Below are 56,329 nucleotides of genomic sequence, written 5' to 3'. Positions count from 1 at the left end.
GTTCGGATTCACATACGCCTGTGACGGCGTCGACGATCCCGCACAACCGTAGGTGTTGCTGCTCCCCTTGAAGGTCCACCAGCACGAAGTCGGCGGCTGTTTGCTCGACTGGATCGGCGTCATCGCCTGGCCGTTCAGCACGCAGGTGTTGTCGTCGGCGGTCAAGGCGATGTTGGTCTGGCCGAACGCATAGACCGGCGAGCCGAAATTCAGGCAATCGTTTGCCTGCCAGCGCGTGTGATACAGATTGCCGTTCGCCGTCGGGTACGGGCCGTTCTTCGCGTAGTCCGCCGGGTTCGGGCTGAAATAGATCGTGCAACCCGAGGACAAATGGAAGTTCACATGGCTCAGCAGCACGATCGGGCCGCCGCAATACCAGTTGCCAGCCGGCACCACCACGCGGCCGCCGCCGCAGCGACTCGCGTCGGCAATCGCGGCATTGAACGCGGCGCACGAATCGTACTGGGTGCCCGTGTAGTCGGACGGCACCATCACGTTCGAGCCTGGGCTTTGCCGGTCGTTGGCCGGAAAGTTGCTCGCTTCCGTACCATTCACCCATGGAATCGTGCCGCCCGGCCATGCGGTCGACGCAATCAAGGCGGAGGCGGGGAGTGCGCGCGCTCCGTAGCTCGTCACGTGAAATTCGCCGGCGTGGGCGAACATCGAGGGATTGACATGAGCAAGCTTTCTCAGGACGGCCGTGGCCTGTCCGTCCGGGCCCCAGATCGGATCGCCGCCGGGATGTGCCGGAGGTCGACCTCGAGGATCGAAAGGAACTGGAAGCATCGAGTCTGTTGCTAGCGCCGCGCGGCTGGCCCCCAAAAGGGTTGCGCCTGCGGACACGCCGGCAAAAGCCATGAACGCGCGCCGGCCGAGGGAGGCGGGCGCGTCGGTGCGGGCTTCGGTGGGCGGGCGATCGTCTACGTCATGCGGTTCCATTTGATTCGCTCTCCTATTTTCCTCGCTGGGAGGTGATTGAACTCCGACTGAACTCCGACGGCCTGGGGGCCGCGTGGTGAAGCTGGTGCGAACGGAAGATGCGCAGTTACAGCGAAGAGATCGATCAGGAGCGGCTGGCTCGATCACCAGAGATATTGTTGTCGGACGACTCGGGGCCGTCAATCTCATTTAACTAGGTGATGTCCCTTGTCACGCTTGGCTACAGGCAGCTTACGGCATGGGTGATTTGTAAGACGAGCGGGGTAAGCCTGACTGCGATGCCTCACGGTTAACGGGGAAAACCCCACCCTCGGCCTGTCCGGAACCCGTTTTGCACCTTTTTTTTGTTCATGCTACTGTGAATCACAGTGCGCTAGGCTATGCAAATTTACATTCAATGCAGGCGCGGGCGACGCGCACCGGGAACGCCCAACGCAGCCGTCCCAGCGTAGAAACCCCAACGTGTTATCCCGACCAAGGAGAAAGCGCGGTGACGCAGGTTCCGATCGAACGCAGCAGCATCGTTTCCGCGCACGCTTTGTCCCGCCCACGTCTGTCCCCCGCGAAATGGCTCGTGCGGGCAGGCGTCGCGCTCATCTATCTGTTCATGCTGAGCCCGCTGATCTTCGTGATCTGGCTGAGCTTCTTCAAAGACGCAATCATTACGTTCCCGCCGTCTGGCTACACGCTGTCGTGGTACGTCAACGCATGGCGTAACGACGCGTTCGCGAACGGCTTCGTGCTGTCGCTGAAGCTCGCCGCCGGTGCGGCGATCGGCGGCGTGGTGCTCGGTGTCGCGGCCTCGCTTGCGCTCGCCCGTTACCGATTTCCGGGCCGGCGCCTCGTCGGCAACACGCTGCTGCTTCCGCTGGTCGTGCCGGGCATCGTCGCCGGCATTGCGACTTACCTGTTCTATCTGCGCGCCGAAAACGCACTCGACACCGACATCGTCGGCACGTTCGGCGGCCTGCTGCTCGCGCACATCTGCCTGACGATTCCGTGGACGATCCGCCTCGTCACCGCGAGCCTCGGCCAGATCGATACCACCGTCGAGGAAGCGGCGCGCAATCTCGGCGCCAATGCGTGGCGCACGCTGTGGCGCGTCACGTTGCCGATGCTGCGCCCGGCGATCGTCGCGTCCACGCTGTTCGGCTTCATCGTCTCGTTCGAAAACCTCGAGATGACCCTGCCGCTCGTCGGCCCCGGCAAGACGACGTTGCCGATCGCGATCATGCAGTACCTCGAATTCAATCTCGACCCAACCATCGCGGCGGTATCGGCCGCGCAGATCGTGCTGCTTGGCATCGTGATGCTGATCACCGATCGTTTCGTGAAGCTCGGCAAGGTGATCTGATCATGGCTCAGGTATCTCTGCGCAATCTGCGCAAGCAGTACGGTGCGACGACCGCGGTCGCCGACGTCTCGTTCGATATCGCCGAGGGCGAGCTGGTTGCGTTCCTCGGCCCAAGCGGCTGCGGCAAGACCACGACGCTGCGCATGGTCGCGGGCTTCGTCGAGCCGAGCGACGGCGAAATCTGGATCGGCAATACCGAGGTCACGCGGCTCGCGCCCGACAAGCGCAACACGGGCATGGTGTTCCAACGCTATGCGTTGTTTCCGCACATGACCGTCGCGCAGAACGTCGCGTTCGGCCTGGAAATGCGGCGCGTGCCGAAAGCGGAGCGCGCCACGCGCATTCGCGAGGCGCTCGACATGGTGCGGCTGACGTCGCTCGCCGAACGCTATCCGCGGCAGTTATCGGGCGGCCAGCAGCAGCGTGTCGCGATTGCGCGCGCGCTCGCGATTCGGCCCGACGTGTTTCTGCTCGACGAGCCGCTGTCGAATCTCGACGCGAAGCTGCGCGTCGAGGTTCGCGAAGAGATTCGCGCGCTCCAGCAACGTCTCGGTCTCACGACGATCTTCGTCACCCACGATCAGGAAGAAGCACTCGCCATGGCGGACCGCGTTGCCGTCATGCACGATGGACGCGTGCAGCAGATCGGCAGCGCCGACGAGTTGTACGAGCGGCCCGCGAACCCGTTCGTCGCGAGCTTCCTGGGTCGCATGAACTTCCTCGCGGGCCACGTCGACAACGGCCAGTTCGTCACGGCGAACGGCGAAAAGATCACGATCAACGGCGCCGCCTCCCATGCCAACACGCTCGGCATCCGTCCGGAGCGCCTGCGTCTCGCCGCGGCGCCCGAGCACAGCGAAGTGTCGATTCCGGTCAGGCTCGCCGACCGGGTCTATCTCGGCGCGACGGTTGAATTGCGCCTCACGAGCGAGCGCGGCCAGAGCCTCGTCGCGCTCGTGCCGAACACGGCGCATGCGGGTGCCGGCGGCTGGTCGCAGGGCGACACGCTGCACGCGTGCTTCAGAACCGAAGATTGCCTGCTTTTTTCCGCCTGAAGGATCATAAAATGAGCCATCCCATCACGCGCCGCACGTTTCTGAAAGCTGCTTCCGGTCTGCTCGTCGCTCCGTCGCTCGGTTTCGATCCGCGCATGGCGCTGGCGGCCGACGCTTGTCCCAACGTCGTCGTCGGCACGTGGGGCGGGGATTATCTGAACCTGCTCGAACAGAACATCGGCAAGCCGATCATCGCGGCCGAGGGCGGTCGCGTCACCTACGACTCGGCGGATCAGATCGGCCGCATGACGAAGCTGCGCGCCGAAAAAATGTCGCGTCACGGCTCGCTCGACGTCGCCTGTCTCGCCGACATCGACATGTTCGACGTCAACCGTTCCGGCGTGCTCGAACCGCTCGACACGAAGCTGGTCCCGAACTCGGCGCGCACGATCGAAGCGCTGCGTCGTCCGTATTCGATTCCGCACATCTTCAGCGCGATGGTAATCGTCTACAACCCGGACAAGTTCCAGGCGAAGCCCGACTCGCTCGCGGTCGCGCTCGATCCGAAACTGAAGGGACGGGTGGGCTTTTCCGACATTCTGTACAACTTCAACGTGCTGCAGGCTTCGCTTGCGGCGGGTCAACACAATGGCGATACGGCGGCGGGCATCCAGTTTCTGCGCGAGGCGCGCAAGCAGCAGCCGAAGGTGTATCCGTCGAACGAAGCCGTCGCGGCGGCACTGAAGAGCGGCGAGATCTGGCTCACCTGCATGTGGAAAGCGCGCGCGCTGCAGTGGAAGAAGGGCGGTGTGCCGGTCGACTACGCGTTCCCGAAGGAGGGCGGCGTGCCGGTCACGTTCGAGGCCGCCGTGGCGAAGAACGCACCCTCGCGTGCGTGCGGCTTCAACTATCTGAACGCGATGCTCGATCCGCGCTCGCAGGTGGGCTTTGCCGAAACCATGGGCTATGCGCCGACCGTGACCGATGCATCCTTGCCGCCGACGCTGCAACAGAGCGTCGGCTTCACGAATGCCGAGCTCGATCGCCTCGTCAAAGTCGACTACGCGCGCTTCACCGCGGAAAAACCGGCGCTGCTCGACTTCTGGAACAAGGAATTCAAGCCGGGGCTTTGAACCATGACGACGAGCGCACTGAACGCCGCGCCGCGGCGCCGCGACTTCACTGGGGGCTTGCTCGCTGCGCCCGCCATACTGGTCGTGTTATTCGTGATCGTGTTGCCGGGCGTGCAACTGGTGCGCTACAGCTTCAATCATTTCGACTCGGTCCAGATGATGCAGGCGGCGTTCACGCTCGAGAACTACGTCCAGTTTCTGACCGATCCGTACTATCACGCGGTGCTGTGGACCACGATCAAGGTGGCGGCGCTGTGCACGGTGCTGTCGCTGGTACTCGGCTTTCCGGTCGCCTATGTGCTGGCTAAAACACAGAGCCGCTTCAAGAGCCAACTGGTGATGCTGCTGGTGTTTCCGTTACTGGTCGGCAACGTCGTGCGCGCGGCCGGATGGATGGTCATGCTCGGCAATGCTGGCTTCATCAATGCGATGCTGATGGCGCTCGGCGTGGTCGATCAGCCGGTGCGCTTGCTGTATACGCCGTTCGCGGTGGTGGCGGGCACCACGGCGGTGGTGCTGCCGTACATGATCCTGACGTTGCAGAGCGTGCTCGAAGGCCTCGATTTCTCGATCGAGGAAGCCGCGCGCAATCTCGGCGCGAGCTTCGGCCAGACGCTCGCGCGCGTCGTGCTGCCGATCGCGGCGCCCGGCGTCGCGGCCGGCACGATGCTGGTGTTCATCCTGTGCATGAATGCGTACGCCACACCCGTTCTGCTCGGCGGCACCGGCATCACGATGATGACGCCGGCGATCTACGACCAGATCGCCAAGGCGAATAACTGGCCTTTCGGGGCCGTGCTGTCGCTCGTATCGATGGTCGTCACCTTTGCGCTTGCGCTGTTCTCGCACTGGATCATCCAGCGCCGCTACGCGAAGACGATGATGACCTGAACTCGCCGGGCGCGCCGCGGGCTGGCCTGTGAGATGCGCCTTTCTTCCCTGCGTGATCCTCAAGGAATAACCGATGCCGATCCTCACTGAAAAGACTCGCGCTTACCGCCTCCGCCTGATGCAGACGCTGATGGAACGTCAGCGGGTCGACGCGCTGATCTTCACGTCCGCCGACTTCTTCCAGTGGGCGACCAATTTCCATGTCGACGTGCAGACCTGGGAGCGGCCGATCGCGGTGTGCGTGCCGCTCTCGGGCGAGCCGTTTGCGGTCATGAACGAGCTGTCGACGCATCACGTGATGATGGCGCGCGAGCGCGGGCATCTGTGGCTCGACAACATCTCGTTCTACTCCGAGCATCCCCGTGTGGTTGAGCGGCAGCCGCTGCTGGCGGAAGTCCCGGAGCTGATCGCCGCGCGGTTGCGTGCCGCAGGACTTGGCGCATTGCGAATCGGCGTCGAGGCGACGGGCGGTCCGCTCGGCCGCGCGGCATCGCTGTTGCCCGACGCGAAATTCCTGCCGATGCTCGCCGAGCTGCGCTCGTTGCGCTGGGTCAAGCACGCGGAAGAGATCGCGATCATGCGGGCTGCCGCGAGCCTCGCCGATTGGGTGCAGGACCGCTATCGCGAGAACATTCGCCCGGGGCGTCTGGTGCAGGAACTCGACTATCAGATGGCCGCGCTGATGGTGACCGAAGGCGCACGCCGCTTTCCTGGCGAGAACCTCGAAGTGATGCGCTGCTGGACCTTGTCGGGGCCCGCATCGGCTTCGCCGCATGGCGACGGTGCCTCGTGCGGCGCGCAGATCAAGGCGGGCGATGGTCTAGTGAACATCGTGATTCCGCGTTTGAACGGTCTCGTGATCGAGAACGAGCGCACATGGTTCTGCGGCAAGCCGAGCGCAGAGCAGGCGCGTTTTCATGGAGTCGCGCGCGCGGCTAACGAGGCGGCCGTCGCGGCGGCGATCACCGGCCAGCCGGTCTCAGGTATCGATGCAGCCGCGCAAGCGGTGATCGAGCAGGCCGGCTGCGCGCAGTACATCCGGCATCGCACGGGACACGGCATGGGCATCATCGGTCACGAGTATCCGGACGACATGGCCTTCAATCACCGCGCACTGCTCGACAACGAGGTCTACTCCGCGGAACCCGGCATCTATGTGTATGGCCTCGGCGGCTTCCGGCTCGACGACTCGGTCGTGACCGGCGCGACGCCCGAGTTGCTGACGAAGACGCCGCGCACGCTCGCGCATGCGACCATCGATTGAGCCGCGCAGTTCGCGGCACCCTTGAACGTTGGAGATGACCCGGGCCCTGAGCCGGGAGGAGACATGATGGAGTCGATTCTGTTCTCGCACTGCGCGCTGCTCGATCCGGTCGCCGGCGAGTTGCGTGAAGACCACGCGGTGCTGGTGGAAAACGGACGCATCAAGGAGGTCTCGGATCGGCCGATCCGCAGCACCTCCGCGCGCGAAATCGACGTGCGCGGCAAAACGCTGATGCCTGGCATGATTGATCTGCACGTGCATGTGCATGCCACGCAGCTCAATCTCGCGGCGCAGGTCAATCTGCCGAACGTGCTGGTCACGCTGAAGTCGTTGCCGCTGTTGCAGGGCATGCTCAGACGTGGCTTCACGACGGTGCGCGACGCGGGCGGCGCGGGCTTCGCGCTCAAACAGGCCCTCGAACAGGGGTTGGCCGATGGTCCGCGGCTCTTCGTATCGGGCCGCGCGATCAGCCAGACCGGCGGCCACGGCGACATGCGTGGCCGCAGCGACTATATCGGAACCGATAGCCCATGCGCGTGCTGCGCGCGGGTCGGCGCCATCTCGCGTGTCGCCGACGGCGTCGATGCGGTGCGCCGCGCGGTGCGCGAAGAGCTGCAGATGGGCGCGGACCAGATCAAGATCATGGCCTCGGGCGGTGTCGCTTCGCCCACCGATCCGGTCGGCGCATGGGGCTATTCGGAAGACGAGATCAAGGCGATCGTCCATGAGGCGCGGGCGCGTGGCACCTACGTGCTCGCGCATGCGTACACGGCCGAGGCGATTACGCGCGCGGTGCGCTGCGGCGTCCGGACCATCGAGCACGGCAATCTCGTCGACGAAGCGGCCGCGCGCGTGATGGCCGAGCACGGCGCGTTCGCGGTGCCGACACTCGTCACCTACGACGCGCTCGCGAGCGAAGGCGAAGCACTCGGCCTGCCCGCCGACAGCGTCGCAAAGATCGAGAGCGTTCGCCAGGCGGGCCTGCGTTCGCTCGAAATCTTCCGCGCGGCCGGCGTGCCGATGGGCTTCGGCAGCGATCTGCTGGGCGAATCGCAGCGCCTGCAAAGCGACGAATTCCGCTTGCGCAGCGAAGTGCTGTCGCCGCTCGAGATTCTGCGCAGCGCGACCCTGGTCGGCGCGCAGGTGCTCGGCCAGGTCGGGCAGCTTGGGCAGATCACGGCAGGCGCGCATGCCGACATGCTGGTCGTCGACGGCAATCCGCTGGCGTCGCTCGACTGTCTGCTGGGGCAGGGCGAGCGCATTCCGGTCGTGATGAAGGGCGGTAGAATCCATGCCTTTGATCTGCCGGCGTAACGCGGGTAACGCGCGTAACACGCGTTACCCGCGGAGCGCTCCGATGCGAGCGGGGTTAGCAGCAGGGGGCACCGGCGCCCCCTGCAATCCGGAGAGAACGGATGGACTTTCGGCACATCGACGCATTCAGGGCGCTGATGCTCACACGCACGACGACCCGCGCCGCGCAGGTCATCGGCACCTCGCAGTCGGGCATCAGCCGTCTGATTACCGATCTGGAGCGCTCGATCAATCTGACGCTGTTCGACCGCAGCCGCGGACGGCTCGAACCGACCGTCGAAGCGTTGGCGCTGTTCGAGGAAGTCGAGCGGCGCTATGCCGGCCTGAACAACATCCGCGAGTTCGCGCTGAGCTTGCGAAATCCATCGACTGCCGTGATTCGCGTGGGCTCGGTCGTCTCGTTCGGGCTCGGCTACTTCGCGCGCGTCGTGGCGAATTTTCATCGCCGGCATCCGGCCGTGCAGATTGCCTTGACGACCGGAGCGTCGGATCTGATTCGCGATCAGGTGGTGTCGCGTCAACTTGCGCTCGGTCTCGTCACGAATACCGTCGACGTGACCGGCACCGATTCGACCGCGTTCTCGCAGCTCGATGCGATCTGCGCGTTGCCGCCTGGTCATCCGCTCGGCAAACGCAAGGTCATCAAAATGGCCGATCTGCAGGATCAGCCGATCGTCTCGTACGATCTGCCCGACCTCGTGCGCTGGGGTATGGACCAGGTGTTCGCGACCGGGCAACTGCAATCGCAGGTGGTGGCGACCGCGCCGTATTCGGTCAACATCGCGACGATGGTCAAGGAAGGCCTCGGCATCGGCTTGCTGCATCCGGTGTCGGCATACGATTTCCTCGACTCGAATCTGATCCTGCGCCGCTTCGAGCACTCCATGCCTTTTTATACGCTGAAGATCACGCCGCATGGCGCCGCGCCGGCCCCGCATCTCGACGAACTGTCGAAGGTGATGGAGGAGACGCTCGAAGAAGTGCTGGCGGCCGTGAATGCGCGTTTGACGCAAACGCGCTGACGCATGGCCGCATCGCGGTGGCAGCGGCGTTCCCAATCCATCCAATGAAATACAGATCGGGCCACCGAGGCCTGACGTCGTCTTTTGCGGCTTCTTTTCGAAAACGCAATTCTCCTGGAGCGAGTGCATGAATCAGATCAACCACCCACGCCGCCGTTTTCTTCGATCCACGGGAACACTCGTCGCGGCATCCGCGCTTGGGTCCTTCGCGCTGAAGGCCAATGCGGCCGGTGCGTGTGCCGGTCAAGTGGTGGTCGGCACGTGGGGCGGCGACTACCAGCGTCTGCTGCAACAGAACATCGACTCGCTCGTGACGCCCACCGGCGATATCGTCACCTATGCCGTCGGCAGCGCACTCGCGCGGCAGACGACGATGCGCGCCGAAGCACACGGCCGGCGCAGCACGCTGGATATCGCGCTGCTGCGCGATAACGACATGTTCCAGATGTACTCCGAAGGCACGACCGCGAAGCTCGACGACGCAATGCTGCCGAACCTTGCCAACGTGATTCCGCAATTCCGCCGCAGCTACGCGGTGCCGCATATCTTCAGCGCGCTCGTGCTCGTCTACGATACAGACAAGGTGCGCACGCGTCCCGATGGTCTTGCCGCGCTACTGGACCCTCAATTCAAGGGAAAAATCGGTCTGGTCGATGATCAGTATGACTATCTGACGCTCGCGGGGGCACTCGCATCGGGCGGACAGGCAAGCGATCTCGCGCTCGGGCAGAAGTATTTGCGTGCGCTGCGCGAAGCATCGCCGCGCGTGTATCCGTCGGTCGATGCGCTGGCGTCGGCGCTCAAGAGCGGCGAGATCGTCGTGACCGTTACGTGGAAGGCGCGCACGCTGCAGTGGAAAAAAGCGGGTCTCGCAGTCGATTACGTGTTCCCGAAGGAAGGCGCATTGCCGGCCACGTTCGAGGCCGCGGTCACCGCGGGCAGCAAATCGTCCGCCTGCGCGTTTCCCTATCTGAACGCGATGCTCGATGCGCGCTCCCAGCGTGCGTTCGCCGAATCGATGGGTTACGCGCCGACGATCACGAATGCGAACCTGCCGCCGTCGCTCCAACAGGCCGTGGGATTCTCGGGCAAGGAGCTGGAGCGCATCGTGCCCGTCAACTTCGCGATGTTGATGAAGCACAAGACGGAAATGCTCGACTTCTGGAACAAGGATTTCCGCGCTGGGCTGTAACGCCAACGGTCCGCATTTTTCTGCCTGTATAAGTTGAGCACATGATTATTCTGACCAACAACGAAGGTAAATCCGGCATCGGCATGACTGCCGAGCTGCTGCGAGATGGCCGCGCCGGGCTCGACGCGGTCGAGGCGGGCATCCGGCTCGTCGAAGATGACGAAGAGGTCCGCACGGTAGGACGTGGTGGCTGGCCGAATCTGCTCGGCGAAGTTGAACTCGATGCGTCCGTGATGGATGGCTCGACGTTGCGTACCGGCGCGGTAGGCGGCCTGAAGGGGTTCAGGCATCCGGTGAGCGTCGCGCGTGCGGTGATGGAGCGGCTGCCGCATGAGTTGCTGATCGGCGAGGGTGCGGCGCGCTTCGCGACCGAAACGGGCGCCGAGCGTTGTGAGCTGCTGGCCGAACATTCGCGCAAAGCCTACGCGCGCTGGTTCGAGAGCGAAGTCAGCGCGGCCGATAAGGCGGCGTGGCCCAACGTGCCGCTCGAGCGCTATTGCCACGATGCGGTCGATCCGGAGATCGGCAAGGACACGACCGTTTTTCTTGCACTCGACCGCGCGCGCAATGTCGTGGCCGGCACGAGCACGTCGGGATGGGGCTGGAAATATCCGGGGCGTCTTGGCGACAGTCCCGTGATCGGCGCGGGCTCCTATGCCGACAGTCGTTACGGCGCCTGCGCATGCACGGGCGCGGGCGAGATGACGATTCGCGCGGGCACCGCGCGCGCGGTCGTCCTGTACATGAAGATGGGAATGAGCGTCGAGCGCGCGGTCAGCGAAGCCGTCGACGATATGCGCGCGCTCAAAGGCGGCTTGATCAGCCGCGTGACGATTCATGCGATCGATGCCGTAGGCAATCATCACGTGGTGGCGGTCAATGGGTTGCCCGGCAATCACTACTGGGTGTGGACGCCCGGCATGGCGCGGCCGGAGCGCCGTGCCTGCGAGTTGGTGCAGATTTCGGAGGGCGCGCCGCAGAGCAAGCGGATTGCGATGCAGGTCTATACCGACGTTTGAGAGCGATGCACGTCGGCCAATCCGGTGAACCTCGCGGCGAATCAGCCGTATCCCGCGGCGAGGTCGGGGCAACCGGTTGTCAGGCGCCCGCGCGCCCCTGGCGCCGCAGGACGACGTGCGTGGCTTTCTCCGCTGCTACGAATTCGACGCATTCGTATCCAAGATCCCGCATGTCGACCCCTTCGAACAGCCGTTCTCCGCCGCCGAGCAGGACGGGCGAGATCGCGATGTGCAGTTCATCGATAAGGCCCTCGCGAAGATACTGCTGGATCGTATTCGCCCCACCGCCGATGCGCACGTCCATGCCGCCGGCCGCCTCGCGTGCCCGGTCAAGCGCTTCGCGAATGCCGCCCGTGACGAAATGGAACGTCGTGCCGCCTTCCATCTCGATGGATGGGCGTGCATGATGCGTCAGGATGAAGACCGGAACGTGATACGGCGGATTGTCTCCCCACCAGCCTTGCCAGTTCATGTCCTGCCACGGCCCACGAAGGGGGCTGAACATGTTCCTGCCGAGAATCCAGGCCCCGGCATTCTCAAAGCCACGAGCGGCGAAGTCGTCGTCGATCCCGCTCGTGCCGCTGTCCTTGCCGAACAGGGTCCGCTGGAACGTGCGCGTTGGAAGCAGCCACTGATGCAGCTCCGTCCCGCCAATGCCGAGCGGATTGTTCATGTCTTGATTGGGGCCTGCTCCGTATCCGTCGAGCGAGATGGTGAAGCTCGAAACGCGAACTCGTGTCATCTTATGTCTCCGCTTGGATGCCTGAACATTGATTCTGGGCAGATCAAATGCTGCATGTCTTGGACTCTGCCAGCAAATGGTAGGTGCCGCAACGCAAACATCTAGCTGAAAGATCGCATAGGCGGCTCTCGCCCGGTCGCCACGATCACGATGTCGCAAGCACGGCCTTGGGCTCGAGAAACGCCTCCAGGCCAAACGAGCCATACTCGCGGCCGATGCCCGATTGCTTGAAGCCGCCGAATGGCGCGGCCGGTTCGTGCGCGAGCGTGTTGACGAGCACGCGTCCCGCTTCGATTCGCGATGCGACCGCGCGCGCACGCTCCTCGTCTGCTGAGAACACGTACGCCTGCAAGCCGTAGTTCGTATCGTTGGCGATGGCGATGGCATCGTCGGTGTCGCGGTACGTGATGATCGACAGCACCGGGCCGAAGATCTCTTCGCGCGCAATCGTCATGTCGTTCGTCACGTCGCTAAAGACGGTGGGGCGCACAAACCATCCCGCGTCGATGCCATCCGGTCGGCCTTCGCCGCCCGCGATCAAACGCGCGCCTTCGTCGATGCCAATGCGGATATAGCGCTGCACGCGCTCCCACTGTTTCCTGCTGACCATCGGGCCGACGCTCGTTTGAGGATCGCGCGGGTCCCCTGCCTGGGTGCGCGCGACTTCTTCCCGCACACGCGCCTCGAACTCGGCGAGCCTTCGACTGGGCACGAGAATGCGCGTGCCCGCGATGCATGCCTGGCCGCTGTTCATGAAGCCGGCCTGAATCGCAAGCGGCACGATCTGATCGAAGTTCGCATCGTCGAGCACGATCACCGGCGATTTGCCGCCGAGTTCGAGTGTGACGCGTTTCAGCGTATCGGCGCCGGCCCGCAGAATCGACTTGCCGACTGGTGTCGACCCCGTGAACGACAGTTTCGCGACATCCGGGTGCGAGCTGATCTGCGCGCCGACCGTTTCACCTCGTCCCGTCACGATGTTGAATACGCCCGCCGGCAAGCACGCTGCGTGCAACGCTTCGGTCACGATGCGAGTCTGGATCGCACTCATTTCGCTCGGTTTGACGACGGCCGTGCAGCCCGCGGCCAACGCAGCGGCCAGCTTGCCGCAGATAAAGCCCGCGTTGCTGTTCCACGGCGTGATCAGGCCCGCGACGCCGAGCGGTTGCATCACGACTTCAGCGGTGCCCGCCCGGCGCGTAAACGCATAGTCCTGCAGCACCTTCGCCGCTTCGAGCAGCACACTGCTTGCATGCCGAGCCATCCACCGCCCACGCGAGACCGGCGCGCCATATTCTTCGATGATCGCCTCGAAAAGCTCGTCTTCTTTCGCAGCGACGGCTTCATGCATCCGTTTCAGCATGTCGATGCGCTCGCGCTTGTCCGTGCGCGAAAACGCGGGAAACGCGCGCTTCGCTGCCGAAATCGCGTTGCTCGCGTCCTGCGCATCGGCGAGGCGCACGCGGCCGATCACCTGTTCGGTTGCGGGATTGAAGAGCTCGAACAGTTCGTCGCCGTGCGGCGTGACGAACGTGCCGTCGATATAAACCTTGTCGATGATCTGCATTAATGCTCCCGAATCGCTTTGTGAGTGACACACGATAGACCGGTGTGATTGCGCTGACTAGCCGTACAATCCGGCATATCATGTTGAACGATTTAGGACAATGAAAGCCACGGGTCTGAGTGAACTGGAAGCGGTGCTGGCCGTTGCGCGTCATCGCAGCTTTCGCGCGGCGGCGACCCACATCGGCGTTTCGACCTCCGCTCTCAGTCACGCGGTGGCGGCCCTCGAGGCACGCATCGGTGTGCGGCTATTCAATCGCACGACGCGCAGCGTATCGTTGACCGAAGCCGGCGCGCAATTCGTCGACACGATAGCGCCGGCGTTGTCGACGATCCGCGTCGCGATCGAGCAGGTCGGAAGCTTTCGCGACACGGTGTCGGGCACGTTGCGCATCAATGCGTCGGCGGGCGCGGCGAAGCAGGCGATGCCGCTCTTCGTCGCGTTCCTGCAGCGGTATCCCGACATGAAGCTCGACCTCGTCACCGAAGGGCGGCTGATCGATATCGTCGTCGAAGGATTCGATGCGGGCATCCGTCTCGCCGACACCGTGCCGCAGGACATGATCGCCGTGCCGTTCGGTGACAGGCAGCGCTTCGCCGTGGTCGGCAGTCCGGCGTACTTCGCGCGGCACAAGCCGCCCGTTACGCCCGCGGATCTGAATGCGCACCGCTGCATCCGCACGCGAATGCCGAGCGGCGCGATCTATCAGTGGGAGTTCGAACGACGTGGCAAAGCGGTGCGTATCGACGCCAAGGGTGCGCTGACGCTCGACGAGTCGGACCTGATGCTGGCGGCGGCGCGCGCCGGTCTCGGTCTCACGTATCTGACCGAGTGGAACGTCGCTGCGGATCTGGAGGCGGGCACGCTGGTTCGCGTGCTGGAAGACTGGACGCCGCCGCTCGACGGCCTCTGTCTGTACTATCCGGGCCGCCGCCATGTGCCGGCGGGACTACGCGCACTGATCGAGATGATCCGCGAATGCGCCGATGAGCGAGGGGCGCGCACTGAGCGAGCGCCCCCGAAAAGGAAAGGTGCACGGCGCTAGTGTGGCGACATCGTGAAAACGCTTGTTGAATGTAGTTTTCGTATCTGGGTAATCCTATTCCGCCATCGCTGCTAAGTCGTCCGCTGCCCACCGCCCACAATCACCCGCTCCAACGACAGCTTCAAATGACGCTGCATCGCCGCCTGCGCCTGAATCGGATCATGCGCCTCCAGCGCTTCGAGAATCACGAGATGTTCGTCGGGCACGGCGCCCCACGTCGTTTCGTTTTCGAAGTGGCCGCGCAGCTTCTCCGATAGCGGACTATGCCGTGCATCGAATAACGAGCTGACGGTGCGCACGAGCACCTCGTTGCCGGACATTTGTGCGATCGCGAGATGGAACGCGCGGTCGGACGCGACCGGAATTCTGCCGGCTTGCACTTCGCGTTGCATCTCGTTGTAGATGGCGCGCAGCATCTTCAGGTCTTTCGCTTTGCAGAACGGCGCGACGCTCGCGATGATCGAGCCTTCGATCAGGCAGCGCGCGCCGAGGATGTCGAGCAGGCTGTCGCCGAGTTCGGCCTGCGACATCGACGCATCCGTCTGCGCGGATGGCGTCGCGCACAGATAGACGCCCGAGCCCATCCGAATCTCGACGAGCCCTTCCAGTTCGAGCGCAACCAGCGCTTCGCGCACCGATGGCCGCGACACGCCGAGCGTTTCCGCGAGCGCGCGCTCGGGCGGCAGGCGGCCGTTCGGCGCGAACTCCGGCTGAGCGATCAGATCGCGCAGCTTTTCCGCGATCTGAAGATAGAGACGGCGAGTGTCGGCAGGTTTGGCGGTCACGAAACGTTTCCTGGCGATGGAGCAAGAGCAAGCCCGATATGGCGAGCGCCGATTGTAGATCGAAGCGCCCGGCGCGCAAACCGTGGCGCTCAGGTGGTGTTCGGGGTTTCCCCAAGTCCGTGTAAATTGGCTTGACCAGTATCGCATGTGCCGTTACTTTTGCAAATTGGTAAGGCCAGATGGACGCCAGACGAGCGGTCCTCCGGCGCGCAGCGCACCCCGATACTCCATCCATTCCTCCACGACGATGAAGACAGTCATTTGCGAACAACCCGGCCAGCTAGCGCTCGCCGAACGCGCGATGCCGAACCCCGGCCCGGACGACGTGCTGATCCGCATCCGGCGCGTCGGCATCTGCGGCACCGACTTCCATATCTTCACCGGCAATCAGCCGTATCTGTCGTATCCGCGTGTCATGGGGCACGAGCTTGCCGGCATCGTCGAAGCCGCGCCGGCCGGCGCGCGCGTCAAGGCGGGCGATCAGGTCTACGTGATGCCGTATCTGTCGTGCGGGCGTTGCGTGGCTTGCCGCGCGGGCAAGGGCAACTGCTGCGTGAACATTCGCGTGCTCGGCGTCCACACCGACGGCGGCATGACCGAGTACCTCGCAGTGCCGCAGGCGTTCGTCTTCAAGGCTGACGGCGTGACGCTCGACGAAGCCGCCATGCTCGAGTTTCTTGCGATCGGCGCGCACGCGGTCGCGCGTGCCGACGTGCGGGCCGCGCAGCGTGTGCTAGTGGTTGGAGCCGGTCCGATCGGTATGGCCGCGACGATTTTCGCGAAGCTGCGCGGCGCTGAGGTCAGCGTGCTCGATGGGCGCGCGGATCGTCTGTCGGTGTGCGCCGGCGCCTTGCAGGCGGATCACACGGTGCTCCTCGACACCACCGACGCAGCGACCGATGCCGCCGAACTCGCCGCCCTGACCGACAACGAATTCTTCGACGTGGTGTTCGACGCGACCGGCAACGTGAAGGCGATGGAGCGCGGGCTGCAGTTCGTCGCGCATGGCGGCAAGTACGTGCTGGTGTCGATCGTCAGCGAGCGCATTTCGTTTGCCGATCCCGAGTTTCACAAGCGCGAAACGACCTTGCTCGCGAGCCGCAATGCGACCGTCGCCGACTTCGAAACGGTGCTCGCCGCGATGCGCGCGGGCCAGATTCCAACGGCTGCGCTCAATACCCACGTGGTCGAACTCGGCAATCTGCCGGACGAATTCCCCAAGCTGCTGAAACCGGATGCCGGCGTCATCAAGGCGCTGGTCGCGTGTTGAGCGAGCGGGGAGAACAGACGATGCAGACGATGCGGACGATGGGTAACCCGATTCTTCAATTCGGCACGAGTCGCTTTCTGCAGGCGCACGCGGATCTGTTCGTGTCGGAGGCGCTCGACGCGGGCCGCGCGCTGGGCCACGTCACCGTCGTGCAGACGACGGCCAATCCGGAGAGCCTCGCGCGCATCGAAGCATTGCGCGCGCACCGGCAGTACGACGTGCGGATTCGCGGCGTGCGCCGCGAAGCGGTCATCGATACGACCACGCGATGTCACGCGATCACCGAGGCTTTGAACGCGAATACCGACTGGCCGATGGTGGTCGAGCGCTTCGCGCGCGACGCGCGTGTCGTGATCTCGAACACCGGCGACCGAGGCTACGAGTGTTTCCCCGACGACACCGCCGAGTTATTGCACGACGACTCACGCGTGCCGCGTGGCTTCGCGGCGAAGCTCGTGGTGCTGCTGCAGGCGCGCTTCCAGGCCGGCGCCGCGCCGCTGACGCTGCTGCCCTGTGAACTCGTGTCGGGCAATGGCGACACCTTGCGTCGCCTCGTCGTCGAGATCGCGCGCGGCTGGGGCGCCGGGTCCGAGTTCGTGCGCTATATCGAGCACACGTGCATCTGGGTCAATTCGCTGGTGGACCGCATCGTGTCCGAGCCGATCCGGCCGGTCGGCGCGATTGCCGAACCGTATGCGTTGTGGGCGATCGAGCGGCACGCCGGCATGGTGCTGCCGTGCGAGCACGAAGCGATGATCGTCACCGACAACCTGTTGCACTACGAGCGCCTGAAGTTGCTGTTGCTCAATCTCGGGCATACGTGGCTGGCCGAGCGCTGGCAGGCCGACGCCCGCGAGCCCGATGAGAACGTGCTGCACGCGATGCGCGACCCGCTGCTGCGCGCCGATCTCGAATCGCTGTGGCGCGACGAGGTGCTGCCCGTGTTCGATGCGCTCGGTCAGGGCAGCGAAGCGCGCGCCTATCTCGACGATGTGCGCGAACGCTTCGACAACCCGTTTCTCGATCATCGGCTCGCCGACATCGCGCGCAATCACGAACAAAAGAAAGAGCGGCGTTTCAAGCCGGTGATCGAACTCGCGCGCGAACTTGGCGTGCGTGTCGAGCAAGCGCTTCTGAAAGGGGCGCTTGCCGCGTGCGCGCACAGTGGCTAGCGGCGCGGATCTCAAGTCCGCAGTGAATCCGCAGTGAATCCGCAGTGAATCCGCAGTGAATCCGCAGTGAATCCGCAGTAAATCCGCAGTAGACAGGCAATAGACCGACAGTAGATCGGCAGCCCACCGGTGGCCGTGAGGCCACCTGGTTCGTTCAGATAGATGCCAGCCCAGGAGACGGCTTTATGAAGAAGATGCGTTGGGTAGTGATTTTTCTGTGCTTTCTCGCGATCGCCGTGAACTATATCGATCGTGCGAATCTTGCGGTCGCCGCGCCGCAAATCGAAAAGGCGCTCGGCATCGGCCCCGCCGAGATGGGCTTCATCCTGAGCGGCTTTTTCTGGACCTACGCGTTGATGCAGATGCCGTTCGGCTGGTTCGTCGATCGGGTCGGCGCGCGCATCGCGTTGCCGCTCGCGGTCGGCTGGTGGTCGGTGTTTACCGCGGCCACCGCGGTCACGACCAGCGTCGCCGGGATGTTCGGCTGCCGGCTGTTGCTGGGCGTCGGCGAGGCGGGCGCTTACCCGTCCTGCACGAAGCTCGTCAGCCAATGGTTCCAGCCCAAGGAGCGCGCGATCGCGACGAGTATCTTCGATAGCGGCTCGCGGGTCGGCTCCGCGCTGTCGATTCCCGTTGTTGCGCTGATCATCGGCACGCTCGGCTGGAAGGCGGCGTTTGTCCTCACCGGTTTGCTCGGCGCGGTGTGGATCGTCGGCTGGTTCGTGATTTATCGCAACCCCACGCAAGACGCGATGGAGACCGCACACGAGGCCGCGTCGGCGGCTCAAGCACGAGGCGGTGAGAACGTGACGTGGGCGTCGCTGTTTCGTCACCGCACGCTGTGGGGCATGATGCTCGGCTTCTTCTGCCTGAACTTCGTGATCTATTTCTTCATCACGTGGTTTCCGAGCTATCTCGTGCAAACGCGCGGCTTCTCGCTGAAATCGCTCGGCACGCTCGGCATGATTCCGGCGCTGATCGCGATTCCGGGCGGCTGGCTCGGCGGCTATGTGTCCGACGCGCTGTTCCGCCGCGGCTGGAGTCTGACGGCCGCGCGCAAGACCTGCATGGTCGGTGGCATGTTGCTGTCGTCGGTGATCACGTTGTCGGCGTTCACGGAGAACACCTATCTGATGCTCGCGTTCTTCGGTATCGCCTACGGCAGCCTCGCGTTCGCCGCGGCGAGCATCTGGTCGCTGCCCTGCGACGTCGCGCCGACGCCGCGCCACGTCGCGTCGATCGGCGGCATCCAGAACTTCGCGTCGAATCTGGCGGGCATCGTGATCACGACGTTCACCGGCCTGATGGTCGCCATGACCAAGGGCTCGTTCACGATTCCGCTCGTCGTGGCGGGCGGCTTCTGCTTTCTTGGTGCGTTCGGCTATCTCGTCATCGTGGGGCGCATCGAGCCGCTGTCGCTGGAGTCGGACAGCCGCGATTTGCCGAAGGGCGCGCGCTCCACGATCTGACGTATTCTGTTGCAACGCATTTGCATAACTCTGCTTTCGAGGCTTTTCATGTCGACTCAAGCTAGCGTCGCGTCCGCGATCATCCGCCTGCATCCCGCCGACGACGTCATCATCGCGACCCGGCAGTTGTTGCCCGGCACGCGCATCGAGGCGGAACAACTGGTCGTCGCCGGGTTGATTCCACCGGGGCACAAGATCGCGACGCGCGACATCGCGCAAGGCGAGCCGGTCAAGCGCTACAACCAGATCATCGGCGTCGCGCGCGAGGCGATCGCGCGCGGGCAGCATGTTCACACCCACAATCTCGGCATGTCCGAGTTCGCGCGCGAGCACGCGTTCGGCGTCGATGCGCAGCCGACCGTCTACGTCGACGAACCCGCGCATTTCATGGGCATTCGTCGCGGCGATGGACGCATCGCGACGCGCAACTACATCGGCATCCTGACGAGCGTGAACTGCTCGGCGACCGTCGCGCGTGCGATCGCCGATCATTTCCGCCGTGACGTGCATCCCGATGCGCTCGCCGACTATCCGAACGTCGACGGCGTGATCGCGTTGACGCACGGGCTCGGCTGCGGCATCGACATGCAGGGCGAGGGGATCGCGATCCTGCGTCGCACGCTCGCCGGTTACGCGGTGCATCCGAACTTCGCGTCGGTGCTGTTCGTCGGGCTCGGCTGCGAGACGAACCAGATCGACGGTGTGCTCGCGGCGGGCGGCCTCGACGCCAGTTCGATGAAGCTGCGCAGCTTCACGATCCAGGACAGCGGCGGCACGCGCAAGACGATCGAGCACGGTATCGCGACGGTGCGCGAGATGCTCGCCGACGCGAACCGCGTGCAGCGTGTGCCGGTGCCGGCCTCGCATCTATGCGTCGGCTTGCAGTGCGGCGGCTCGGACGGCTATTCGGGCATCTCCGCGAATCCCGCGCTCGGCGCGGCGGTCGATCGGCTGGTGCGGCATGGCGGCACCGCGATCCTCTCCGAGACGCCGGAGATCTACGGCGCGGAGCATCTGCTGACGCGCCGCGCGGTGAGCGCGGCGGTCGGCGACAAGCTGCTCGCGCGTATCGCGTGGTGGCAGGACTATTGCGCGCGCAACGGCGGCGCGATGGACAACAACCCATCGGCGGGCAACAAGGTGGGCGGGCTGACGACGATCCTCGAAAAATCGCTCGGCGCGGTGGCGAAGGGCGGCACGACGAATCTGGTCGACGTCTACGAATACGCGCAGCCGGTCACCGCGAAGGGCTTCGTCTTCATGGATTCGCCAGGCTACGACCCGGTGTCGGCGACGGGGCAGGTCGCCTCGGGTGCGAATCTGATCTGCTTCACGACCGGGCGCGGTTCCGCTTATGGCTGCGCGCCGTCGCCGTCGCTGAAGCTGGCGACCAACACCACGCTGTGGCAGCGCCAGGAGGACGACATCGATATCAATTGCGGTGGCGTGATCGACGGCAGCGCGAGCATCGATGCACTCGGCGAAGCGATCTTCCGCATGATGCTCGACTGTGCGTCCGGCACGCGCACGAAGAGCGAGCTGCACGGCTATGGACAGAGTGAATTCGTGCCGTGGCAGGTCGGCGTGGTGACCTGAGCCGGTGCATGGCGGCGACACGACTAAACAATCAAATAAATCACGCACTGGAGGTTGCAATTGGAACGCCGGCTTTATTCGGGCCGCGACGTGAAGCGCGCGCACAGCATCGACGATCTGCGCGCGATGGCTCGCCAGCGTCTGCCGAATTTCTGTTTCGAGTATGTCGAGGGCGGCGCCGAAGACGAAGCGACGCTGCGCCGCAATCGCGACGTGTTCGGCGAAATCGCTTTTCTGCCGCGCACGCTGGTGAACGTCGAGCACCGCGATCAGAGCGTGACGCTGTTCGGCGAGCGCAGCGCATCGCCGTTCATGATCGGTCCGACCGGCTATAGCGGACTGATGTTTCGCGAAGGCGACGTCAAGCTGGCCAGTGCGGCGGCGGCGGCCGGCATTCCGTTCGTGCTGAGCAACGTCTCGACGGTCGCGCTGGAGGAGGTCGTGCGGCGCGCGGGCGGCCGCGTGTGGATGCAGGTCTACATGTACCGCACGCGCGAATTTCTCGCGAAACTGGCGCAGCGCGCGAAGGCGGCGGGCATCGAGGCGCTGGTCGTCACGACCGATAGCGCGGTGTTCGGCAAGCGCGAATGGGACCTGCGCAACTACATCGAGCCGTTGAAACTCGACTGGCGCAACAAGTTCGACGTGCTGCGCCATCCGCGCTGGATGGCCAACGTGCTGTGGCCGAACGGCATGCCGCGCTTCGCGAATCTCGGCGACCTGCTGCCGCCGGGGCAGGACAGCGTGAAGGGCGCGACGATCACGTTGGGCCAGCAACTCGACCCGTCGCTATCGTGGGACGATATCCGCTGGCTGCGCGATCTGTGGCCGCGTCGGCTGATCGTCAAAGGGGTGCTCGGCGCGCCGGATGCGCTGAAGGCGCTGGAGACGGGCGTCGACGGCATCGTGCTGTCGAACCACGGCGGGCGCCAGCTCGACAGCGCGGTATCGGCGATGGACGTGCTGCCCGAAGTCGTCGAGCAGGTCGGCGGCAAGCTCTGCGTGATGCTCGACGGCGGATTTCGGCGCGGCTCCGAGATCCTGAAGGCGATTGCGCTGGGCGCCGACGCGGTGCTGCTCGGACGCGCGACCACCTACGGTTTGAGCGCGGGCGGTCAGCCGGGCGTCGAACGCGCCATCGACATCCTCAAAAGCGAAATCGACCGGGCGCTCGGCTTGTTGGGTTGTAGCGATATCGCCGGGCTCGACCGCAGCTATCTGCGCTCGCTGCGGCATGAGGCGCCGCTCTCGCCAGTGCGCTCGGAATCACAAGCACAATCGCAAACCCAATCGCTGCAGGCGCGCGCCGCGGCGCTGCTCGCCTGACCCACTGGAGATACTCGATGCAGCACGAAGAGACTGCGGCGAGCTGCGCCAACGAAGCCGTCGCCGCGCTGCGCGCCGCACTCGGCGCGGACATCGTGAGCCTGCCGGACGAATTCGGCGGGCGGCAGTTCGCGGACTGGAGCGGCACGCCGTCGACCGAACCGGTGGCGCTGATCCGTCCGCGCACGACCGAAGAAGTCGCCACCGCGCTCAGGATCTGCCATCAATTCCGCCAGCCGGTCGTCACGCAGGGCGGCATGACCGGCCACGCGGGCGGCGCCTGCGTGCTCGGCGGCGAAGTCGCGCTGAGCGTCGAGCGGATGAACGGCGTCGTCGAGATCGATCCGGTCAGCGCGACGCTGACCGTGCTCGCGGGCACCCCGCTGCAGGTCGTTCAGGAAGCGGCCGATCACGCCGGCTTCATGTTCGCGCTCGACCTCGGCGCGCGCGGCAGCTGCACGATCGGCGGCAACATCGCCACCAACGCGGGCGGCAATCGCGTGATTCGCTACGGCATGATGCGCGACCAGGTCCTCGACGTCGAAGCGGTGCTCGCCGACGGCAGCGTGATCGGCGGCCAGCGCAAGATGATCAAGAACAATACCGGCTACGATCTGCGCAACCTGCTCGCGGGCAGCGAAGGCACGCTCGCGGTCATCACACGCGCGGTGCTGCGTCTGCGCGCCAAACCGCGCGCGATCTCGACCGCATGGTGCGGGATGCCAAACTACGCGGCCGTGACCACGCTGCTGGGCCGCGCGCAGGAGCGGCTGCCGGCCGGGGTGTCCGCGTTCGAGGTGATGTGGCCGAGCTATTGCGATTTCGTGCGGCAACGCCTGCCCGAGCTGCGCGTGCCGCTCGCGAGCGATCACGCTTTCTACGTGCTGCTCGAGAGTTGCGGCGCGGACCCTGAGCGGCAGTCGGCGGCTTTCGAGGAGTTTCTCGCCGACATGCTCGACGCGGGCGTGATCGCCGATGCGGCGATCGCGCAATCGGACGCGGACGCCGCGGCGTTCTGGGCGATTCGCGATGCGCCAGCCGAATATCCGCGCCTGATCCCGGGACGCATTTCGTTCGACATCAGCTTCGCGGTGGCGCAGGCGGGCGATGCCGCGCAGCGTTGCGACGAGCGACTGCGCGCGCGCTGGCCGCAAGCGACGATTCTCGTGTACGGCCATCTCGGCGACGGCAATCTGCACGTGGTCGTGCAGGAGCCGGGCTGGACCGACGACGCCATTGCCGAGGTCAAACGCGTCGTCTATGAACTGACGGGGGAAATGGGCGGCTCGGTATCGGCCGAGCATGGGATCGGCGAAGAGAAGCTGAGCGTGCTCGGTCTGTCACGCTCGCCGGCCGAACTCGCTGCGATGAAAGCGATCAAGCTCGCGCTCGATCCGCACAATATCCTGAACCCCGGCAAGGTGATCGCGGGGTAGTGTGCATGGGGCGTTGGCGTCACGCCCCGCTTCAAACGTCTTCACCGGTCGCGAATACGCTGTTTTCAGGCTCCGTCTGTTCGACGTCGATGCACTGCACGCGCCAGTGGCCGGTCATCAGGTCGCGGCAGCGTTCGCCGCACCACTGCACGCGTCCGATCTCGCTTTCGAACGGCCCGTCGACCTGATTCAGATCAAGTCCCTCGAGCACGCAGACCGGCACGGCGCTGTGCGGACCGCAAACCAGCGTATTGCCGCAATCCACATGCAGCGTGCCCCATTCGGGCAGTTCGACCCCAAAGTGACCTTCGCGCGACCATTGCCGCGTGTCCTTGTCGAGCCAGAGAATGGCGAAGGCATCGGGTTGACACGATCGAACGTGTCGAGATGAACGGTCAAACGCATGATGACTCTCCGCTACGTGAAAAACTGATCCTGCTCTATTGACTAAGTACCCATAGCACCAGCGTGTGCGCATCCTCGGCCGACAGCGGCCCGCCGCGCTCGGCTGCCGGCGGCATCGGCGTATCGCCCCAATGCGCCTTGCCGCCGAGCCGCAGCTTGTGCTCGAGCATCGCCTGCGCGTCGGGCGAATTGCGATAGCGCTCCGCGATCTGCTGGAACGACGGCGCGAGAAACGGCGCATCGCGCGTATGGCAAAACATGCAGTGCTGCTGATCGACCAGCGCGCTCGGCTCGGGTTCGCCATAAGCGAGGCCGGTCGTCAGCGCCGACGCCGCGCACATCAGCAGACAATTTCGGATTTGCGCAATCACGGCACGTGCTCCCGCATCAGGAATAAGATCAGTGTAGGGACGCCGAAATGGGCTTTATTGACCTCGATCAAACGGCCCACGGCGCCGACCGATCGCGCGACACAATGGCGCACCCAGGCCGTTGAAGGCGGCCGCGCGCCGGTGGCCGCCAACGCGTCCGAAGGAGGACCCGATGCGAGCGATGGTGTTCGATGGCAGCTCGGCGATGCTGGCCGAGCGCGAAGTGCCGGATCCGCGGCCCGGTGCCGGCGAGATTCTGATCGACGTTCATGCCTGCGGCGTGTGCCGCACGGACCTGCATCTGGTCGACCGCGAACTGGAGCATCCGAAACGGCCGGTGATTCCGGGCCACGAAATCGTCGGTGTGGTGGCGGAGTTGGGCGCGGGCGTGACCGGCTTCGCGGTGGGTGAACGGGTCGGCGTGCCGTGGGTCGGGCGTACCTGCGGCCACTGCCGCTACTGTCTGTCCGCTCGCGAGAACCTTTGCGACGACGCGGGCTTCACCGGCTACACGATCGACGGCGGCTACGCCGAGCGCACGGTCGCCGATAGCCGCTACTGCTTCCATCTGCCGTCGCACTACAGCGATATCGAGGCCGCGCCGCTGCTGTGCGCGGGTCTGATCGGCTATCGCACGCTGAGCATGGCGGGCGACGCCGAACGGATCGGCATCTACGGCTTCGGCGCGGCCGCGCATCTCGTCGCGCAGGTCGCGCGTCATCAGCAGCGTAGCGTCTATGCGTTCACGCGTCCCGGCGATCATGCGGCCCAGCAACTCGCGCTGCGACTCGGCGCGGCGTGGGCCGGCGGCAGCGACGAGGCGCCGCCCGTCGAACTCGACGCGGCGCTGCTGTTCGCGCCGGTCGGCGCACTCGTGCCGCGGGCGTTGCAGTCGGTCGCGAAAGGCGGTGTGGTGGTGTGCGGCGGCATCCACATGAGCGACATTCCCTCGTTCCCGTACGCGTTTCTGTGGGGCGAGCGACGCGTCGTGTCGGTCGCGAATCTGACCCGCGACGATGGGCTTGCGTTCATGCGCAGCGCTGCCGAAATCCGGTTCACGATCGAGACGACCACTTACCCGTTGCGCGACGCGAACCGCGCGCTCGACGATCTGCGCAATGGCAGGCTCACCGGCGCGGCCGTGCTCGCGGTTCGTTGAGGCTTGATGCAGATCAAGACGTCGTCCGCCTCGGCGGTCATGATTTAAGCGCGAACCGATGGGTTCCTGCCGCCGCTGGCCGTCGCGCGGGGCGACGATCCGAGGAAAGCCGATGACCACTCCGACTGAGCGCAACACCTTCCACCGCGTGATGATCGCGTCCGCGGGCGGCACCGGACTGCCGTCCGGCACGCGCGCCGCCCAGCGGTTCGCCGCCGCGGATGCGCGCTTTCGTCTCGTCGATATCGTCTGCAATCCCGCCGCGCTTTATCCGACGCTGATGCTCAGCTATCCCGACTGGTGCGAGGCGCATCGCGCGATGCTGCACGGCGCGCAGGCCACGCTGCGCGATGCGGTGCTCGCGTTGCGCGGCGTCGTCGCGGCGACCGATGCGGAGATCGTTGACCTCACCGCCTTGCATCAGGGTGCGGCCGAAGCGCTCGCTCACGCGGCGGCGCAATGGGACGCGGATCTGATTGCGGTGGCCGCGCATCCGCGCGAACATCGCCGGGACAGCCGCATCGATCCCGAGGAACTGGTCGCGTCGACAGGGCGCCCGGTTCTGTATCTGCCGGCGAGCCCGGTCGGCGCGAGCGATGCGTCGGCGGCGAGCCGCGTGCTGGTCGCGATCGATGGCAGCGACACCGCGCTCGACGCGCTGCGCACCGCGCTCGCGGTCGCGCCGCCCGACGCGCACATCAAGGTCGTGTATGCGGCCGACGATCGCTTCGCGTGGTGCGAATGGCTGCCGTTCGAAGCCGTGTCGCAGCATCGCATCGATGTGTTGCGGCGCGGCGCGACGATGCTCGAACAAAGCCGGCGCGTGGCCGAAACGGCGTTGCTCGAGTTCGACGACGATTCCGGCGACGCGTCGACCGCGATCCTCGGCGAAGCGGAACGCTGGCACGCGGATCTGATCGTAATGGGCTCGCACGGTATGCGCGGCGCGCCGCATCCGTTGCCGGGACACGTGACTTCGCGCACGCTGCGCGACGCGGCTTGTCCCGTGCTCGTGTGTCCGCGCGGCGGATCATCGTGGCGGGGGGCCGCGGCACCGCGCGGCGAGTTCTCGGAGCCGTACCTGGGCAGCGCGGGTGGGCTGTTTTATCTGTAGCGGCGGCGCGCGGCGCGCGTCGAAAAATCCAACCTCAGTGGAGAGTCGGCATGTACCAGCATATTCTCGTCGCGCTCGATGGCAGCAGCTTCTCGAAGCGCGCGCTCAAAGAAGCGGTGAAACTCGCCGCGTTGACGAAGGGCGTCGTGCATCCGGTTTATGTGGTCGACAAGACCCCGCTGTTTTCCTATGCCGGCTACTACGACCCGATGGCGCTGACCGAAGCGCTGCGCCAGGACGGCCGCTCGGTGCTCGACGATGCCGAGCAGACCTGCGTCGACGCCGAGGTGCCATGCCGCACCGAGCTGATCGAATCGGACAGCCTGTCGGACGACGTCGCCAGTATCGTGCTGCGCCACGCCGAGCAGATCCACGCCGACGTGATCGTGATGGGCACGCATGGACGGCGCGGCGTGCGGCGCCTCGTGATCGGCAGCGTGGCGGAGCGCGTGCTGCGTTTCTCGCGCTGTCCGGTGTTGCTCATGCGCGTGCAGAGCGAGGAGGAGGCGCCAGCGCCGTAACTCCGCGCCACAACGTGGCGAGCGTTACGCGAGGGCGTCGGCCGGGATCTGGATCGAGATCCTGAAGCCAGTGCCGGGCGAGCTGATGAACGAGACAGTGCCGCGCAACTGCCGCACGCGTTCGCGTATGCCGACCAGACCGAACGAATTCTTTGCCGGCGGCTGATCCAGTGCGACGCCCACGCCATCATCGTCGATATCGAGCGAGATGATGGGTCCGTCGCAGACCAGGTCGATGCGCACGCGCCGTGCGTTCGCGTGCCGTGCGACGTTCGTCAACGCCTCCTGGACGATGCGAAACAGCGCCGTCGCCGCGAATTCGCCGAATTCCGGTTCGGCCGGCTCCAGATGAACGCTTGCCCGCACGCGGTAGCGCTTCGTGAAGTCTTCGACCAGCCAGTCGAGCGCGGCGGCAAGCCCGAGGTCGTCGAGCAGCGGGGGCCGCAGGTCGGCGGCGATGCGCCGCAGCGACGCGGCCATCCAGTCGATCTGCGTTTGCAGTTCATGCGTTTGCGCGGCGAGCGGCGCGGTGGCGGTCTGCTTGTTCAGGTTCGCTTCGAGCAGCGCGACGCTCATTTTTAGCGCGGTCAGCCGTTGGCCGAGGTCGTCGTGCAGTTCGCGTGCGATCCGTTTTTGCTCGTTTTCACGGGCGATCTGCACGTGGGTGGATACTTCGCTCGCACGTTCGAGTTCCGCGAGGCGCATGCGCTCGGTCAGGTCGCGCGTGACCTTGGCGAAGCCGAGCAAGGCGCCCGACGCATCGTGCACGGCGGAGACGACCACGTTGGCCCAGAAACGCGAGCCGTCGCGCCGCACGCGCCAGCCTTCGTCCTCGGTGCGGCCGACGGCGGCAGCGGTTTCCAGTTCGCGGGCGGGCTTGCCGGCCGCGATGTCTTCGGGGGTATAGAACTTCGAGAAATGCTGGCCGATGATTTCTTCGGGCGTATAGCCCTTGATGCGCTGTGCGCCGGGATTCCAGCTCGTCACCCGGCCGGCGGGATCCAGCATGAAGATGGCGTAGTCCTGAACCGCTTCGACCAACATGAAATAGCGATCCTCGACGGGCACGTCCGACACGGACGCCGCACCAGCGCGGCGCGAAGACTCGCCACTCGACACACCCATCGCTCCTCCATGCGGTCCGGCAAGGTCGCGCACCGCGAGTCACTGAGTTATATCAGTTCGGGAGCGCTTGTTCCACCCGGCATGTCGTGAGAACGAATGGGACGCGAGCGTCGAGCCCGGCGCTCAGACTCGCCCCAGGCCTTCCGCGTCTTCGATGCGGATGGTTTTGCCGTTCGCCTGCACGAGGCGCTCGCGCTGGAACTTCGAGAACATCCGGCTCACGGTTTCGAGCTTCATGCCCAGAAAGCAGCCGATCTCCTCGCGCGTCATGCGCAGATGAAACTCCGCGCCGGAAAAACCGCGCGCCTTGAAGCGCTTCGACAGGTTCAGCAGAAACGTCGCGACCCGCTGTTCGGCGCTCATCGTGCCGAGCAGCATCATCTGGCTCGATTCGCGGACGATTTCGCTGCTCATCATCTGATAGATGTGATGCTGCATCGGCTTCATCTCGCGGCAGATCGCCTCGAGCTGCGTGAACGGAATGATGCACACGACGCTGTCTTCGAGCGCGATCGCATCGCAATTCTGCTTGCCACCGCAGATTCCGTCGAGGCCGAGCGTGTCGCCGGCAATCTGGAAACCGGTCACGTGCTCGCGGCCGTCGCGATGCATGACCACGGTCTTGAACGACCCGGCGCGGATCGCGTAGATGCTTTGAAACGGGTCGGCCGCGCGATACAGCGCCTCGCCACGTTTGATCGAGCGCGTCGAGCAGATTACCTCGTCGAGTTGGGCGAGTTGGTCGGGTGTCAGCTCAGGTGGCATGCAGATCTGGCGCATCGCGCAGGCGGAACAGCGCGGCGTGGCGTGGCGTGGCGCGGCGCCGCGCGGCATCACGTGGATCGGCACGGCGCGCGAGGCGCGAGGCGCGTCGTGACGGGGTTCACAGGCTGCTGCAACTTGCATGATCGGCTCCAGGCGGACAGGCCGATTGCGCGCGACGCACGTACGCAATCGCTTCGATGGCATGGCAGGCGAGGATGAACTCCGAGGTTTTGTCGAAGAAGAAGTCGGCGCCTGCCGCTTCGCACGCGCGGCGAAACGGCGTCGCGCAGTGATTGGTCAGCACGATACTGACGATGGACGGCCTCACCCGCGCGAGCGCCGCGAGCAGCGCAAGGTTGGTCTTGCCGGAGAAACACGGGTCCAGCACCGCGACATTGGCGCGGCTCGCGACGATGATGTCGAACGCGTGCTCGACGCCAGTGGATTGCCCGGCGATTTCGATGCCGGGAATCAGCGCGATCAGGCGCGCAAACCGGCGCCGGACGTCGGTCGCGTCGTCGACGAGGAACACTCTCGATCCGGTGGCTGACATGGTGGTGTCCATGCCGACCAGTATTGGCGACTTGATCTCAAAAAAGTATCGGCGGGGCTTTAAGTGTTACCAGGAGTTCAGGTAGTCGTTGTAGGAATATTCCTAGTGAGGGGCGCAAGCGGCGGCGGGTTACAGGTCGGCTTCGTCGTCGAACAGCTTGTGGCGGATCGCATAGCGAACGAGGCCGTTCTCGTTCGGCATCTGCATTTTGTCGAGGATGCGCGTCTTGTGCGTGCTGATCGTCTTCACGCTGACGCAGAGTTCGTTGGCGATCTCGGTGATGCTCTGGCCCGCGACGATGCGCCGGAACACCTCGAATTCGCGATCGGACAGCCGCTGATGCGGCAACGCGTCGGCAGGCTCGTTCAGTGCCTGCGCAAAGCGCTCGGCCATCGCGAGGCTGACATAGACGCCACCGGCCGCGATTTTCGTCACCGCGCCGACCAGTTCCGCGCTGGCGCTTTCCTTGGTCAGATAGCCGGAGGCACCGGCCTTGAACGCGCGCACCGCGTATTGCTGCTCGGCATGCATGGTCAGCACGAGAATTCGCAGCTCGGGTTTTTCGTCCTTGATCTGCTTGATCAGCTCGATGCCGTTGCGCCCCGGCATCGACAGATCGAGCACCAGCACATGCGCGTGCGTCGCGCGGATCAGGGCGAGCGTCGTCGCGCTGTCGCACGCTTCGCCGGCCACCTCGAAGCCGCTCGCCTGCTGCAGAATATGGCGTAGCCCGTCGCGCACGAGCGTGTGGTCGTCGGCCAGCAACACCTTGATCATGGGGCGATCTCTTTCTGTCGCATCGATTGCAAGGGGAACGTAACCGTCAGCGCGCAGCCGCGCGTTGCTTGCCCACGGGCGGCGGTGCCGCGGCCATTATCCGCTTTCCGCGGCCGGCGGTGCGGGCCGTTCGTATGCCGTGTCGGTTCGAGGGGCGGTGTTGTCCGGTGTTTTCCGTGTTGGGCGCGCGCGGCAGGCCGTTGACCTGCGTCAAGCCGCAGAGCGGCGCGCGCCCCACACTGTCGTTGCAGACGCACGCTGGCACCACTTCGGGTCATGCCAGCGCTTTCAGAGGGAGTCCAACATGTACCAACGAATTCTGGTGGCGCTCGACGACAGTCCCAGCGCGCAGCGCGCATTTGACGAGGCGCTGAAGCTCGCGAAGCTGACGGGCGCGACACTCGAAGCCTGCTGCGTGGTCGGGCACGGCAAGTGGTCGGACACTGCCGACGCGGCTTTCGAGCCGGAACCGGCGACCGCGGCGCAGGAATTCGCCAGCCGCGCGCTCGATGCGCCGCGCGAGATGATGCGCGAAGCGCAGGTGCCTGGCGGCGTGCGCGTGATCGACGCCTACGCGGAAAGCGTGTCGGCGGTGCTCGCACGCGTCGCCGATGAAATCGAGGCGGATCTGATCGTGATGGGCACGCACGGCCGGCAGGGCGTGCAGCGCTTTTTTGTCGGCAGCGTCGCGGAGTCGCTCGTGCGCTCGACCGACATACCCGTGCTGATCGTGCGCCATCAGCCCGCTGGGCAGGAGCAGTCCTAAGAGCGGTCCTGACGCGTGGCGCCGCGGCGCAATGGTGCAAGCGCGCCGCGGCCTCGGCGCACGAGTGAGGTTTTGGCCGCTCAGGTGAGCTCGTTTTCGGCGCCGGCAGGCATGGCTTCCCCGCGAGCCGCGCCGCCCGCGTGCGCCGGAATCAGCAGCACCGGGCAAGTGGCGCTGCGCAGCACGCGCTCGGCGACGCTGCCGAGCATCAGCCGTCGCACACCACGTCGACCGTGCGTGCCCATCACGATCGCGTCGGCGCGCCATTCGAGCGCTGCCGCGACGATGCGCTGCGCGACGTCTTCGCCGGTGAGCGCCGCCTCCACCGTGCGGGCCGTGCCCTTGACGCCGCGCGCGGCCATCTGGCTCTGGGCGTCGGCCGCGATCCGCTTGCCTTCCTCGAAATAGGCGTCCTGGATCACGCAAGGGTCGAAGCCGGGCGCGTCGTAGGCGATGACGGGCACGTCGATCACGTAGAGCGGCATCAGCTCGGCGCCGGATTCGGCGGCAAGGGTCAGGGCGGCATCGAAGGCGCGGGAGGCGGTGTCGCTGCCGTCGAGCGCGACCAGTAGGCGGTGAAACATGGCGGTCTCCTCGAACGCGAACCTCAGTGGGACAACAGCACCGGCACGGTCATCGACTCGAGCATCGTGCGCGTCGCCCCGCCCAGTACGACTTCGTGCAGACGCGAATGCGCGTACGCACCCATCACGATCAAGTCGCACCCGAGCTCGTCCGCCTGCGAGAGCAGCACGTCGCCGACCGGTGTGTCGGCTTCGATGCTCAGATCGCGCACGTCGATCTTCACGCCGTGACGCGCGACGGTGAGCGCGATATCGGCGCCCTGAACCGTGTCGCGCGGTGGCCGATCGCCCGGCGAATGAACCGTCAGTAGCGTGACTTTGGCCGCGTGCGCGAGAAACGGCAGTGCGTCGTGGATCGCACGGGTGGCCTCACGGCTGCCGTCCCACGCGATCAGCACGTGCCGCCCGGGCGGCGCGAAGGTGCCTGCCGACGGCACCAGCAACACCGGCCGTCCGGCCGACAGCACGATGTGCTCGACGAACTGTTCGGCGACGAACGCCTCGGGATCGACCGGATCGGTCTGCCCGAGCACGATCAGATCGGCCAGACGCGCGTACGGCGGCACGACGTCGTTCGCATAGCCGTTCGCGGCGATCCACTGACCGTCGACGTTCGCGCGCGCAAGCTCCGCGCGAAACAGCCGCTCGAGCGCGCCGGCGCGCTCGAGCCGCAGGCGTTCATGCTCCGCGTAGTAGTCGGCGGTGCCGGCCATCACGAAGAACGCGTGACGCGGTGGCACGTATGTCGAAAACAGGCCGGTCAGCGTCGCATGGAAGCGGTGCGCCAGATGCAACGCGATCTCGAGCCGAGGATGCGCACGAACGCTCGTATCGAGGTGAACGAGAATGCTTTTGTAGCTCATCGCCGGGACTCCGTGACAGAACATGGGAACGGGCGCGAGCCCGTCGTCACATGGAGTCTATGGGCCCGGTGGGCGCGGCTGTTGACCCAGATCAAGCAGCGGCCGTCGCGCGCTCAATACCGTGGCGGGCGCGCTCGATGTTTGCAACCGCTGCTGGCAATCCTATGCTGTGCTCTGGAGGGCCGCGATCATGGTTTGCGAATCCGATGCGCCGCGCGGGTGCGCCGGCTTACCCTGGAGCGTGACGATGTCCGGACAACCCGAAGGCTGGTTCGATTGCACGGAGGCGTATCAAGCCGCGCAGAGCGCCGCTCGACAGTACGCGGAGTGGTTCGAGCAGGCCAATCGGGCCTGCGCCGCCTGGTATGCGTGGTGGCAGGCGGCCTACGGCATCGCGCCGGGCGTCGCGCCGCTCGCGGGCGGCCTGAGCGCGTGGTGGTGGACCTCGCAGAACGCGCTGCCGTTCGCGGGCGTCGTTTAGCGGTGCGAGTCGGCGAAGCTGGCGGGCTTACCGTCAATGGCAGTCAAGGCAAGGAGGAGTTCAGATGGGAACGGATCGCGTGGCATTGGTCACAGGCGGGATGGGCGGCTTGGGCACGGCGGTCAGCCGGGCGCTTCATGACGCGGGGATGACGGTCGCGGTGTCGCACTCGAAGCACAACGATCGCGTGTCGAGCTGGCTGCAGGGCGAGCGCGACGCGGGTCGCGAGTTTCACGCGTACGAAGCCGACATCGCCGACTTCGATTCATGCGCGCGCTGCGCGCAAAGCGTTCTCGGCGAGCTGGGCGCGGTCGACGTGCTGATCAATAACGCGGGCATCACGCACGACACGAGCTTCGCGAAGATGAGCAAGGAGCACTGGGACGCCGTGTTGCGCACCGATCTCGACGGTCTGTTCAACATGACCAAGCCGCTGCTGGGCGGCATGCTCGAGCGGCGCCACGGCCGTATCGTCAACGTGGGGTCGGTCAATGGTTCACGCGGCGCCTACGGGCAAACCAATTATTCGGCGGCCAAGGCGGGCGTGCATGGCTTCACGAAAGCGCTGGCGCTCGAAACCGCGAAGCACGGCGTCACGGTGAACACGGTGTCGCCCGGATATCTGGCGACCGCGATGGTCGAAGCGGTGCCGCGCGAGATTCTCGACGCGAAGATCCTTCCCCAGATTCCGGTCGGACGGTTGGGGCGTCCGGATGAAGTGGCGGCCTTGATCGCGTTTCTGTGCTCAGAGCAGGCGGCTTTTATCACCGGTGCCGATATCGCGATCAATGGGGGCATGCATATGCATTGAGGGGAGGGCGGCGCATGCACCTTCGCCGCGCTTGACGCACGTCAATGACCACTTTTCACGGAAGAACAAGATAAGGCCATAGCGAGCGCCTGCATCTGGATTGACACGCAACAGGCCCGCTCGATGTTCGCAACGGGAGGCGAGGATGGGCATCGGCATGCAGATCGTCTATCTCGGCTTCGCGGGCTCGGCACCGCTCGAAGCGGAAGCGGGTGTGCAACTGGTGCGTCTCGCGCGGTTTGGCGCGCGCGTGGCGAACTGCCACCTCGCCATCGAGGCGTTGCGTCCGGGATCGGCTCGTCCGCTGTATGACGTGCGGCTCGATCTGGTCACGCCAGCGCATGAACTCAGGCCCGTCGCGCATTGCGCGGGCGACGACGCTGCGGCGGCCATCCGCTGCGCGTTCGATGAGGCGGAGAAGGCGCTCGAAACGGCGGCCGCGATAGAGCGTGGCCACTGAGCAAACCGAAATTAAATCTGGCGAATCTCAGGGTTCAATCGCCAACGACATCCGTCCTACATCGGATTTTGACGTCGGCATGCATGCAATATCTCGTTGACTGCGAATGCTCCTCTCACGGTCTGCACATTCTGCAGGACGCACACGTGATACGCTCTTTCGCGCGGCAAAAGCATTGCGCCATTTCTGTAAAGCGCGTCGCACGAGTCGCTAATCGCGCGAGCCGCGAAGCTGCTTTGACTGTTTCCCAACGAATGCAGAATGCATTGATCGTAGTCTGGACTATTACCGCCGTACGCGAGGGCCGCGAGCGGGGTGGCGAGCGTTATCGAGAGAAACAGATTGGCCAGTTTGAGCATGATTGTGCGAGAGAATCCCGAAAATTGACGGGCAGGGAATCGTAACACGCCGCATCCCGAAACGACGGGCGCATTACATAAAGCGCGAATATTGCCTTTATCGTTGATATGCCATGTCACCACTATTGCCTTATCCGAATTGTCGGTAGTTCGCGCGGCGATACTCACTGAATGAGTCAGGTTATCTAAATCTCGCTATCATGCGTTGCCAACGAATCCCTCCTTAACCAACGCGCCATGAAACTCTATTTCAGCCGCAACTATAATCCGCGTCTTGCCGTTGCCGTGGCGCGCTATTTGAATTCGCCGGTCGAGTTTGAATTCGCATCCCCCTTTTCGCCGGGTGAGCGCGAAAAGTTCATCAAGCTCAATCCAAACTTGAGCCTGCCCATTCTTGTCGAGGGAAAGGCGACGCTGTGGGAGGCGGATGCGATCGCCTGCCGGCTTTCGCACCTCGCCGGGTCGGACTTCTGGCCGACAGGCAACGCCATGCCAGACCTCGTGCGCTGGATCAGTTGGGGCTACTGGAATTTCGTGCGCGCCTGCGATCAGGTTCATTTCGAACGGGTGACCAAGCAGCGCTACGGTCTCGGGCCGGTCAGGCACGAGTTAGTCGAGGCGGGGCTGCGTGAATTCGCCTCCTCGGCCGCGATTCTGGAACAGCATCTCGCGGGCCGCGACTGGCTCGTCGGCGGCGAGGTCACCTATGCAGATTTTCGCGTCGCGTGTGTGCTCCCGTTCGCGGAACTCGCCGGCCTGCCGCTCGCCGATTTTTCGCGTGTCGAAGCCTGGCACGCGCGGCTCATGCAGATCCCCGCCTGGAAGGATCCATTTGCAGGGCTCGATGCGCCTGAACTACCTCCGGTCGGTGGATGATGTCCAATGCGGCGGCATCCTCGCGGGCAGTCTCGATCCAAGCTTCGAGAACTCGTAGAAACACGGGATACATAAGCGGACCGCATGTGTCGCGATCTAACCCACAGTGCCCGACGGAGAGTTGGATCCCACCCACCGGCCGCAGCGCACATGTCTGTCAACGAAGTCGCACTGGCCGCTATTTTCAACGGGTTGGGTGATCGCATACAGCGGCGCCACCGTTTGGCACGCACTTTGCCTTAATCCTCATCGAGGAGTGGCGACACCCTCAAAACACGCCCTGACATCGCTAACTGACTGATTTCCCCTTGGAGAATCGAAATGAACACGCTGGTAATCAAAGACCTCCCCGTGACCGTTGAAATGGATCGCACTGCAATGACCGCCGTCAGCGGCGGCAGGTTGCCGCAGCAGATCGCGAACATCATCCAGGCCGTTTCCGACTATGCAAACGACTCTCCTACCCAGCACAGTTTTACTGGCAGTGGGGCTTCAGTGACGTACTAACCGAAACACGGTGACTTCGTAGCTCAAGGCCCCCTCCAACGAGGGGCCGACTGCGCTTCACAACCAACCGTAAGCGAACGTCCACTGCTTTTGGCGGATTCAACCGGTCGATGCAATAGTTCGACACAACCCGTCCGCCCATCCTCTCGCGCCACGGGAAACACCACTGGCGACACGATTCGCACGGTTCGTCGCTTTCACCTCGAAACCGATCCAGCCACGACACAGACTGCAGCCATCGAGTGCGCTTTTCCTTGCAACGAGGGCCAGCATGTCATCGATCGTTGCGGTTCATATCGCCGCGGCAACCCTTTCTGTCATACTCGGGACAGCGGTGCTCGGGTCGAGAAATGGGTCCGCGCGCCACAAATGGCTCGGCCGTCTGTGGGCCGTAACGATGTTGGCGACGGCGCTCAGTTCGCTCGACATCCGGGAACTGGATCCAGGGCATTTTTCCTGGGTGCACGCGCTCTCATTGCTGACGTTTGTCAGCGTCGGGCGAGGGATCTGGGCCATCCGGCAAGGCAACGTGCGCGGTCACCAGTTCGCCATGCGCGGATCGTTTATCGGGCTGATCGTGGCTGGCATCGCCGCACTGGCTACGCCGCATCGCATCTTGAACCTGATCGTGACGGGTTGGATCGCATGATTCCCGGTACCCACATCAAGTTTCCCGTGGCGTCTGCAGGGTTGGGCATTACAGCGAAACAACTGCTGGCCGGGTTCGCACGCGAGGCGGTGCTCGTCGTCATCGGGAACGCATTGATTGCCGTCGCCCTGACTGGGGTCGGGATTGGCAGGAGCCTCGCCGAAAACCTCGTGTTCAGCGAGGCGATCGGGCTGTCAATCATGCTGCTGCACCATGCGGCCCGGTTTTATCTTCATCAGAGGAACGCACTGACTGGGCCGAGGCTGGCCGTGGCGACGGTGCTTGCCATCATCGCTGGAGCCGCGATCGGGCGCGGCCTCGCGAGCCTGCTACTCGGCATTGACATGAGCAAGGCGTTTTCTCCCAGACAGCTTGCCATCACCGGCTGGATCGCCCTGGTCGCGACGTTGCTGGTCACCTGGTATGGTTGGTCGCGCGCGAGAATCGCCGGTCTGAGCGAGGAAGTCGCGCGCACGGCGTGGCAGAAGGAAGCTGCCGAAAAAGCGGCGCTGTTCGCCCGTTTGCAGGCACTACAAGCGCAGATCGAGCCACATTTTCTCTTCAACACGCTCGCGACGCTGGATAGCCTGATTGCGTCCGATCCGCCCCGCGCGCGTGAACTGCTCGGCAGTCTCAACCGGTTTTTGCGAGCAACGCTGGAAGCGTCGAGAGCGGAAAGCGAGACCTTGTCCGTGCAGTTCGCGGTGCTGGAGTCGATGCTGGCCGTGCACGCGATGCGCCTCGGCCCGAGGCTCGAGTATTCCGTCGATCTTCCTCGCGATTGCGCGAGGCTTGCGGCGCCGCCCATGCTGTTGCAACCGCTGGTCGAAAACGCGCTGAAGCATGGCATTCAGGGGACGCTCGCGGGTGGGCGAATCGAGGTGAGCGCAAGGCGTGCCTCTGAACATGTGGAACTGACGGTGACCGACACGGGCGCCGGATTCGGTGCGACGCCGGCAACGCAAGGCACCGGCATCGGCCTCGCGAACGTGCGCAATCGGCTTGCCGCGCTTTATGGCGAGCGCGCTTCGCTGACCCTCATCGAAAACGTTCCGCACGGCATCGTTGCGAGCGTGCTGCTTCCCGTGTCTGACGGCGATCACCCGAATGGGCTGGCGGGCAGCCCATGAAACCTCACTCGCCCCGAAACGCGTCGCAGCATCAGGATGGCGCACCTCATGCGCCGGAGCAGTCTCGCATCCCCGTCGCGTTGATTGCGGAGGATGAACCGCTGATCGCGGCCGCACTGCAGCGGGAACTGGTGGCGGCATGGCCGGAGCTGCGCATCGCCGCGATGGTCGACAACGGGCACGACGCCATCGAGCAAATTGCCGCCTTGCAACCCGACGTCGCATTTCTCGATATCTCGATGCCGGGTGCCACGGGACTCGACGTTGCTCGCGCATGTGCAAATCTCCCCGCACCGCCGCAGATCGTGTTCGTGACCGCTTACGGCGAGTACGCGCTGGAGGCGTTTGACGCGGCGGCCATCGACTATCTGCTGAAGCCCGTCGATCCCGCGCGACTCGCGCGCGCGGTCGATCGCATACGCGGCCGACTTTCGCGGTCGTCAGCGGAGGCGGTGCCCGGCACGCACGTGCAGGCGGATCTGCAGCGCCTGATCGGCCAACTGGAGCAGATCACGCACGCCGTGCAACTCGAGAACCGCACGCGCGACACCGAACGTCGTGTGCCGCTACGCTATCTGCGCGCTTCCAGTGGGAACGACATCCGGATGGTGCCCGTGGAGGATGTGTTGTTCCTGGAAGCTGCCGACAAATATGTCGTCGTCACGACACGCACGGGGGAGCTGTTGATTCGCACGAGCCTCAAGGAGTTGTGCGGACAACTGGACCCGGCGCGCTTCTGGCAGGTGCATCGGAGTACGGTGGTGAACGTCGATCAGGTGGAGAGCGCGTCGGTGAGCGCACTCGGGAAAATGACACTCCGACTGCGCGGCCACAGCGGCGCACTTGCGGTCAGCAAACAGTATGCGCATCTGTTCCGGCAGATGTAACGGGAGGGGGATCGAGGCCGTAGGGCGTGGGTCCCGTGCCTCCTCATCCCTTGCCGAGTGGCGGCCGACTGGGAAAGCCCGCCATATTGCTCAGCTGGGCCAGTTCATTCGCAGCCTCGCGCAACTGGACGGAGTACTCGTGAATCTTCTCGGCGGTCAACCTCACCCGTGGACCGGCCAGACTGATTACGCCGACGCAGCGCGAGCCACTTACCACGGGCACCGCCACCGCTGACATGCGTGGCGCAAACACCTCGTCGATCATCGCGTAGCCACGCACACGCGCTGCGTGAAGGAAACCTAGCAGCGCCTTGAGCGTCGTCGGCGCATTGGGTCCGAACTCGTTCGGTTGTCCGAAGCCCTGCTTCAAAACGAGTGCCAGCGCCTGTTCGTCGGTCATCGTCATGAGCCACGCGTGTCCGGTCGACGTGCACGAAAGTCGCGCTGCCTGGCCCATGTCGGGATCGTAGCGAAACCCGACGCGCTGCCCATCCGCCTTACCCACCCAGATAATTGCCTCGCCGTCCACCAGCGACAGCCGCGCCAACTCACCAGTCTGCGCGGCGACGCGTTCGATGATCGGCTGGGCGATATCCGCGATGCCCGTCAGGCTCAGGAATTCGAGCCCATTCGACGTCATGCGCATCGTCAGAATGTAGCGGCTCTGATCGACCAGTTGCCTGACATAGCCGCCCTCGACGAGTTCGTTGAGCAGGCGGTGGCATGTGCTGCGCGGCAGAGACAAGGCGTCGGCAATGGTCACGAGGCCTGCGCCTTCGCCTTGCGATGCGAGCAAATCGAGAATTCTCAGGCCGTTTTTCAGCGACATCTGTTGTTATTCCCACAATACGAAACGGAGTTCCGCTGCGGAACGCCCCTCTTTGACAGCGCAAACAATAGCACTTGTTCGTCGCTAGAAACGGACGCTTCAACATACCGAGAATTGAGGAGACAACATGTCGTTTTTTGCTGACCCGGACCTCGCCGCGGCAGAACAGTCCGCGCAGGCCCAAGCGATGGCGCGTCGCGCGGTGGCCGGCGCGACCGTCGGTACGGCGCTCGAATGGTTCGACTTCGCGTTGTATGGCGTGGTCGCGGCCACGATCTTTCCGAAGCTGTTTTTTCCGTCTCTCGACCCGACCGCCTCGCTGCTGGCGTCGCTGGCGAGTTTCTGGGCCGGGCTCGCCGCGCGTCCGCTGGGCGCGGTGATCTGTGGGATGCTCGGCGACCGGTGGGGGCGCCGCAAACTGATGCTGGTCACTGTCTCGGTGATGGGCGCGTCGTCGTTCCTGATGGGACTGCTGCCGACTTACCACCAGGTCGGCATTCTCGCGCCTACGTTGCTGGTCTCATTGCGGATCATCCAGGGCTTCGCCCTTGGCGGGGAATCGACGGGCGCGCAATTGATGGCGGTCGAGCATGCCTCGGCTAACCGACGTGGTTGGTATTCGGGCCTGCTTGGCATCTGCTCGCCACTCAGCCAGATTCTCGCCAACTTCTCGCTCTTCACGCTGGCCGCGCTGCTTTCATCGGACGACTTCGATTCGTGGGGATGGCGAGTGCCGTTCCTCGCAAGCTTCGTCCTCGTGCTGCTGGGCATCTATATCCGCCGGAAGGTGAGCGAGACACCCGCCTTCGAGGCGCTCAGGAAGACAGGTGCTCCCACACGCGGCGCCAATCCGCTCGGCATCGTGTTCAAGTACCACTGGCGTACCGCGCTTCGCCTGACGCTGTTCTTTTGCGGGCCGGCTGCGCTGTTTTATCTGATCGTGGTTTTCTCTCTCAGCTATCTGACGAAGCACCTCGGTGTGCCCAAGCAGACAGGGTTCATGCTGTTGATGATCGCGAATGTCTGCGCCATCGTGGGCGCGCTGGCGGGCGGCTATCTCAGCGATCGGATCGGACGCAAACGCGCGCTGATGATCGGCTCGTTCTGCACGCTTATCTGCTGCCTGATCTATTTTCCGATTCTCAACCAGAACTCGATCGCCATGACAATGGCCGTGATGGGCGCGTTCCTCGGCTTCACACAGTTCCAGAGCGGCATCCAGCCGGTATGGTTCGCCGAGTCCTTTCCGACCGAAGCGCGATACACGGGGTCCGCACTGTCGTACTCGGGAGCCAACCTGCTCACCGGCGGTCCGATGCCGATTGTCGCTGTGGCGCTGCTGAATGCCTTTGACGGTTCCCCGTGGGCCATCGTCGCTGTGTGCGGCTCGCTGAACCTGCTGTCCTTTCTGATGATCGCGGTATCCCGGGAAACCAGAGGCACCGCCCTCGAACGCTCCTCTACACATTGAAACCATGACCCGCAAACTCTACATCCTCAATGGCTCCAACCTGAACATGCTGGGCGTAAGGGAGCCTCACATTTACGGCAGCACCACGTTGAAGGACATCGAACAGAACTGCCTGACGCTCGCCGACACGCTCAAGTTCGACTGCGTATTCCGTCAGACCAACAGCGAAAGCGAGTTGATCGACTGGATCCAGGAAGCGTTCCTGCAGGACGCCGCGCTGATCATCAATCCGGCCGGCTTTTCGTTCGGTCGGATTCCGGTGCTCGACGCGGTCAAGCTCGTTCGTCGGCCGGTGGTGGAATTGCATATCACCAACATACACGCGCGCTCGGAAGAATATCGTCACTCGACGATCTCGGTAGCGGCCACGGCCGTGATCTGCGGGGCAGGCGCAAATGGGTATCTGCTGGCGATCCGGGCGATTGATGATCTGTGGGGCAAGCAGAGCTGATCGGGCCCGTCAATTTGTGGAACAGGCGGGCGTCCCTTCACGAGGTAAATCGGCCGCAGGCCTGAGCGAACAGCCGGCGGCAAACGGAAGCGTCTCTATCGATCAGAATCTGTCGGCTGTTTGCAGGCGTTCAGGTCGGCTGTCTTTTGCCTGATATCTGCGTCACTCGGATTCTTCGTCGACAGCCGCAGATACGCAGCCGCGAGCCGTCGCAGTTCTTCCTCCGATGCGTCCTCGATGCCGATGAGATGATTGTCAGCCCGACGATGCGAGGCCAGGAGTTCATTGAGCTTCAGGTGCAGCGCGACGCTGTCCTTGTTCTGGCTCTGCTGTATCAGGAACACCATCAGGAACGTCACGATGGTGGTTCCCGTGTTGATGACCAGTTGCCAACCGTCCGAGTAGTGAAAGATCGGGCCGGTCACGATCCATGCGACAACAGTCAGTACCGCGAGGCTGAAAGCGGCTGGAGAACCTGCCCACCGCGTAACAAGACTCGCAAAAGCATCGAATGCCTGGGTCAGCGGGTGTCGACTGGCGTAAGCCGGACTCGAAGTATCGGGAATCGTTGCCAGCTCGTCCGTGGAGGCCGGAGCCGCTGAATGGGGTTGCATGGCCCTGCTCCAGAATGATGTGTGAGGGTGAGGCGCAACATCCGTGCCTTGCGGCGCAAAAGGGCGGGCCGCCCGAACTGACACCTCCAGGAATAAAGCCGTGAACCAATGGGCGATGCCATAGAATGCAATGGTGTTCCAGCTCCGTTCTGGCGAAGTTCCGGTCAGGCCCTCGCTTCCGGCAATCCGCAGTCATCCTGGGGAAGTTCAATGGACAATCGCATCGCTATTGCGGGCACCTTGATGGACGCTTACCACGTGTGCGCGTTCTTCGACAGCCGCGACGAGGAGTACGAAGCCTTGACTCCCTACTACCGGCAGGCAGTGGAAACCGGCGAAAAGAATTTCCATATCGTCGACCCCGCGCTCGTCGATGACCACCGGGCGAGGCTGGAGGCATCGGGTATTGATACTCACCAATGCGAGGCGTGCGGACAACTGGAAGTCGTTACCTGGCCCGAGGCATATCTTGACGACGAAGGTAAATTCGACAAGAAGCGGATGCTGGACATGGTAGATCGTCTCACCGGTTCCGGACGTGATGCGGGTTTCTCCCGACTTCGCATCATGGGCAATATGGACTGGGCGTTCGAGGACCTTTCCACTGCGCCGGAACTTATCGAATACGAGGCGGAGGTCAATGAGATCATCGAGCGCAACCGCCAGCCCGCCGTGTGCGTCTACGATATGGCCAAGCTCTCCGGCGCCATGCTGATGGACGTCTTGCGTACGCATCCCCTTACGCTGATCAACGGGATCGTGCAGGAAAATCCCTTCTTCATCCCTCCGTCGGAGATGCTGAAGGAGCTGAAGTCTCGCAAAATGCGATCAGCGGCCTGATGCAGCGACCGCGTGACGCAAGCACGATGAAAAAACGGGTTAGATGAGCATCGATCGATACGGAGACCAGAGCCCTGAGACTGCGTTGAGAGACCTTATGGGTCTGCTTGCGCTTCCCGCGCTCTGGCCGGGTCGCGATGGCGCCGCGATCGTGGCACTAATGACCGAGGCAATCGAGCGGATCGTTCCCTTGGACATCTGCTATGTCGACGTTCCATTGCTTCCGGGCGCCGTCCCATTCGTGCAGATGCGGGTGCGTGGCGCACAGGTCAGCGAGGACGAAATGGGGCGCTGGCGGGACGCCATCGCTGCATGGCATGGGCTCCCCATCGGCTCCAGCATCAATCTGTGCGACACCCCGCTTGGCCAGGCGAGAATGATCCGGTTGAGTATGGGCTTCAGCTCCGGACAGGGCAGCATCTGGTTTGGGGCCATCGCGCCGACCTTCCCGACCGTCAATCAGATCGCCTTTCTGCGGGCCGCCACCTCTCAGGCGGCCACCGGCATTCTGGCGGCTCGCGCGGCGCACGAGCGCGAAGAGGCAAACAGATCGAAAGACGAGTTTCTTGCCATGCTGGGTCACGAGCTGCGCAATCCTCTCGCGCCGATCTCCACCGCACTGGGCCTTATCCGGCGTGAGAATGGCAACGCGGCCGACAAATACCATCAGATTCTGGAGCGGCAGGTCGCGCATCTGTCGCGCCTCGTCGAAGACCTGCTTGATGTCAGCCGCATTACCCGCGGAAAGATAGAACTGAAGCGCGAAGGCTTGCGGGTCGGTTCGGTCATAACACGGGCGGTGGAAGCCGCGAGCCCGCTGGTGGAGCAGCGTCATCAGCGGCTATCGGTCGCCATAGCTGATGACGGCGCGCAGATTTATGGCGATCTGACACGCCTGACCCAGGCATTCAGCAACCTGCTGAACAACGCGGCCAAATATACCCATATCGGCGGAGAAATCCGGGTCGATGCCCGGGCTGCGCCTGACCACGTCACAGTCTCCATCAGCGACGATGGCGCCGGTATCAGTGCGGAACTGATGCCAAAGCTTTTTAAAATCTTCGAGCAGGGACGCACGACGATCGACCGTTCGAAGGGCGGATTGGGCATCGGCCTCGCACTCGTCAGGAATCTGATCGAGTTGCACGGAGGTACTGTTTCCGCAAGCAGTGATGGGCCGGGAAAAGGCGCGACCTTCACGGTGATATTGCCGCTCGCTTCCGGTGACGAGATCGCCAGTGCGTTTCCTCAAAAGACCCGGGTTCCTGAAATCCTCCCCGCTCGATCGGGAGCGCGCGTGCTGCTGGTTGACGACAATCTGGATGGCTTGGTGTCCATGGAAGCCTTTCTGACGGACGTAGGCTTCGACGTCGCGACAGCATTCGAACCGCTGCAGGCGCTGGATTTAGCCGCGCAGTTTCGGCCTGAAGTGGCCATTCTCGACATCGGCTTGCCGGGGATGGACGGATATGAGTTGGCGGTCGCTCTTCGCGAGCAGCCGCAGCACTCGGGACTTCGGCTCTTCGCTTTGAGCGGATACGGCCAGGTGGACGATCTGAAGCGCTCGCTCGCGGCTGGCTTTGAACGACATTTCGTGAAGCCGGTGACGCTGATGGATCTGGTTGACGCGCTAAGAGAGGATCCGAAGCCCTCGTGTAGCGGATGACCTCATCTTTCGGCACGGTCTCCCGGCATCCGACGCCCTGCATGGCAGCAGGCTCCTCGCTTTGCGCGAGCAGCTTCCCATGTCGAGGCTCGGGCACATGCCATGCGCGTCCATTGGAATCCGATATCTACAATGAGAGAACGGCATGGCCCACTGCAGCGTATGGACGAACCGATCGGTCAAATCTGCTGGGAGCATGCCTGCAGTATTGGTCGTCGACGACAACGAGGCTTCAGGAACAGCGCTGACAGCCGCGCTCGGCCTGGAGGCGATGGATGCGCGTTTCGCAGCGGGCGGAATTCAGGCACTGGAGTTCACCCGGCACTGGATGCCGGACGTCATCGTGCTGGACATCAATATGCCGTTGCATGACGGTTTTGCGACGGCACGCGTGCTGAGGCGGCTTGCGTCCACGCGCGCGGCGGTCATCGTGGCCTTCACTGCACTTGACGAAGGGCAGGTACGGGAAAGGGGGATAGATGCGGGCTTCGATGGCTATTGCCAGAAGGGCCGATCGCCGGGCGAACTGATAAGCGCGATCCATGCACTGAGCGGCGGATATCGGACCTGGCCGGCAGCGTTCGACTCGTCGGGTGCACCGGGCTGCCCAAAAGCGTAGGTAGGCACGAGAACCGTTGATAAAATCAGGGTCTGCTTCCGGGCACGCCTGCTTGCTGCGCTAGCAACGGCCAATTCAACTATTCGCATCCCTGGAGACGACGTGACTCAATCCTCGCCCGCGGCGAACGAATCAACGTCGCCGACCTTTCCTCTGGTCGGAATCGGCGCATCCGCGGGCGGCCTCGAAGCGATCTCCGAACTGATGGCCGACATTCCCGCCGTGAGCGGTATGGCATTCCTGGTGGTACAGCATCTGGATCCGTCGCGCCCCAGCCTCCTTCCTGAAATACTCGCCAAACGGGTATCCATGGCGGTTCTCGAAGCCGTCGAGGGCATGGATGTCGCAGCGGATCATCTGTACGTCATTCCTCCGAACACGAGCATGTCAGTCGAGCAGTGCCGCATCCGGCTGCGGCCGCGTGACGAGTCGCCCGGGCCGCCCATGCCCATCGACGACCTGCTGGATTCACTCGCGAGGGACCAGGGGCAGAACGCCATCGGCGTCGTGCTGTCGGGCAGCGGTTCGGACGGCGCGCTGGGACTCCAGGCCATCCAGCGGGCAGGTGGCATTACGTTTGCCCAGGACGAGGCCTCGGCGCAGTTCAACAGCATGCCGCATGCAGCGATCAGTCTGGGTTGCGTCGATCGCGTGCTTGCACCCCGTGATATCGCGAAAGAAATGATAGGGATCGGCCGGCATCCCTACCTGCGATCGGTTCCGCCCCCCGCCGCGGCTGGCACGTCCCCCGAACCCGCCGACACGAGTCTGCGCGCCATATTCCGCCTGCTGCGGAACGCCTGCAATATCGATTTCAGCCGCTACAAGAGCGGCACCGTCCAGCGCAGACTTGGCCGCCGCATGGCATTGCTTCAGATCACGTCGGTGGCGGACTACGTCAGAGTGCTCGAATCCGATCCGGCCGAGACGCTGGCGCTGGGACGCGACCTGCTCATTCAGGTGACCGAGTTTTTCAGGGATCCTGACACATTCGAAGTCCTGACTCAGACGGTGTTTCCACGTCTCGCAGTTGCCAACGAATCGACGGGACCGGTCAGAATCTGGGTGCCAGGATGCGCGACCGGCGAAGAGGTCTACTCGATTGCGATCTGTCTGCTGGAGTATCTGGGTGAGCGTGCGGCGACCACGACGGTGCAGGTCTTCGGCACCGATATCAGCACAGAGGCGCTCGAAACCGCACGCGCTGGCCGGTACATTGAAAACATTGCGCGAAATGTGTCGCCTGAGCGGCTCGAGCGGTTTTTTGTGCGCGACGGCGAGTACTACTGCGTCGATAAGCCGGTCAGGGAGCTGTGCACGTTCTCGCGTCACGATGTGTTGAGCGACCCGCCCTTTTCGCGGATGAACCTGGTGAGCTGCCGTAACCTGCTGATCTATCTGAGTGGACCGGCGCAGCGAAGCGTGATGCCATTGTTTCACTACGCGTTGAAGCCCGACGGCGTGCTGATGCTGGGTCCCTCGGAGACGGTGGGCGCTTTCTCGGAGCTCTTCGGCGTCATCGAAAACAGGCGCAGCAGGCTGTACTACAAGAAACCGCGGCTCGGGGCGCCGACGGAGTTTCGCCGCATCTCGACACGGGCCATACCATTGTCTGCCCCCACGGGAATCGCACCAGAGAGCCGGTCCGAGCCTCGCGAAGTGTCGTCGTTCCGCTCCGAAGTCGATCGCATTGCTCTCGCACGGTACGCGCCACCCTCGGTGTTATGCGATGACGACCTGAACATCATCGAGTATCGCGGCGATACTTCCGCGTATGTGGTCAACCCCAGCGGCTCGCCAACCAGCGACCTCCGGCGACTCGCAAGGCCCGAAGTTTTTCTGGCCGTCAATGAGGCGATCAGGCAGGTCAGGCAGGACGGCGTGGCGGTGCGCAAGACCGGGCTGCGTGCTTCCGAAGCGAATGGTCCACAACCCGTGTGCGTGGAAGTGCATCCGGTCCAGATGGCCGGCATCGAGGGACGCTGGTTCCTGATCTTCTTCGAGAGTGGATCGCAGCGCCTGGACGGCCAGAATGCGCACGGGCAGGAAACACTCAAGAGGTTGTTGCTGCAGACATTAAGACAACGGCTTGGGCGCAGGATGGCCGCAAAAGATGCCGATCCCAGGGACGAGGAAATCGCGCGTCTGATGGCTGAGGTGGGTGCGATGCGCACGCAGCTTCGAACCATGCTCGAGGAGCACGAAAGCGCGCGGGAAGAACTGAAATCGAGCGAGGAAGAACTGCTTTCGAGCAACGAGGAATTCCAGAGCACGAACGAAGAACTCGAGACGGCCAAGGAAGAACTCCAGTCGTTAAACGAGGAACTGTCGACCACCAACGACGAGCTGCGCTACCGCAACCACGAACTGAAGATGCTTCACGACGACGTGGTCCGTGCGCGCGACTATGCCGACGCGATCATCGACACGATGTCAGAACCGCTGCTCGTGCTGGAGTCCGACCTGCGTGTGACGCGGGCCAACCACGCGTTCTACCAGATCTTCCAGACCGTCCCTGGGGAGACGATCGGCGCACCGCTTTATACGCTGGGCAACGGACAGTGGGATATTCCGGCCCTGCGTGACCTGCTCGAGAAGCTCCTGCCTCGGCGGACCATCGTCCGCGATTTCCAGATCACGCACGATTTCCCCCGCATCGGCCTGCGCACGATGCGGCTGAACGGTGCGCGCGTGGTGGGCCGTGCGCACGAACTGATCCTGCTGACCATTGAAGACCTTACCGAGCATCAACTCGCGGTGGAACGTCTGGAGACGGCCGACCACCAGAAGGACGATTTTCTCGCGATGCTCGCGCACGAACTGCGCAACCCGCTCGTGGCGATTGCCAATGCAATCGAGGTGTGGGGGCGCGAGAACGTCGACGAGGAAACGCAACTGCTCGCGCGTGTGCTCGCCAGGCGTCAGCTGAATCACGAGATCGGCCTGGTTGACGATCTGCTGGACGTGTCGCGCATCACGCGCGGCATCATCAAGCTCAATGTGAAGCCGATCGATCTGGCCGACATCGTGCGGCACAGTGTTGCCGCGATGCGCGCAGAAATCGACGCGCGCCAGCACGAACTCACGGTCGTCCTGCCGCCGCAGGTCCTGACAGTCGAGGGCGATGCAATTCGTCTCGAGCAGATCGTGACCAATCTGCTCGGCAACGCCGTCAAGTACACGCCTTCGCATGGCCGCATCGAGATCACGCTCGTGCGTGACGGCGATGACGCCGTGCTGACCGTCGCGGACAACGGCATCGGCATGACCGCGGAGTTTCTGCCGACCATCTTCACCATCTTCGTGCAGGCAGAGCGCTCGCTGGATCGCACGTCCGCGGGGTTAGGGCTGGGTCTTGCGCTGGTGCACAAACTGGTCGAACTGCATCACGGGACCGTGCGGGCCTCGAGCGAGGGCCTGGGCCAGGGCAGCACATTCGTGGTCCGGCTTCCGGCACCGTCGCATGTCGATACACCGCAGCCGTCGATGCCTGATCAGACGCATGACGCTCCTGTCGTCGCGCCACAAAAGATTCTCGTCGTTGATGACAATGCGGATGCGGGCGAAAGTATGGCGATGGTATTAAAGCTCGACGGGCACGACGTGAGGGTCGTTTGCAACGGTTCAGACGCTTTACGCTGCGCGGAGGATTTTCGGCCCGGCGTCGTCCTGCTCGACATCGGGTTGCCTGACATGGATGGCTACGAAATTGCGCGCCGGTTACATGCGATGCCCGACCTTGCCGATACCTTGCTGATCGCGGTCAGCGGCTACGCGGGAGAAGAGCATCGTGAACGCGCAAAGCGGGCCGGTTTCGATCATTATCTGGTCAAGCCGGTCGGCAGGTCCTCGTTGAATCAGTTGATTTCGTCGTCTTATAAAGCTAGAAGGCCCTAGCGATAACTCGTAACCTGCTGGGCTGATCTTTCGACGCGAACGCTTGCGTGAGGGCCGCTTCGAAGCTGGCCGACCCCAGCCCGGCGCTCTCCCGCCACCCGATTCACCGCTGAAAGTAGATCGCGATGAAACCGGGACTCTGGTTCGTCGCGCCGCTCACAGGGATGCCCTGTTCAACCAGCACCGTTTGCTGCGCGGCATTGTGATAAAGCTTCAGCCGGATAGTCTGCGGAACAACGGGTTGACTGCTGTCGAGATAACCGGCCGCAGACAGTAGCGACGCGGCTTGCGTCACGCTAAAACTCTGGTTGATCGTCGTGACCGTGGTGGATGGATTGCCATCGAACACGTTGTCGGAGAAGCTGCCGTCCGCATTGACGGTCAACGTCGAAGAAGGCGAGGGCGCGCCTTCTGCCTTGGCGCCGCAGTTTTCCCAGCCGTCGAACACAGCGCCGTTCGCGCCGAACGCGGCCCAGTCCGCGGACGGTGCGGCCGAGACGCTCCAGCCATTGTCGAGCAGCACCGCCACGCTCTTCACATTCACGCCCGCGTTGACACCCGTTACCGTGCCGATGCTGTTCGAAACCGCGGACATGCACGCAATACCAGCACCCGGCACGTTGGCCGCCAGATGCGTCGAGAGCAGCGCATTATTGCCCGCACTCAGCAGCGGTGCGGCCACGGGACTCACCAGCATGGCATTGGTGGTCGACGTGCCGGCTACGACCGACAACGAAACCGCATTGATGCTTCCGAGGGTCAGGCTGTTCTGATACACGGTGGCATTCTGCGAGGCGGGTGTCGGCGTGCTGGCCGGCGCCGTGCTCGCGGCGCTGCCGCCATCGCCACCACCCCCTCCGCATCCGCCGATCGCGCCGATCACGCCGATCGCGCCACCGGCGAGCAGCGCCACGGCTGCTCGCTTCGCCGCCTGCCTCATCGCGATCGCCCCCGGCCCGTGGCAAGCGTGGTTCACGGTTGCGGCAACAACGTCGCGGACACGCCGCTCGCATTGGCGATGAACACGTTGGTGGCGTCGTCCTGCACCAGGTAGCCTTGAGTGACGAGCGCGTTCGCCGCGGCTGCGACCGCCGCCTGATACTTCGCGCGGCTGCCACCGTATAGCGAGTCGAGCGTCGCGCGTGAATCCGTACCGCCGGCCTGCGCGGCGGCGTTCACCGCGAACGGAATCGCGGCGCCATTCGAAATACAACCGTCGCCGATCGCATGCCCTGCACCGCGATAATTCCAGCCGGTGTAGGTGGCGAGCGGCGCGCTGACGTCAGGCACCAGCACACCGGACGTCTCGTTGCCGTTCGCATCGACCTTCGGCACGAGGATCGTGTAGGCCTGCGCCGTGTTGACCACCGGGACAGCATTGCTGTAGTCGGTCACGAACAACTGGTTGTATTCGCCGTTGAACGTCAGTTGCAACGAGGTCGGCGTCGCGGCGGAGCCGCTTGGCACCATCACGTTGGTCAGCGACGGGAAGCCGACCGTGGTCTGGGTCGGCGCGACCAGCGTGCCGGCCGCGACCGTCGGATACTGCGACGCAGGCGGCGGCGTGCCCTTGCCGACCCAGGCGACGAGTTCGGGAATCAGCGCGCGTTCAACCGGCGTTTCTTCGACCGGCGAACCCGGCAACTGGCACTGGCTTCCCGCCGTGGGCACCGTGAAGTTGCCGGTCGTGACACCGCTGCCGCCACCATGCTGGGTTCCCGCGACGAGGTAGTAGCGGACATTGGCCGGCAGCTGGATGTCGTTGCCGCGTCCGTCGGTCACGACGAGCGAGGCGGCGCCGCCCCACCATTCGAACGAGCCGTCCAGCTGCATGATCTTCGGACACGTGTTGCTCGCCGTGCACCGTTGCAGGATGCCGTCGGTGGTACCGCTCACCGGGTCGGTCATCGTCGCGTACGTGAACGGGAACTGGAAGCCAGGCATGAAGTGGTCTTCATGCTGTTTCGACCAACGGCCGGGCTGGGCGAACGCCGCGTTGGTCCACGTGCGGCGGGCCGCCGAGATGATCGGGAACAGGCCGTCGAACACGATCTTGCCGTTCTTGTCCGCGTTGAAGCCCTGATAGAGGAAGTCCTTGATGAAGCGGCCCGATTGCGAAATGCCCTCGCCAACCGCGATATCGAAGTTCGTGCTGGTCGAGCACGTCGACGCGACGCACCCGGCGCTCTTCAGATCGTTCAGCGGGTTCGCCGCGCCTTGCGCGTCGGCGTTCTCGTAGCGAAGGAACGAGACGAGGTCGCGCAACGCGGCAAAGCCGATGCCGTCGACGGTCGGCGCCGCTGCCTGATAGACGAAGCTGTAGATGGTCCCGGCATCGGGCGGAACCTGCGTGCCGTTCGGTCCAGGTACCGTGGCGGGTGGCGTGAACGTCACCGAATAGTTGCCTTCATAGACATTGTTCGGGGTACTGACGTAGCTCCAGGTCGTTACCGGCTGCGAAGGCGCGGTGTAGGTTTCGAAGCCGCCCGGAATGCTGCCATACGCGGTCAGCCAGGACTGACGCGCGGTGAACGTAACCGAGGACTTGTCGGACAGATTGGCCGGCGGGTAGGTCAGCGGAATGGTGGTCGGCGCACCGCCGGCATAGTCCGGAATGAACTCCTCGCGGCTCAAGCCGGTCATCGGCGAGCCGTCCTTGTTGGTCGCCACCGGGAAGTTCGCGCCGAGCAGCCCGGCGCCGGCGGTCGTGCTGTTGCCCGTGACCGGAATGTCGCCTTGCCAGCCGCTCCACAGGATCGTGTAGCCATTGCGTAGCAACGACGGAAAGCTCGACGACGGCGCCGCGCCGGTATCCAGCGCGCCGCCGCCGACGAACGACGCCGCGCCGATCTTGCTGCCGCGATTCACCACGTCGTAGAACAGCACGCGTTTGGCGGTCGATGCGCTCTGCGGGCGCAGGATCACGACGTCGGTCGAATAGGCGACGTAGCCGTCGCTGCCGACCGGCGCGTTCTTGATGTTCACGATGCCCGCATTGAGGGGATCGTTCGGATCGAGTTCGCCATGCACGACCGCGGTGATGACCTGATAAGGTCCCGCCGCGCCTGCCGGCGTCGCTCCGCCGAAAGCAGGCGCACTCGAGATGACCTGGAAGCTCTTGATGAAGCCTGCGCCGTGCGACACCGGAGCGGGCGCGGGCGGGGACAGGTTGTCGCCATGTCCGCAGCCGCCAAGCAGCGCGATCCCCATACCCACTCCCACCGATACAGCTACTGACTGCACCTTCATGGTCTGGCCTCCTAATACGGTCAAGAGAAATTCGCTCGTATGGAATGAGTGGGTCGCCGTCGTCGTGCCTGGTGATGTCTCTCGTTCTGGTTCTGTATGTATTTTGTAGGCTGCGCTATTTATATTTATAGAGGCATCTGGGTATTTATAATTCGCCTGATGGCGTTCTCAACTATCGTTTACGCGTACATCCATGACATGATTCGCGCGTACGATAAAGCTATCGTTGTAGTCATCCGGGTCCTTGCGGAGTCCATACATGACAAACAGGCTCACACTGGCAGACCAGCTTCGTGAATCCATCGAGGAAGCCATTGCGACCGGCGATCTGCCGCCCGGCGCACGGCTCGACGAAGCGGAGCTGATCGCGCGTTTCGGGGTATCGAGAACGCCGGTGCGCGAAGCGCTGCTTCAGCTGGCCGCGGCCGGCATGGTCGAGATGAGGCCGCGCCACGGTGCGGTGGTCGCGAAAATCAGCCTGCACCGGCTGATCGAAATGTTCGAGGTCATGGCTGAACTCGAGGCGATGTGCAGCCGTCTCGCCGCGCGGCGCATGAGCAAAGAGGAACTGCAGACGCTGCGCGAAGCGCATGTCGCGTGTCAGGCCGCGCGAGACTCCGACAGTCCGGACGAGTACTACCATCTGAACGAGCGCTTTCACTGTCTGATCTATGCGGGCAGCCACAACAGCTTCCTGCATGACGAGGCGAAGGCGCTGCATAAACTTCTGCGCCCCTATCGGCGCTTGCAGTTGCGCGTGAAGGGGCGCGTCGCCGCGTCGTTCGACGAACATCAGGCAGTCGTGGACGCGTTGGCTGCCGGCGATGGCGAGTCTGCCGGCGCCACGCTCAGGGGCCATATCCTCGTGCAAGGCGAACGTTTCGGCGACCTGATCGCAGCGCTTGCGCAAGTCAGCGCGGAATAGCCGTCGTCATTCGACTCTCTCGATCACCCCTAAATCTGGAGGGGAGGGCGATCAACGCCTGGTGGAACTCCGGCGATTCGAAAGACTGTGTTGGATGTGAAGCCGCAGATCGATCAAGGAGGGTCGATCGCTGAGGAAGGTAGTTGAATGACAGATCGGAAAACTGGACCCAAAAGGACGAGACACAAGCAATTCCGTCGCCAGATAACGAGAATCAGCCGGGCGGTGAGGGCAACGTGTTCGACTTGACGGATATTGACCGCTGACAGTTTCTTTACCGCCTCACGCCGATCTGCGGGCCGCCGAAGCCCTAACCGCGCGGCGCGGCCGGCGAACTTCCAGCGCGTGATGTTCGACTTCACGCCAGAATTCACAGAGCCCCGGATAAACCGCGTTGCGCCACCGCGGACCGATAAACAGGTCGTAGTGATTGCACTGTTCGATATCGAGTTGCCGCCGGGGCTTCATCGTCGATTCATCGCACAGTGCATGTGCGCAATGCGTTTGCCCCGCGCCGGTGATTTCGTCGCTGTCGCCTTCGATCGTGCACAGCGGCGTGTCGCGCAGCGCGGCGATCCGCACCTGACGCCCGGCGACCGACCAGAGATTGCGCGGTAACAGGTGCTCGTGAAACACCACACGAAGCATGTCGAGGAAATAGCACTCCGCCATGTCGAGGACCGCGGCATATTCGTTCGCCGTGCGCAGCGCTTGCTGCGCACCGGCCATATCGCCCGCGAGCCACCTGGACCAGTACTCCGCTTCGAGGCGCAAGTGCCGCTCCGGATGCGCGGCAAACAGCGCAGCCTGCTGGATGAAGCCCGGATAGACGAGACGTCCCGCGCCGCGATAGGGCGCAGGCACGATCTCGATCGCATTGTCGTGAAACCACTGGAGCGTGTGGGAGCTCGCGAAGCGGTCGGTGACGGTCGGATTCAAACGGGTATCGATCGGACCGCCGAGCAGCGAGACGCTCGCGATCGGCGCGGCCTCGTCCGTGGCGAGCAGCGCCGCGGCGGCGAGTGCGGGCACGCTGCCCTGACAGATCGCGATCACATGAACGGGCGAGCCGAACGCGCGGGCAGTGCCGACGAAGCTTTCGAGCGCCTGCACGTAGTCGTCGAGCGAGAGCGGTCCGGCTTCGCGCGGCACGTCGCGCGCGTCGGCCCAATCGGTCACGAATACGTCACGTTCTTCGAGCAGAGTTTCGACGGTCTCGCGCAGCATGACCGAATGATGTCCGGCGAGCGGCGCGCACAACAGCGCGGGCAGCTTTTCGTCAGCAGATGACGTAGCCGGGTTGCGTTTGAATCTGAGCAACGCGCCGAGCGCCGACGAGGCGACGACGCTTTCGTCGACGGCCACGCGGCTCCCATTGCCGACGACCGAGTGGATCGCGAACGGCGGCGTGCGTTCGAAAGCGCACGCCGACCTGAGCAGCCAGCAGCTGAACGCGTCGGCCGTCTGATTCGCGGTGAACCAGCCCGCTTGCGCAGGCGGCACCGAAGCCGACTCGGACAGAACTCCACCGACCATCGCGCGAGCGAGGCGTTGCTGGGCATCGATGAAGGCGTACCACATGATGAGCTCCGACGTTCGTCGATCATGAGGACGGCATGGCCGCACCGGTACGAACTCGTGATAGGGATATCGTCGCAAAGCTTACCGCGAATCGTCGGTGCGAGGGGCGCGAAATCGGTGCATGCGCGAGGCATGCGTTTTCCCCGTAGGATTTTCGGGCGCGCGTGAACGAATGACGTCAAGCTTGGCTCAGCGTCCGGGTCGACGCTTGACGTAGATCAACGAGAGAGCCGTTGCATGGAATTACGCTGACGTTGGCAGGCAACCGCTCGCGACAACCCGAGGAGCATCCGATGACCATATCAGCAAACGCGCAGCAGGGCACCTGGTCGGTGAGCGTCCAGACGGAGGAAGCGCAGGAAGGCGGATATCAGGCGACGATTCACGTCAAACATGAGTCGCCCGACGGTGACTTCGAACGCAGCTTTCTTCAATCCGAGGTCTTCGCCGTGGAAAGGGAAGCGGTACTCGAAGGACTGCGCGAAGGCATGACGTGGATCGCGCTGAAGACGACGCGGACCATCGGCGTCTAAAACCGACGAGGCCCGCGAGTTGTCGTAACTATTTGCGTAGTTATCCGAGCCACGTTTTGATCGACGTCGCCATCGCGTTCGCCGAGATGCCGTAGCGGTCGTGCAGCGTGGGCAGCGCGCCGGCGGCGAGGAACGCGTCGGGCAGCGCGATCTGGCGGAACGGCGGCGTGACGCCTGCCGTGAGCAGCGTGCGCGCCACCGCTTCGCCGAGCCCGCCGATCATCGTATGGTTCTCCGCGACGATCACCACCCGGCCAGTGCGCTTCGCTTCGCGCAGGATCGTGGCCGTGTCGAGCGGCTTGATGGTCGGCACGTGCAGCACGCCCACGTCGACCTTGTCCGCCGCCAGCGCTTTCGCGACTTCGAGCGAGCGCATCGTCATGATCCCCGAGGAGATCAGCAGCACGTCGTTGCCGTCGCGCAGCAGCTTGGCCTTGCCCAGTTCGAAGCGGTAGTCGTACTCGTCGAGCACGGCGGGGACGTTGCCGCGCAACAGGCGCGCATAGACCGGCCCCTTGTGCGCGGCGATGGCCGGCACCATCTGCTCGATATCGAGCGCGTCGCACGGATCGATCACCGTCATGTTCGGCATCGCGCGCATCAGCGCCAGGTCTTCGGCGGCCTGGTGGCTCGGACCGTAGCCGGTCGTGAGACCCGGCAACGCACAGACGATCTTCACGTCGAGATTGTCTTCGGCGATCGTCTGGTGCACGAAGTCATAGGCGCGTCGCGTGCCGAACACCGCATACGTCGTGACGAACGGCTGCGCGCCTTCGTGCGCGAAGCCCGAGGCTGCGCCCATCAGCAACTGCTCGGCCATGCCCATCTGGTAGTAGCGCTCCGGAAACTCCTTCGCGAAGATATGGAGGTCGGTGTACTTGCCGAGGTCGGCCGTCATGCCGATCACGCTCGACTTCGCGCGCGCCAGTTCGACCAGCGCGTGACCGAACGGCGCGGAGC

The 56,329-nt window shown here is 64.0% G+C and carries 54 protein-coding genes and 1 pseudogene (1 of these 55 cut by a window edge); 36 read left to right on the top strand and 19 right to left on the bottom strand.

The annotated features are described in order from the left end of the window. Positions 1-858 carry the 5' end (the start) of a glycosyl hydrolase family 28 protein gene (locus CI15_RS24260; RefSeq protein ID WP_153041204.1) on the bottom strand. The gene continues 1,251 nt to the left of window position 1, outside the view, so the window shows 858 of its 2,109 coding nt (coding positions 1-858); it begins with the start codon at positions 856-858; its stop codon lies off the left edge, out of view. A gap of 571 nt (positions 859-1,429) precedes the next feature. On the opposite strand from CI15_RS24260, the gene CI15_RS24255 reads away from it, so the two are divergent. The 9 genes from CI15_RS24255 (at position 1,430) to CI15_RS24215 (ending at position 11,123) form a co-directional block, all read left to right on the top strand. Further along, complete coding sequence (locus CI15_RS24255) at positions 1,430-2,293, top strand: ABC transporter permease (protein ID WP_062132314.1); 864 nt, start codon at positions 1,430-1,432, stop codon at positions 2,291-2,293. A 2-nt stretch (positions 2,294-2,295) separates the two neighbouring features. Further along, positions 2,296-3,348, top strand: a complete 1,053-nt coding sequence (locus CI15_RS24250) for an ABC transporter ATP-binding protein (RefSeq protein ID WP_062132311.1) — start codon at positions 2,296-2,298, stop codon at positions 3,346-3,348. Between the two features lie 11 nt (positions 3,349-3,359). Continuing rightward, positions 3,360-4,421, top strand: coding sequence for an extracellular solute-binding protein (locus CI15_RS24245; RefSeq protein WP_062132308.1), 1,062 nt, complete (start codon positions 3,360-3,362; stop codon positions 4,419-4,421). 3 nt (positions 4,422-4,424) lie between these two features. Further along, entirely contained in the window at positions 4,425-5,312 is an 888-nt protein-coding gene (locus tag CI15_RS24240; RefSeq protein WP_062132305.1) for an ABC transporter permease, read from the top strand. 73 nt (positions 5,313-5,385) lie between these two features. Beyond that, positions 5,386-6,576 (top strand): M24 family metallopeptidase, encoded by a 1,191-nt coding sequence (locus CI15_RS24235; protein ID WP_062132302.1) that lies wholly within the window; start codon positions 5,386-5,388, stop codon positions 6,574-6,576. Positions 6,577-6,642: 66 nt separating this feature from the next. Next, on the top strand, positions 6,643-7,890 hold the full coding sequence (locus CI15_RS24230) for a metal-dependent hydrolase family protein (RefSeq protein ID WP_062132298.1): 1,248 nt from the start codon (positions 6,643-6,645) through the stop codon (positions 7,888-7,890). A 101-nt stretch (positions 7,891-7,991) separates the two neighbouring features. Then, entirely contained in the window at positions 7,992-8,912 is a 921-nt protein-coding gene (locus tag CI15_RS24225) for a LysR substrate-binding domain-containing protein (protein ID WP_062132296.1), read from the top strand. Between the two features lie 127 nt (positions 8,913-9,039). Further along, positions 9,040-10,104, top strand: coding sequence for an ABC transporter substrate-binding protein (locus tag CI15_RS24220; RefSeq protein WP_063910569.1), 1,065 nt, complete (start codon positions 9,040-9,042; stop codon positions 10,102-10,104). Positions 10,105-10,145: 41 nt separating this feature from the next. Then, complete coding sequence (locus tag CI15_RS24215; RefSeq protein WP_062132293.1) at positions 10,146-11,123, top strand: glycosylasparaginase; 978 nt, start codon at positions 10,146-10,148, stop codon at positions 11,121-11,123. Positions 11,124-11,202: 79 nt separating this feature from the next. On the opposite strand, the gene CI15_RS24210 is transcribed toward CI15_RS24215, so the two are convergent. Both CI15_RS24210 and CI15_RS24205 read right to left on the bottom strand, forming a co-directional pair. Next, positions 11,203-11,865, bottom strand: a complete 663-nt coding sequence (locus CI15_RS24210) for a dihydrofolate reductase family protein (protein ID WP_062132290.1) — start codon at positions 11,863-11,865, stop codon at positions 11,203-11,205. Between the two features lie 145 nt (positions 11,866-12,010). Further along, positions 12,011-13,432, bottom strand: a complete 1,422-nt coding sequence (locus CI15_RS24205) for an aldehyde dehydrogenase family protein (protein ID WP_062132287.1) — start codon at positions 13,430-13,432, stop codon at positions 12,011-12,013. A gap of 100 nt (positions 13,433-13,532) precedes the next feature. Between CI15_RS24205 and CI15_RS24200 the strand changes: the two genes are divergently transcribed. Further along, positions 13,533-14,477: a LysR family transcriptional regulator gene (locus CI15_RS24200; RefSeq protein ID WP_062132284.1), complete on the top strand. Its 945-nt coding sequence runs from the start codon at positions 13,533-13,535 to the stop codon at positions 14,475-14,477. A 71-nt stretch (positions 14,478-14,548) separates the two neighbouring features. Here the strand turns inward: CI15_RS24200 and CI15_RS24195 are convergent, their stop codons facing one another. Beyond that, positions 14,549-15,262, bottom strand: a complete 714-nt coding sequence (locus tag CI15_RS24195) for a FadR/GntR family transcriptional regulator (RefSeq protein ID WP_062132281.1) — start codon at positions 15,260-15,262, stop codon at positions 14,549-14,551. 247 nt (positions 15,263-15,509) lie between these two features. Between CI15_RS24195 and CI15_RS24190 the strand changes: the two genes are divergently transcribed. The 6 genes from CI15_RS24190 (at position 15,510) to CI15_RS24165 (ending at position 23,531) form a co-directional block, all read left to right on the top strand. After that, positions 15,510-16,532 carry a zinc-binding alcohol dehydrogenase family protein gene (locus CI15_RS24190; protein WP_062132278.1) on the top strand — a complete coding sequence of 341 codons (1,023 nt, stop codon included), beginning with the start codon at positions 15,510-15,512 and terminating at the stop codon, positions 16,530-16,532. Positions 16,533-16,570: 38 nt separating this feature from the next. Further along, positions 16,571-17,704, top strand: coding sequence for a mannitol dehydrogenase family protein (locus tag CI15_RS24185; protein WP_062134085.1), 1,134 nt, complete (start codon positions 16,571-16,573; stop codon positions 17,702-17,704). Positions 17,705-17,889: 185 nt separating this feature from the next. Next, positions 17,890-19,173, top strand: a complete 1,284-nt coding sequence (locus CI15_RS24180; protein ID WP_062132275.1) for an MFS transporter — start codon at positions 17,890-17,892, stop codon at positions 19,171-19,173. A gap of 48 nt (positions 19,174-19,221) precedes the next feature. Continuing rightward, a complete protein-coding gene (locus CI15_RS24175) occupies positions 19,222-20,769 on the top strand; it encodes a UxaA family hydrolase (protein WP_062132271.1) in 1,548 nt (515 codons plus the stop codon). A gap of 60 nt (positions 20,770-20,829) precedes the next feature. After that, positions 20,830-22,095 (top strand): alpha-hydroxy acid oxidase, encoded by a 1,266-nt coding sequence (locus tag CI15_RS24170; protein WP_062132268.1) that lies wholly within the window; start codon positions 20,830-20,832, stop codon positions 22,093-22,095. A gap of 17 nt (positions 22,096-22,112) precedes the next feature. Further along, positions 22,113-23,531 (top strand): FAD-binding oxidoreductase, encoded by a 1,419-nt coding sequence (locus CI15_RS24165; protein ID WP_062132265.1) that lies wholly within the window; start codon positions 22,113-22,115, stop codon positions 23,529-23,531. A 31-nt stretch (positions 23,532-23,562) separates the two neighbouring features. On the opposite strand, the pseudogene CI15_RS24160 reads toward CI15_RS24165, so the two are convergent. Both CI15_RS24160 and CI15_RS24155 read right to left on the bottom strand, forming a co-directional pair. Beyond that, positions 23,563-23,936: pseudogene (locus CI15_RS24160) on the bottom strand (DUF3564 domain-containing protein). Between the two features lie 35 nt (positions 23,937-23,971). Further along, on the bottom strand, positions 23,972-24,277 hold the full coding sequence (locus CI15_RS24155) for a c-type cytochrome (RefSeq protein ID WP_062132262.1): 306 nt from the start codon (positions 24,275-24,277) through the stop codon (positions 23,972-23,974). Positions 24,278-24,479: 202 nt separating this feature from the next. Here CI15_RS24155 and CI15_RS24150 point away from each other — a divergent pair, with 202 nt between their 5' ends. The 3 genes from CI15_RS24150 to CI15_RS24140 all read left to right on the top strand — a co-directional run bounded on the left by CI15_RS24150 (position 24,480) and on the right by CI15_RS24140 (position 27,101). Beyond that, positions 24,480-25,466: a zinc-dependent alcohol dehydrogenase family protein gene (locus tag CI15_RS24150; RefSeq protein ID WP_062132259.1), complete on the top strand. Its 987-nt coding sequence runs from the start codon at positions 24,480-24,482 to the stop codon at positions 25,464-25,466. A gap of 112 nt (positions 25,467-25,578) precedes the next feature. After that, positions 25,579-26,580 carry a universal stress protein gene (locus CI15_RS24145; protein ID WP_062132256.1) on the top strand — a complete coding sequence of 334 codons (1,002 nt, stop codon included), beginning with the start codon at positions 25,579-25,581 and terminating at the stop codon, positions 26,578-26,580. Positions 26,581-26,630: 50 nt separating this feature from the next. Further along, positions 26,631-27,101 (top strand): universal stress protein, encoded by a 471-nt coding sequence (locus CI15_RS24140; RefSeq protein ID WP_062132253.1) that lies wholly within the window; start codon positions 26,631-26,633, stop codon positions 27,099-27,101. Between the two features lie 24 nt (positions 27,102-27,125). On the opposite strand, the gene CI15_RS24135 is transcribed toward CI15_RS24140, so the two are convergent. From CI15_RS24135 to CI15_RS24120, 4 genes are all read right to left on the bottom strand, one after another. Further along, positions 27,126-28,226: a PAS domain-containing sensor histidine kinase gene (locus tag CI15_RS24135; protein ID WP_062132250.1), complete on the bottom strand. Its 1,101-nt coding sequence runs from the start codon at positions 28,224-28,226 to the stop codon at positions 27,126-27,128. Between the two features lie 123 nt (positions 28,227-28,349). Beyond that, positions 28,350-29,132, bottom strand: a complete 783-nt coding sequence (locus tag CI15_RS24130; RefSeq protein WP_062132247.1) for a helix-turn-helix domain-containing protein — start codon at positions 29,130-29,132, stop codon at positions 28,350-28,352. Next, positions 29,110-29,556 (bottom strand): response regulator, encoded by a 447-nt coding sequence (locus CI15_RS24125; protein ID WP_062132244.1) that lies wholly within the window; start codon positions 29,554-29,556, stop codon positions 29,110-29,112. Before CI15_RS24125 ends, CI15_RS24130 begins: the two co-directional genes overlap by 23 nt. 117 nt (positions 29,557-29,673) lie before the next feature. Next, positions 29,674-30,321 carry a response regulator gene (locus CI15_RS24120; RefSeq protein WP_062132240.1) on the bottom strand — a complete coding sequence of 216 codons (648 nt, stop codon included), beginning with the start codon at positions 30,319-30,321 and terminating at the stop codon, positions 29,674-29,676. A gap of 304 nt (positions 30,322-30,625) precedes the next feature. On the opposite strand from CI15_RS24120, the gene CI15_RS24115 reads away from it, so the two are divergent. Then, entirely contained in the window at positions 30,626-31,087 is a 462-nt protein-coding gene (locus CI15_RS24115) for a universal stress protein (RefSeq protein WP_062132237.1), read from the top strand. Positions 31,088-31,167: 80 nt separating this feature from the next. On the opposite strand, the gene CI15_RS24110 is transcribed toward CI15_RS24115, so the two are convergent. Beyond that, the gene (locus tag CI15_RS24110; RefSeq protein ID WP_062132234.1) at positions 31,168-31,671 is read right to left on the bottom strand and encodes a universal stress protein; all 504 of its coding nucleotides are present in this window, start codon (positions 31,669-31,671) and stop codon (positions 31,168-31,170) included. 23 nt (positions 31,672-31,694) lie between these two features. Then, entirely contained in the window at positions 31,695-32,534 is an 840-nt protein-coding gene (locus CI15_RS24105) for a universal stress protein (RefSeq protein WP_062132231.1), read from the bottom strand. A 247-nt stretch (positions 32,535-32,781) separates the two neighbouring features. Between CI15_RS24105 and CI15_RS24100 the strand changes: the two genes are divergently transcribed. The 3 genes from CI15_RS24100 to CI15_RS24090 all read left to right on the top strand — a co-directional run bounded on the left by CI15_RS24100 (position 32,782) and on the right by CI15_RS24090 (position 34,286). Further along, on the top strand, positions 32,782-33,015 hold the full coding sequence (locus CI15_RS24100) for a hypothetical protein (RefSeq protein WP_241495914.1): 234 nt from the start codon (positions 32,782-32,784) through the stop codon (positions 33,013-33,015). A gap of 64 nt (positions 33,016-33,079) precedes the next feature. Beyond that, a complete protein-coding gene (gene phbB, locus CI15_RS24095) occupies positions 33,080-33,826 on the top strand; it encodes an acetoacetyl-CoA reductase (protein ID WP_062132228.1) in 747 nt (248 codons plus the stop codon). Positions 33,827-33,971: 145 nt separating this feature from the next. Then, positions 33,972-34,286, top strand: coding sequence for a hypothetical protein (locus CI15_RS24090; protein ID WP_062132225.1), 315 nt, complete (start codon positions 33,972-33,974; stop codon positions 34,284-34,286). A gap of 56 nt (positions 34,287-34,342) precedes the next feature. Here CI15_RS24090 and CI15_RS38085 read toward each other — a convergent pair whose 3' ends face one another. Then, the gene (locus tag CI15_RS38085) at positions 34,343-34,645 is read right to left on the bottom strand and encodes a VF_A0006 family four-cysteine protein (protein ID WP_062132222.1); all 303 of its coding nucleotides are present in this window, start codon (positions 34,643-34,645) and stop codon (positions 34,343-34,345) included. 237 nt (positions 34,646-34,882) lie between these two features. Here CI15_RS38085 and CI15_RS24080 point away from each other — a divergent pair, with 237 nt between their 5' ends. The 5 genes from CI15_RS24080 to CI15_RS24060 all read left to right on the top strand — a co-directional run bounded on the left by CI15_RS24080 (position 34,883) and on the right by CI15_RS24060 (position 38,694). Next, a complete protein-coding gene (locus CI15_RS24080; protein WP_062132219.1) occupies positions 34,883-35,521 on the top strand; it encodes a glutathione S-transferase family protein in 639 nt (212 codons plus the stop codon). A gap of 321 nt (positions 35,522-35,842) precedes the next feature. Further along, positions 35,843-36,028 (top strand): hypothetical protein, encoded by a 186-nt coding sequence (locus tag CI15_RS24075; protein WP_062132216.1) that lies wholly within the window; start codon positions 35,843-35,845, stop codon positions 36,026-36,028. A 271-nt stretch (positions 36,029-36,299) separates the two neighbouring features. Beyond that, positions 36,300-36,677, top strand: coding sequence for a DUF2306 domain-containing protein (locus CI15_RS24070; protein ID WP_062132213.1), 378 nt, complete (start codon positions 36,300-36,302; stop codon positions 36,675-36,677). Further along, the gene (locus tag CI15_RS24065) at positions 36,674-37,807 is read left to right on the top strand and encodes a sensor histidine kinase (RefSeq protein ID WP_062132209.1); all 1,134 of its coding nucleotides are present in this window, start codon (positions 36,674-36,676) and stop codon (positions 37,805-37,807) included. The genes CI15_RS24070 and CI15_RS24065 overlap by 4 nt, the downstream gene beginning before the upstream one ends. After that, on the top strand, positions 37,804-38,694 hold the full coding sequence (locus CI15_RS24060) for a LytR/AlgR family response regulator transcription factor (RefSeq protein WP_082814283.1): 891 nt from the start codon (positions 37,804-37,806) through the stop codon (positions 38,692-38,694). The genes CI15_RS24065 and CI15_RS24060 overlap by 4 nt, the downstream gene beginning before the upstream one ends. Positions 38,695-38,737: 43 nt before the next feature. On the opposite strand, the gene CI15_RS24055 is transcribed toward CI15_RS24060, so the two are convergent. Next, on the bottom strand, positions 38,738-39,523 hold the full coding sequence (locus CI15_RS24055) for an IclR family transcriptional regulator (RefSeq protein ID WP_062132203.1): 786 nt from the start codon (positions 39,521-39,523) through the stop codon (positions 38,738-38,740). 127 nt (positions 39,524-39,650) lie between these two features. On the opposite strand from CI15_RS24055, the gene CI15_RS24050 reads away from it, so the two are divergent. Then, complete coding sequence (locus tag CI15_RS24050; protein ID WP_241495913.1) at positions 39,651-40,994, top strand: MFS transporter; 1,344 nt, start codon at positions 39,651-39,653, stop codon at positions 40,992-40,994. A 4-nt stretch (positions 40,995-40,998) separates the two neighbouring features. Beyond that, positions 40,999-41,445: a type II 3-dehydroquinate dehydratase gene (locus tag CI15_RS24045; protein ID WP_062132201.1), complete on the top strand. Its 447-nt coding sequence runs from the start codon at positions 40,999-41,001 to the stop codon at positions 41,443-41,445. A 95-nt stretch (positions 41,446-41,540) separates the two neighbouring features. On the opposite strand, the gene CI15_RS24040 is transcribed toward CI15_RS24045, so the two are convergent. Then, positions 41,541-42,059 (bottom strand): low affinity iron permease family protein, encoded by a 519-nt coding sequence (locus tag CI15_RS24040; RefSeq protein ID WP_062132199.1) that lies wholly within the window; start codon positions 42,057-42,059, stop codon positions 41,541-41,543. Between the two features lie 210 nt (positions 42,060-42,269). Between CI15_RS24040 and CI15_RS24035 the strand changes: the two genes are divergently transcribed. The 4 genes from CI15_RS24035 to CI15_RS24020 all read left to right on the top strand — a co-directional run bounded on the left by CI15_RS24035 (position 42,270) and on the right by CI15_RS24020 (position 49,081). Then, a complete protein-coding gene (locus CI15_RS24035) occupies positions 42,270-42,899 on the top strand; it encodes an MEDS domain-containing protein (protein WP_062132196.1) in 630 nt (209 codons plus the stop codon). Positions 42,900-42,996: 97 nt separating this feature from the next. Further along, positions 42,997-44,565, top strand: coding sequence for a hybrid sensor histidine kinase/response regulator (locus CI15_RS24030; protein WP_161950056.1), 1,569 nt, complete (start codon positions 42,997-42,999; stop codon positions 44,563-44,565). Between the two features lie 196 nt (positions 44,566-44,761). Further along, positions 44,762-45,184 (top strand): response regulator, encoded by a 423-nt coding sequence (locus CI15_RS24025; RefSeq protein ID WP_063910579.1) that lies wholly within the window; start codon positions 44,762-44,764, stop codon positions 45,182-45,184. Between the two features lie 102 nt (positions 45,185-45,286). Further along, complete coding sequence (locus tag CI15_RS24020; protein WP_062132190.1) at positions 45,287-49,081, top strand: chemotaxis protein CheB; 3,795 nt, start codon at positions 45,287-45,289, stop codon at positions 49,079-49,081. Positions 49,082-49,184: 103 nt separating this feature from the next. Here CI15_RS24020 and CI15_RS24015 read toward each other — a convergent pair whose 3' ends face one another. Next, entirely contained in the window at positions 49,185-49,994 is an 810-nt protein-coding gene (locus CI15_RS24015; protein ID WP_241495912.1) for a hypothetical protein, read from the bottom strand. Between the two features lie 59 nt (positions 49,995-50,053). Then, the gene (locus tag CI15_RS24010) at positions 50,054-52,330 is read right to left on the bottom strand and encodes an alpha/beta hydrolase domain-containing protein (protein WP_062132184.1); all 2,277 of its coding nucleotides are present in this window, start codon (positions 52,328-52,330) and stop codon (positions 50,054-50,056) included. Between the two features lie 259 nt (positions 52,331-52,589). On the opposite strand from CI15_RS24010, the gene CI15_RS24005 reads away from it, so the two are divergent. Continuing rightward, positions 52,590-53,255 carry a GntR family transcriptional regulator gene (locus CI15_RS24005; RefSeq protein ID WP_062132181.1) on the top strand — a complete coding sequence of 222 codons (666 nt, stop codon included), beginning with the start codon at positions 52,590-52,592 and terminating at the stop codon, positions 53,253-53,255. 282 nt (positions 53,256-53,537) lie between these two features. Here CI15_RS24005 and phaZ read toward each other — a convergent pair whose 3' ends face one another. Next, positions 53,538-54,836, bottom strand: a complete 1,299-nt coding sequence (gene phaZ, locus CI15_RS24000; RefSeq protein WP_062132178.1) for a polyhydroxyalkanoate depolymerase — start codon at positions 54,834-54,836, stop codon at positions 53,538-53,540. 293 nt (positions 54,837-55,129) lie between these two features. Here phaZ and CI15_RS23995 point away from each other — a divergent pair, with 293 nt between their 5' ends. Beyond that, positions 55,130-55,369: a hypothetical protein gene (locus CI15_RS23995; protein ID WP_062134072.1), complete on the top strand. Its 240-nt coding sequence runs from the start codon at positions 55,130-55,132 to the stop codon at positions 55,367-55,369. 40 nt (positions 55,370-55,409) lie between these two features. Here the strand turns inward: CI15_RS23995 and CI15_RS23990 are convergent. Beyond that, the coding region (locus CI15_RS23990; RefSeq protein ID WP_062132175.1) for a transketolase family protein at positions 55,410-56,329 on the bottom strand (920 nt) is incomplete at its 5' end.

It is taken from the genome of Paraburkholderia monticola (assembly GCF_001580545.1).
Classification (GTDB): Bacteria; Pseudomonadota; Gammaproteobacteria; order Burkholderiales; family Burkholderiaceae; genus Paraburkholderia; species Paraburkholderia monticola.
This window is presented reverse-complemented; position numbering and strand designations above follow the sequence as displayed.

Bases quoted from the DNA above. Each gene is read 5' to 3' on its own strand.
- CI15_RS24250 (WP_062132311.1), top strand. From the start codon at position 2,296: ATGGCTCAGGTATCTCTGCGCAATCTGCGCAAGCAGTACGGTGCGACG.
- CI15_RS24245 (WP_062132308.1), top strand. From the start codon at position 3,360: ATGAGCCATCCCATCACGCGCCGCACGTTTCTGAAAGCTGCTTCCGGT.
- CI15_RS24240 (WP_062132305.1), top strand. From the start codon at position 4,425: ATGACGACGAGCGCACTGAACGCCGCGCCGCGGCGCCGCGACTTCACT.
- CI15_RS24235 (WP_062132302.1), top strand. From the start codon at position 5,386: ATGCCGATCCTCACTGAAAAGACTCGCGCTTACCGCCTCCGCCTGATG.
- CI15_RS24230 (WP_062132298.1), top strand. From the start codon at position 6,643: ATGGAGTCGATTCTGTTCTCGCACTGCGCGCTGCTCGATCCGGTCGCC.
- CI15_RS24225 (WP_062132296.1), top strand. From the start codon at position 7,992: ATGGACTTTCGGCACATCGACGCATTCAGGGCGCTGATGCTCACACGC.
- CI15_RS24220 (WP_063910569.1), top strand. From the start codon at position 9,040: ATGAATCAGATCAACCACCCACGCCGCCGTTTTCTTCGATCCACGGGA.
- CI15_RS24215 (WP_062132293.1), top strand. From the start codon at position 10,146: ATGATTATTCTGACCAACAACGAAGGTAAATCCGGCATCGGCATGACT.
- CI15_RS24210 (WP_062132290.1), bottom strand. From the start codon at position 11,865: ATGACACGAGTTCGCGTTTCGAGCTTCACCATCTCGCTCGACGGATAC.
- CI15_RS24205 (WP_062132287.1), bottom strand. From the start codon at position 13,432: ATGCAGATCATCGACAAGGTTTATATCGACGGCACGTTCGTCACGCCG.
- CI15_RS24200 (WP_062132284.1), top strand. From the start codon at position 13,533: ATGAAAGCCACGGGTCTGAGTGAACTGGAAGCGGTGCTGGCCGTTGCG.
- CI15_RS24190 (WP_062132278.1), top strand. From the start codon at position 15,510: ATGAAGACAGTCATTTGCGAACAACCCGGCCAGCTAGCGCTCGCCGAA.
- CI15_RS24185 (WP_062134085.1), top strand. From the start codon at position 16,571: ATGGGTAACCCGATTCTTCAATTCGGCACGAGTCGCTTTCTGCAGGCG.
- CI15_RS24180 (WP_062132275.1), top strand. From the start codon at position 17,890: ATGAAGAAGATGCGTTGGGTAGTGATTTTTCTGTGCTTTCTCGCGATC.
- CI15_RS24175 (WP_062132271.1), top strand. From the start codon at position 19,222: ATGTCGACTCAAGCTAGCGTCGCGTCCGCGATCATCCGCCTGCATCCC.
- CI15_RS24165 (WP_062132265.1), top strand. From the start codon at position 22,113: ATGCAGCACGAAGAGACTGCGGCGAGCTGCGCCAACGAAGCCGTCGCC.
- CI15_RS24155 (WP_062132262.1), bottom strand. From the start codon at position 24,277: ATGTGCGCGGCGTCGGCGCTGACGACCGGCCTCGCTTATGGCGAACCC.
- CI15_RS24150 (WP_062132259.1), top strand. From the start codon at position 24,480: ATGCGAGCGATGGTGTTCGATGGCAGCTCGGCGATGCTGGCCGAGCGC.
- CI15_RS24145 (WP_062132256.1), top strand. From the start codon at position 25,579: ATGACCACTCCGACTGAGCGCAACACCTTCCACCGCGTGATGATCGCG.
- CI15_RS24140 (WP_062132253.1), top strand. From the start codon at position 26,631: ATGTACCAGCATATTCTCGTCGCGCTCGATGGCAGCAGCTTCTCGAAG.
- CI15_RS24135 (WP_062132250.1), bottom strand. From the start codon at position 28,226: ATGGGTGTGTCGAGTGGCGAGTCTTCGCGCCGCGCTGGTGCGGCGTCC.
- CI15_RS24130 (WP_062132247.1), bottom strand. From the start codon at position 29,132: ATGCAAGTTGCAGCAGCCTGTGAACCCCGTCACGACGCGCCTCGCGCC.
- CI15_RS24125 (WP_062132244.1), bottom strand. From the start codon at position 29,556: ATGGACACCACCATGTCAGCCACCGGATCGAGAGTGTTCCTCGTCGAC.
- CI15_RS24120 (WP_062132240.1), bottom strand. From the start codon at position 30,321: ATGATCAAGGTGTTGCTGGCCGACGACCACACGCTCGTGCGCGACGGG.
- CI15_RS24115 (WP_062132237.1), top strand. From the start codon at position 30,626: ATGTACCAACGAATTCTGGTGGCGCTCGACGACAGTCCCAGCGCGCAG.
- CI15_RS24110 (WP_062132234.1), bottom strand. From the start codon at position 31,671: ATGTTTCACCGCCTACTGGTCGCGCTCGACGGCAGCGACACCGCCTCC.
- CI15_RS24105 (WP_062132231.1), bottom strand. From the start codon at position 32,534: ATGAGCTACAAAAGCATTCTCGTTCACCTCGATACGAGCGTTCGTGCG.
- CI15_RS24100 (WP_241495914.1), top strand. From the start codon at position 32,782: ATGTCCGGACAACCCGAAGGCTGGTTCGATTGCACGGAGGCGTATCAA.
- phbB (WP_062132228.1), top strand. From the start codon at position 33,080: ATGGGAACGGATCGCGTGGCATTGGTCACAGGCGGGATGGGCGGCTTG.
- CI15_RS24090 (WP_062132225.1), top strand. From the start codon at position 33,972: ATGGGCATCGGCATGCAGATCGTCTATCTCGGCTTCGCGGGCTCGGCA.
- CI15_RS38085 (WP_062132222.1), bottom strand. From the start codon at position 34,645: ATGCTCAAACTGGCCAATCTGTTTCTCTCGATAACGCTCGCCACCCCG.
- CI15_RS24080 (WP_062132219.1), top strand. From the start codon at position 34,883: ATGAAACTCTATTTCAGCCGCAACTATAATCCGCGTCTTGCCGTTGCC.
- CI15_RS24075 (WP_062132216.1), top strand. From the start codon at position 35,843: ATGAACACGCTGGTAATCAAAGACCTCCCCGTGACCGTTGAAATGGAT.
- CI15_RS24070 (WP_062132213.1), top strand. From the start codon at position 36,300: ATGTCATCGATCGTTGCGGTTCATATCGCCGCGGCAACCCTTTCTGTC.
- CI15_RS24065 (WP_062132209.1), top strand. From the start codon at position 36,674: ATGATTCCCGGTACCCACATCAAGTTTCCCGTGGCGTCTGCAGGGTTG.
- CI15_RS24060 (WP_082814283.1), top strand. From the start codon at position 37,804: ATGAAACCTCACTCGCCCCGAAACGCGTCGCAGCATCAGGATGGCGCA.
- CI15_RS24055 (WP_062132203.1), bottom strand. From the start codon at position 39,523: ATGTCGCTGAAAAACGGCCTGAGAATTCTCGATTTGCTCGCATCGCAA.
- CI15_RS24050 (WP_241495913.1), top strand. From the start codon at position 39,651: ATGTCGTTTTTTGCTGACCCGGACCTCGCCGCGGCAGAACAGTCCGCG.
- CI15_RS24045 (WP_062132201.1), top strand. From the start codon at position 40,999: ATGACCCGCAAACTCTACATCCTCAATGGCTCCAACCTGAACATGCTG.
- CI15_RS24040 (WP_062132199.1), bottom strand. From the start codon at position 42,059: ATGCAACCCCATTCAGCGGCTCCGGCCTCCACGGACGAGCTGGCAACG.
- CI15_RS24035 (WP_062132196.1), top strand. From the start codon at position 42,270: ATGGACAATCGCATCGCTATTGCGGGCACCTTGATGGACGCTTACCAC.
- CI15_RS24030 (WP_161950056.1), top strand. From the start codon at position 42,997: ATGGGTCTGCTTGCGCTTCCCGCGCTCTGGCCGGGTCGCGATGGCGCC.
- CI15_RS24025 (WP_063910579.1), top strand. From the start codon at position 44,762: ATGCCTGCAGTATTGGTCGTCGACGACAACGAGGCTTCAGGAACAGCG.
- CI15_RS24010 (WP_062132184.1), bottom strand. From the start codon at position 52,330: ATGAAGGTGCAGTCAGTAGCTGTATCGGTGGGAGTGGGTATGGGGATC.
- CI15_RS24005 (WP_062132181.1), top strand. From the start codon at position 52,590: ATGACAAACAGGCTCACACTGGCAGACCAGCTTCGTGAATCCATCGAG.
- phaZ (WP_062132178.1), bottom strand. From the start codon at position 54,836: ATGTGGTACGCCTTCATCGATGCCCAGCAACGCCTCGCTCGCGCGATG.
- CI15_RS23995 (WP_062134072.1), top strand. From the start codon at position 55,130: ATGACCATATCAGCAAACGCGCAGCAGGGCACCTGGTCGGTGAGCGTC.